This window comes from Legionella sp. PC997, from assembly GCF_014109825.1.
GTDB lineage: Bacteria > Pseudomonadota > Gammaproteobacteria > Legionellales > Legionellaceae > Legionella.
The window spans coordinates 1-57,671 of the sequence record NZ_CP059577.1; the positions used below are offsets into that span (position 1 = coordinate 1).

Sequence of the window (57,671 nt, forward strand, 5' to 3'; positions counted from 1 at the left end):
ATGTTAAGTCTGCGAGTTAAACCGATTAAAATGCCAGGTTATTATTTTGATAAGGAAAATTATTACTTTTCAAATCAATTGACCACCGAATGGGTGGGGTTAAGTGCTGAGCGACAAAACCTTTCTGGAGAGGTTAACGTACTATCCCTTGAGGCCGTTGTTCGTGGTGCATTACCGAGCGGCGATGTCATTGGCCTCAAAACCCAATCCGGCGAAATCAAGCATCGTGGCGGATATGATCTGACCTTCTCCGCGCCTAAATCGGTGTCCTATCTTGGTTTGGTTTGTGGCCATAAAGAGTTTATTGATTTGCATTTAAATGCCGTAAAAACGGTATTAAAACTCATTGAGAAGGAAGCTGCCGAAGCACGCAAATCAGGAAAAGAGGGTATGGAGTATGAAAAGACTGGCAATCTGTGTTTTGCGACCATCCTCCATGACACCTCCCGAGAGCTTGATCCTCAGCTCCATGTGCATGCACTTTTGATGAATTTTACTGAACGTCTTGATGGCAAGTGGCGTGCTTTAGCCTCTGATATCAGTCGTAATCACGGCACTATGGAATGGATTATGGACAACCAAATCTTTTTAGGGCTTGTGTACCGGTCTGAAATTGCTCTTGGTTTAAAAGAAATGGGGCTCGAAATAGAACATACAGGCGATGCCCATGGTTTATTTGAAATCAAACATTTTGATAAGACATTGCTGGAACGAATGTCTAAACGCCGTACCCAGGTTGAAGAACACATTAAAGGGATGCACTCAAATTCGTTAAAAGCATATGACAGAGCAACTCTGGATTCAAGAAAGTCAAAGGAAGTGGTTTCCCCAGAGGAATTACGCATGCGATGGAAAGCAGAAAGTGAAGCGCTGGGAGTAAATCCTGCCACCTATCTGGCCACTTTAAAGGATAAAACCAAAGAATCGCATACGCCTAAAGAAGCCATGTCCAATAATCAAGAACTCGATAGAAGTGTTCTTGATGCAATTGCGCATTTAGAAGAGAAAAAACTTACATTTACCTATCAGGAAGTGTTACAGACAAGTCTCTATTTTTCCTTAGGTGAACAGGGCTTTGAAGCGCTGATGTCACGGATTGATCAAGAAATTGATGCACAAAATCTGATTGCTCTTAATGCAGAAAACTCCTCTTTTACAACGAGTAAGCTCATTAACAAAGAACAAGAGCTCATAAAAAAAATCGTGAACTTCACACACCAAAAAAAAGGCATCGAACGAAATATGGATAAAGTGTGCAAACTCACCGATAATGAGTCCATTCAAAAGGCAGTAACTCAAGCCTTATTTAATAAAGATGGAGTTGTACGCATCAAGCAGCAAAGCGCTACCTCGCGTGAGCTTTTAAGTACTTTAATTGATTATTCACAGGATTCCAAAATAATTCGTATCCTTTGTCCCTCTGCTTTTTCTGCCAATACAATCAATAAGGATATGGCCAAATCAGCGCCTACACTGTGGCAATGGATTTTATCTATTGGGAAACAGGATTTGTGTGAAACAGTAGCAGGCTTTAATTATCGTCATGGTTCAGAACATAAATTGCCCTTTTTTCATAGTAAAAAGGAGCGCGAAGTACTGATTGTGGATGAAGCACAGCGCCTGGCTCCTGACGAGATGAATACTTTATTATCTATTGCCGATAAGCGATGTGCCAAGGTCATTTTTCTGGAAAAATCACAATCTCTGTCTGGCTTTAAATCCGATATTCCCGACTTGCTTGATAAAGCCTGTATAAAATCATTTGAGGTTGATGACAGAAAGGTGCCGGCCACCAGCATCAATCTTATAGAAGCCCAAACCGTTGAGGGACGTATTCTTAAAACAGCGCAAATGTACTGTAACTTGCCAGTAATCCAGAGGCAAAATACAAAAGTCTTTACTGTCTCAAAGCTCGAAGCTAAAGAAGTCAATGAAGCAATCCGTACTCAGTTAAAAGAGCAGGGAGAGATTTCATCAGATGAAAAGACTATAAATACATTAACCCGTATTCCCTTGACCCTCAGTGAAAAAAAACTGGCTAAAAGTTATCAGTCCAATTGGATATTAATCCATAACACCCGTACGGAATCAAAAAAATTCACGGTACTCGGTATTAATGAAAAAGACAATCAATTGATTGTTCGTAATTCCAATGGGGCAAGATCACTACTTGCTGCTAAAAATATTACAGATTCCATGCAGATTTATGAACAAACACCTTTATCGGTAGGAATCGGGGATCAATTAGTGGCCACTGCCAGTTTATCCTTTGAAGGATTAAAAATAGGAAACCAATATGAGGTTACTGCATTTACCCGACATGGAATAAAAATAAGAGATGGGAAAAGAAGCATTCATCTTATCACGAGTAACGAAAAGCATTTCCCATTGAGCCATGCCTATGCCAAAACCATGTATTCCGATGATCTTAAACCCGTGAAACAAACCATTATGACACTGCCAGCCTATGCGCTCAAACAAAATACCATGTCGCTTTTATGCGAATCCAGTAAAGAAAACGTAATGATTATTACGGATAATGTGGACAAGGCAAATCGATTTGCCATGAAAAGTGCGACAAAATCCTCCGCGATATCGCTGACTTTGGATGCCGCCAAAACAAATCATGGTGCACAGATTATTGACCATAGAACCACGAGTGATCTACTCAGTTCACTAGAGCAGGCCTTAACCCTATTAACCGCTAAAAAACCCCAAAAAAGTGATGCGGAAAAAGCGCTGCACTTTGCAATTGCTCACCTTTCAGAACGAGAGGCAGCCTTTACTCGATCAGATTTACTTGAAGTGGCCGTTCATCAGGCTATTGGAAAAGCAGGTCTTAATGAAATAGATAACGTCCTGGGTAATGCCATAAACAGTGGCGACTTAATATCTGGAGGGAACGAGTTTTTGACCACCAAAGAAGCGGTGGCATTTGAAGAATCGATTATAAAGAATGTTAAAGCGGGTATTAACATTCTTAAGCCATTGATGAGCAGTGATGAAGCGCAAAAACAACTAGAACTGACAGATCTTACCAAAGGCCAAAAAGAAGCTTGTGAGTTAATCACGACTACATCCGATCAGTTTATTATGATTCAGGGGTATGCAGGAACTGGAAAAACAACCATGACTCGCAGTGCTATTGATACCATCAAGCATGCCCAATCAATGACTCATGAAGAGGTTGAACTAATTGCGGTTGCGCCCACTCACCAGGCTGTAAAAGAAATGAGGGCTCTGGGAATTGAAGCCCAAACATTAAAGAGTTTCCTTATTGAACAAGAACAGGAATCGACATTAAGCAAAAAAACACTTGTTCTTATCGATGAATCATCCATGGTCTCTAATCGAGATTGCGCAAACCTCATGCAAAAAATTCATCATTCTGGCGCTCGTTGTGCAATGCTTGGCGATATTAGCCAACATCAAAGTATTGAAAGCGGTAAGCCAAGTAAGATATTAATTCAAGAGGGAAGCATCAGGGTGGCCTGTATGGATGATTTGGTAAGACAACAAGTTATCGAATACAAAAAAGCAATCGAAACATTAATCGCCGGTGATATTGACAAGGCCTTAGCTCAGTTAGCCAATCAACCCTTAGACTCAATCACCCGCACTAAAGCGGATAGTCCTTACCATAGCATTACCTCTTCAATTATTGAAACAGGCGATTCGACCAAAGACTACCTGCAACTGGAAAACACACAACAGCAATCAATAGATCCATTCCAGGAAGAATTAAAGCAAAAGAACCCCATCGAAATGGCTGTAGGAGATTATTTATCTCGTACACCATCATGCCGTGATAACACGATTGTTATCATTCATGAAAATAAAAAACGGGAAGTTGCAAATGGTTTGATAAGAGATGCCCTTATGAAAGAATCTACTTTAGGCTCCGAAAACAAAGAATTTCCGAGACTGTTAAGCACTAATTACACTACTGCAGAGCTTTATTATTGCGAAACATATCGGGATTGCTTAAAAAAGCAAGAGGAGTATTTTTTAAAGAAAGCGGAGCACTATTTCAAAGTGGTTTCAGTAGATGAATCAGCGAAAGTGGTAGTATTAAACGATGCGAAAGGAAATAAATGCCTCTTTGTTCCTGAAAAAGAAAATAAAGACTGGAAAATTGAATTGTTTCAATCGATGCCAGGAAGGGTTTCAGTTGGTGAAAAAATTCATTTTAAAAAATCCGATAAGACTCTAGGTCGATTCGCTAATGAAAGGGTACAGGTGACGGCGGTAAATAATGAGTCATTTACCGTAAAAGACAGTAGTGGTGTGGAACACGTGCTGCAAAAAAAATTGATGAGCGACTCCCATTGGGATTATAGTTATACGGCTACCAGCTATTCAATTCAAGGAGCTTCATCCCCATTTGTTATTGGGGTTGCTGAGACTAAAAATGCGCAAGTAAATCACCTGCGGTCGTTTTATATTATGGTAACGCGAGGCTCCTTGCAGGCAATGATTTATACAGACGATCATAAAAAGCTGCAAAAACAACTTCGCGTTACTCCTGAGAAAACTTCTGCATTGGAATCACTTAACCATCTGAATGTCCAAACAAAGCCCCCAATACCCAATGCACCATCAACATCACTCAAAGCAGCGCAAAGAATGCCCATAATGAAGAACCAGGAGCCTCGTTATGATGCGAATATGCTGTCACAACACTTATCCGAGCAGGCAGAGCTGGTAATAGAATCATTGCTAGGGCAGCCTAATCAAGCGCTTTCTTCCAAAACAGAATATCGATATGGTACTCACGGCAGCTTAAGCCTCTGTTTAAGCGGAGAAAAAAGAGGAGTTTGGCATAACTTTGAAACACAAGAAAAAGGAAACATGCTTCATTTGATCCAAAAAACATTGAATCTAAATTTTAAAGAAAGCCTTGAATATGCCGCCAAATTAACAGGTGATGACCTAAAGGAACGTATTAAAATAGCAAACAAAAACCCCAATAATTTTCAAGTGAAAGACACTGATAAGAAAAGAAAAACATCAGATTATGGTTTGCAATTGGTGCGAGAATCCAAACCTATATCAGGCACTATAGCAGAAAGGTATTTAAAAGAAATTAGAAAGATACATAATGTATCTGGGGAAAATATTCGATTTCATCCTAATGTCTATACCAAAGATACTGAGGAAGTACGCTACAGGCCAGCACTGTTAAATATTGCACGAGACAAAGACAATAAAGTGGCCTGCGTTGAAGTGGTATACCTGGATAATGAAACAGCAAATAAAGCAATAATGAAGATAAAACCCAAGAAATCTTATGGCTCAAAAGCAGGCGTTGGCGTCGTTTTAAGCGAGGGTAAAGGACATGAAAGTGTCACCTACATTACAGAAGGGGTGGAAACCGGATTAAGCGTTAGAGATGCAGTTCAAAATGAACGGGTTATAGCGACTCTTGGGAAAGAAAATTTTGTAAATATCGATATGGCATTACTTACAGATAAAATAGTCATTTGTATGGATAATGATGGCAAATCAATTAAAGAAGATAAGGTAATCATTCAAACCATTGAACGATTAAAACAGCATGGAAAAACTGTAGAAATTGCCATTCCGTTACATCAAAAAGACTTTAATGATGTGAATAAAAGCAGTGGGGTTCAAGGAGTGGTAGATATATTAAATAAAGCAACGAATGTCGATAAATTTATTGGCTGCCCTAATAAAATAGATATGAATCAAGATCAAATTAAGAAGTGTCTTGAGAGCATTTCTCGACAAATGAATCTCGAACTTCCTGAAAATAAAAATAATCCAATTGAGAAACTGAAAACCCTGCAGCGAGGAGAAATGGAAATATATTAATTACTTGAACGCAGTGCATCTAGGAATTTTATATGAAAAAAATGTTTGGAGTAATTTCTCTTTTATTGATAAATGGATCATCGGTCTACCTCATTTATCTCTATGTTTCAATAGCGTGCTCCACCAAAGTGAATAACCTGCTTCAGGTTGCTTATGAGCCATCTGGAATGCAAATGATTTTTTACTTTATATCGTTTCCAATTTTTATGGTTTTAGCAATATTAAGTCGTATTCATTGCTATTATTTTAATGTAAAAAATGGATTGACTTTATGTTTATTTTTAATCTGGTTCTTGTATTTTATGTTTATCATATACATTGATCGAATAGTTCATTTTCCTAAAGGGAATGAACTATTTTATTATGGTAGTTTGGCTATTTCATTAGTGGCATTTGCTTTAATTGGATTGACAACATATTTCCAGATGAAACAATTAATGACTTATTCAGAGTAAAATTTGAAGCTTAAAATAAGCCATATTATTTTTAAATTTAACTGGTAAATACCATTAATACTAACTTAATTATTGATATATCCTTCAATGAAATTATCTACTTTCTTCTTAAGTTCTGCGATATGTTCTTCGGCATTATTTGATTCACCTGAAAGTTTATTTTTATCATAAACACAGCGAAAAATATCAGCACTTATTCCCAGTAATCTTAAAAGATGAGTCGTGTGTTGACGATTCAATTCCTCCTCTTTTTCTAAGCGTCTTTTTTCATCTTCGCTGATTACTGGATTATCTTTATTGTGTAGGTATACCTTAATTCCTAATTCGATCATTTCTTTCATGGTTTGGGATGATGAATCATGTCCTTCATCTTTTTTAATTGTTTCGAGCTGATCAATGATTCTTTGATTTAGATAACAATAAGCCTTGGGCATACAATCCTCTTTTAAATTTATAATGCAGGTTCTGTGCATTGTTTTTACCTGGTTTAGAATAATTGTATCATTTAATAATGGGTGTCGAATAGGTGTGTATATTCGTTCAATAGATATTTTTTACTCATTCAATAGGTGTGGATTAGGTGTTGATATTTTATAACTTATTGATTATTATTAAAGAGTGGATGCACACCTATATAAAATAGGGGTGTTAGCAGATCTTAAAATGCCAATCCGCACGTAAGCTACTGAATAATAATAAAATGTTTTAAGCAATAAACATTGCGAGGGGTGTGTTCTTTTTTATTTGGTTTTGCTTTTTTTGTGTGTGTTTCACTGGCCATTTTAGTATAGTTTATTTAAATTAATATTTTGGGAAGCGCATAATAATTGCGTACTTGTGATTCACGGATTCTCTTATCTATAATCGTGTCACTGAACAGGGATATTTATATCATGGGCATATTAAAAAAAATTCTGAAAAAAATTGCTAAAATCATTCATTTTCGACCATATAGCGAATGGACTGAAAATGAAAAAGCAAAGTATGCTAAACAGAATTCTTTTCGTTCTTGCTCCAAATCAAATAATACAGAAATTAATCCTGCTACAGGATTACCAATGATTGGAGCTTTAGACAGCATGGGAAATTCTTTTGGTTCCAGTGCATCCGATAGAGACAATTATTGGAATAATGATTATCATCATTATTCAACGTACAATAGCAGCAATTATGATCCATTTAACAATCGTTATTAAAAGACACTAATTTTTATATTAAATTGAGGATTTATTATGGCTTTAATCAGCGCAAGAAAAGCACCTGAAACTGAAAAAATTAAGATCGAAATCAGTAAAGATATTTACTCAGAAATAAAAGAATACTGCTTATGGGCTGGTATTGATAACATTAGCCATTTTTTTGAAGAATCATCTACGATGATTTTCTCTAAAGACAAAGAATGGAAGCAATACAGAAAAGAGAAAAAATTAACTTTAGCATAATCAATTTAAAAAAGGATATTCAAGTGAAAAACAGTATTAAAAAAACGTGTAAATACATAGTACCCATAGCTATTATTAGCATATTTGTTTTTCACTCTTATTCAGTCCAATCAAAACTAGAGCAGAAAGAAAAACAAACCTATATTACTATAAAAGAGTTATCCGAACTTGCCGCGAAAAATCGAGGTGTTGAGCCAACTTTTCTGGATAAGGCAGTAATTGCTATTATGGATTGGCTCATCCCTGTCGCTTTTATTAATAAGAATGAATATCTCAAATTACTGTCTGAACATAAAAAAGAAATTACCTCAGAATCAAAAAAAATTTATGTGCCATCAAGCAAGATGGGGGAAGTTGTAGTCATCAAAAAATTTAAATTTTCAACACCGGAGATTAAGGAATCAAAATCCATACCTATGGGCAAAATTTTTAGTGCATTTGTCATCGCTCCCTTTCATGATTCTGATAGTCCTAATCAATTACAGTTTAAAATAAATATCAACCCCATTTCGTGCACCGCAATCTCTGATTCCATTTTAAAAACTGATTATAAATCAGGGAAAATAGTCGCAAAAATTAGCGAGATAAAGTGTGCTGATGATGAGTCGAAAATCATACCTTTAGAAGCAGTCGCACTTGTGTCAGGTAGGGTATTATCCTAAAAATGAATATTCGATCTCTTCAAATAAAAGCACATTCTATAGTCTTATGTTTTTCTTTAATTAAACGGAAGTTGGCGTTTCTTTTATTCATTGTTTTTCTGATAAATAGTAAAGCTATTTTTTCTTACATAAAGAGCTCTTTAACTGTAATCATTAACAAATTGGATGTTCTTATTTTAGATCACCAAATTTTTTATTATTTGGTGATCTTATCAATCAACATTCTATTAATTATCAAAGCATATTCAAGGTATAAAACTAACAAGATGAGGCATAAAGACTAGCAAAAAACACCTCTTGCAATTCAAAGTAATTCCCAATCTCCAAAGTATCCCTCTTTGGTTTTGATTAAATCCTCATAAACGCACATTTCTAAACCATTCCCTAATTCATCCCACCCCGTTAAATCCATGGCCTCCTTCAATGCGCTCTCAGTAACAAAAAAGATCCTTGGTACTCCATAAGTCCATATAATCACATCAACATCATTAAGGGTTGCGCCTTCAAATCCCCAATCATCCATTTCTTGTTCTGGGGTATTGCGTCCATGATATAATCTTAATTTCATAATTGTCCTTTAAAATTGATTGATTTGCTTGTCATCCGTAGAATGATGAACAAAGGAATACTCCTTTGCTCATCAATGCCTGCTTATCTTTTTATTTCCATCATTTTTTCAGTAAGAGTCCATAACGCACGATTTAATTTCACATTTTGATCAATGGCTTTTACTTCTCTGGTTTTGGTTCGAGTGGTGTAACCGTATTTATTTAAACGATGGCCACGGATCCCACCTTTAATTAAGTTTTCTTGCAGGACATTAAACACGGTAAACAAATCATTATCTTTTTGATCTACATAACGCCTTGGTTGCAATAAACTCTTAGGATTAACGATAATACCCCCCTCTGTATCAGAGAATTTTAGTGAGTGAGCAGCTTCTGCAAAAATCATTTTTTCATCGTCATTCAAGTGAATGGAAGCCATATCATCGGATACATCAAGCATGTTATTTGCTGTCTCAATCACTTTGTAGGTGCCTTCAATGACATTCCCAAGAACATCCCCCTGATGTTTAATTCTAATTTCGTTATACGCTTGTCCAGCGATCATTCCATTACTGCACACAACCCGAAAAAGACCCGCCATTAAGCGATAAGAAGACAAACCATCATGAGAGTTAATAAGAACCAATTCGGGATAAAGCCCCTGATTATTTTGCAGGACATCATGGCGTTGAAAACGGAGCATGTGTTTTGCAAATACTTTCGCTTCTTGGTTCTGGCTTTTGGTCTGGGTTGCCCAAGTGGGGAAAAAACCTTCTGACATTAATTTATCAATGATTTGCTCGGTTGAAATGGGCGAGTACTTGGTACTCGTTTTATAAGAGCTGGCTTGTGTGAATATGGATGGCGCTAATTTGAATAATTTATCTTTTGATAATACTGGTAACATGTTGTTCTCCTATGTTTTTACTATTGTTCTCAAGGAACAAATACAGTATCGCAAAAAACCGACCCAAGGTCAAAATTATTTATAAATTTTCTTTATAAACTTTATTTATTACAAATGTTGATATTTTAAGATGCACTTGTTATACTGTTCTTGTCTTAGTGACCAATAGTAAAAACATAGGAGAACAGCATGACTATTCCAGAAATTATCCAACGCCAATTACTGCACACAAATAAAGCGATCGTCTGGTCGTGGGGTGTGTCCAAATGGTATAAAGTATCCAATACAATGCTTGCAATACGAGTTCATGCACACCGCCTCAATGGGTTTGTATGCATCACATTGGATGAGGCACATGATTTGTATAACATTACTTTTTATTCAAATAAAACAGTTCCAGAGATGCTTAAGCATCCTGTTTCTGCATATGAGGCGATAGAAGGGGTTTATTGCGATCAACTCGTTGAGTTCATTGATAATATAATCGAAAGAATACCAAACTATAAATATTAAACCTTATCCAGCCTCCAATCGCTGGGGGCTAGAAATCATTTGAGGTGATTTAATGAAAAAATTATCATTTGCCGTTAAGGCAAACATGAATAAACCCCCTAGAGTTCATGTGCAATCAGCAGATAAAAAAACAACCTATGGTTCATTTCAAGCCAATAACTGTGATGAATTTGATGCCTGGAATAAATTAAGCCCAGAAGAAACCATTGAATTAAAGCATTATATGAACAATATGTCGGCTATTGAGCATTACTTTTCTACAAAGGCTCTGTCCGAACAAAAAGATTTTAGAATCAAATTACCCAACAGTTTTATAGGTACTATAGATGAAATAAGCAAGCTATGCTCTGAGGAAGACATCAACTTAAATGTTTATGATGCCATGATTAGTGCAGCCATTGGGCAGCTTAAAATCAAGACAGCAAGCCTTCCTGATGACAAAAAGCAGCAAGCCCTGATGCTCCTTAATCAACTCGGACTATCTGAAAATGTAAAATCGGATGTTTCCTTAAAAATACAAGCGGTATTCTCTGAATTATTGTCCATTCATAATAAATCAGAAAAACTGCACCAAAAATCCATAGTCCTTTTTAATAAAGATAAAAGTATTTCTCCGAAAACCATTGAAGAAATCGCAAAAGGTGATTTATCAACCTCCAAATGGTTAGTATCTTGTGCCATAGAGATTTTACTGGAAGAAAAACCAGATATTGTGCAAAAAATATTATCTGATAACGATATCTTGTTTTTGTGGGCGACTCCTTCACTAAAAAATAATAGGCCAATCAAGGAATTACTCGATAAATTAGGGTCTTTGAATAACTCCGAAATGTTAAGCAGCAAACTAAATTCCATGACAGACTTTAGTTAAAGACTTTCCAAAATATCACATTTATGCTATAAATTACTATGAGAATAAAATTTTACCAAAAACAATCAGGCAAAAACCCTGTGGCGGAATTCCTAAATGATTTGCCATCCGATGAAATCGCGCGACTTGCCGGTTGTTTAAAGAATGTTGAAGAGCTTGGTTTTGATAGCCCAAGGGTACAATTCAGGCAAATAAAAGGCTCGCTTTGGGAAATTAAGATTAAAACATCACGCAGTGGTTATCGTTTTTTTTATGTGTGTATTCAAAAGGAAATCATTGTTCTTTTACATGCTTACAAAAAGCAGTCACAAAAAGCGCCAAAGCAAGAAATTGAACTGGCTGAAAAACGAATGATGGAGGTATACGACCATGAAAGCACTTACCTTAAATGAGTTTATTGACGACAAAATCAATAAGGACGAAGAATTTGCCAAGCACTATGAGCGTGAGCAAATCATTAATAACATTGCCGTCATGATTGTGAATGCCCGTAAAAAGCGGCATATGACTCAATCCGAGTTGGCCAATAAAATTGGAACCAAGCAATCGGTTATTTCTCGTCTTGAAAGCGGCAATAGCTCCTTTATTCCCTCATTAGAAACGTTGGTAAAGGTCGCTGATGCGCTCAACATGCACTTAAAATTGCAATTACAAGCCTAATAAACATTTGGCCAACATCAAATAACAGTACTTTTTAAAGGATATAAAATGGCATTAGATTTTTCCAAACTGAGTACAGGACAAACTGTTGATACAGTCTTAAAGCCAAGAGAAATTTTTAGCGCCTTACCAAATAAAAAACCAAACAAATTCCATTACCCCCGCGATGTGCAATCTCAAGTATGGAGCAAATGGTTTGACCGCAAAGAAGAACGCAACCTGGTTATAAAAATGAATACTGGTGGCGGTAAAACAGTGGTTGGCCTTTTAATTTTAAAAAGTTGCTTGAATGAGAAGAAAGGGCCTGTAGTTTATATAGTTCCAGATAATTTTTTAGTAGAACAAGTGTTATCCGAAGCCAAAGATCTTGGATTAAATGCCGTTGATAACCCTGAAAATGAGAGTTTTTTAAAAGGAAAAGCAATTCTAGTAACTAATATATATAAATTAATTAACGGGAAATCAGTATTTGGTGTTGGCGATGAGGGAGCAAAAATACCCATTAAGACACTCCTTATTGATGATGCTCATGCGTGCGTAAACACAGTCGAAGAACAATTCACTTTGAACGTGTCATCATCTAACCCAGCATATAAAAAATTATTTAGTCTTTTTGAAGAAGCAATGAAAAGGCAGTCGGAAGCAAAATATTTGGAGATTGAAGCGGGAGACCCCTTTGCTTACATTCTGATCCCATATTGGAACTGGCAAGAAAATCTAAGTAAGGTAATGCAGGTTTTAATTGAAAACAAAAATCATGAAGACATAAAATTTAAATGGCCATTAATAAAAGAAAATTTAGAGCGATGCAGTTGCGTTATTAGTAAGCATTCCATTGAAATTACTAGTAATTGTATTCCAATTGATGTGATTCCTTCTATTAGTAATGCATCAAGAAAAATATTTATGACCGCGACATTATCAGACGATAGCGTCTTAACGACCCATTTTGGTGTTAGCTCTCAATATCTTAATAACCCTATCACTCCAGATTCAGCGGGAGATGTAGGTGATCGATTAATCCTATTACCACAAGCTCTCAACACAAATATGTTTGATAGTGATGTTAAAGAATTATGTTTGAAATTATCCAAAGAATATAACGTGGTAGTTATTGTCCCATCTAACAAACGATTGGAGTTTTGGGAGGATGCAGCTGATCTCATTTTAAAAAAAGACACTATCCTTCAAGGAGTTGAACAACTTAAAACAACTCATATTGGCTTAACAATTTTAGTTAACAAATATGATGGGATTGATTTGCCCGAAAATGCTTGTCGATTGTTAGTTATAGATGGATTACCAGCCGCTCGAAATAATATTGATAAAATTCGCCAGAGCGAGCTTGCGGGTAGTTCGAACAAAGTAAATCAAATCGTTCATAAAGTAGAACAGGGGATGGGGAGAGGTGTTAGATCTAATGATGATTATTGCGTCATTTTTCTTATGGGAAAAGATCTTACTTCTCAGCTTTATACGGGCGAAACTTTAGAACTATTTTCACCGGCGACAAAGGCTCAACTAGAATTGTCAGAAAGGGTAGCAGATCAAATAAAAGATAAAGGAGTTGAGGAAATTAGATCCGTAATAAACTACTGTCTAAAAAGAGACCCGCAATGGGTTGAGTTAAGTAGAGGTATTATGGCTAACCTAAATTACTCCAATAAAAATACATCTGACTCAATAAAAATCGCTTTAAGAGAAGCTTACGATTTAGATCGCTCAGGGAAACCACAAGAAGCAGCAAACAGAATTTTACATGAAATCAATAACTCAACCGATGATCTTTTATTAAAAGGCGTATTAAAACAATACATGTCGGAGTATATAAACAAGTACGATAAGGTGGAATCGCAAAAAACCCAACTATCCGCTATTTCTGATAATTTGAGAGTTCTTAAACCAATCGAAGGCATCAGTTATAAACCATTAAAAACCCATACAGGATCACAAGCAATACGATGTTCTACCTATTTAAAAGACAAATTTAAAGATGGAAACAAACTTATTATCTATACAGAGGGAGTATTTTCAAAACTTATATTTAGTGAAGGTACTGCAAATATATTTGAGGATGCTTTTAACGAGTTAGCATACCTTCTTGGCTTTATAGGCCAACGCCCCGAAAATGATTATGGAAAAGGACCAGATAATCTCTGGCTGTTGGATGATTTAAAATTTTTAGTTATTGAATGTAAAAATGGTGCAACCACCGATTTTATTTGCAAACACGATTGTAATCAGCTGAATGGTTCTGAAATTTGGTTTAATAATAATTATGGCAATGGTGCTAAATGTGTACCTATTATGATTCATTTATCTACTTGTTTTGAGTATGCGTGTCCTCCAAGTAACAATATAAAAATAATAAATAAGAGCTTATTAGAAAAGCTAGTTAATAACGCCCGTAAATTTATACGATCTATAGCCACTGAAAATAAGTTTGAAGACAGTCAAGCTGTCAAACAACATCTGGCACAATACAAGTTAGAGGCTAATGATATTATCGCCAACTATACAACTGCTTTTAAAACAAAAAAAACCTGAGCACTACATACTAGGTAAAAAGATAAAAATCAGCATTTCGATAGAATACTTGTTGGGATTATTTTACTAACCTTTGAATTGGTTGAACAAGTATCGGCTTATCTCAAAATAAAGATCATCTCGATTAATTCGTATTCCATAGAGATCGGTATTGCGACAGAGAGTAACACCTTTAGAACTCACCCAAACAAATCACTATGTGATCCTGTTCGTGATAATCGCAGCAATTGTATGCGATCATCTTTAATGGTCTTATAAATTAATAACCAATCGGGGGTAATGTGACATTCACGATAACCATCCCAATTTACGGAAAGACTGTGATCCTTATGCTTTGGATCCAGGGGTTCTTCCTTTTGCAATTGCTCTACAATAGAGTCTAAGAGCGTCCTTCTTTTCCCTTGCTTCGTAATCTTTTTCAAATCACGCTTAAACTGTGTCGCCAACTCTAATTCAAGCATTATCTACAGAATCCCATACATCCTTCATTGTTTTAAATCGCTCGCCTTTTCCTGATTCCAGCTCTGCCATGGCCTCTCTTGTCTCTTTGTTCGGTATTTTTACCTCAAAAGGCAGGCCATTTTGGAGACAGACCTGGCTATAGAACAGTCGAATCGCCTCGGCTGTAGATAAGCCTACCTTATGCAAAATCGCTTCTGCCTGCATTTTAAGAGCAGGCTCAATACGAGCATTAATTGTTGCCGCCTTATTCATCTTAGTAACTCCCAAAATACTGATATTTTAATTGTATAACAAATGCATTACATTTTCAATTTTTCTATTTTATATGGGCTATCAATAAAGTACACCCTTGTGATAAATTTTGCCTTGCCTTTAAATCCCTTGTTTTTCATATCAATAGAATCTGATTTTTATTTATGATAATGTACTATCACTAATTTTAAATATTATTGATAGGAAAATTCATGGCGCTTGTTGGTTATGCCCGCGTATCTACAATTGACCAAAATTTGGACATTCAACTTGATGCTTTAAAATGCGCTGGATGTAAAAAGATCTTTTCCGAGAAAAAAAGTGGTACTTCAAAAAAAAACCGAACCGCACTGGATGAATGCATGGAGTATATTCGTGAAGGCGATACCTTGGTAGTTACACGAATTGACCGCTTAACCCGCAGTATTCTGGATTTACAGACTTTACTGCATTATTTAAAAGAGAAAGAGATCCACCTAAAAGCATTGGAGCAACCTGTGGATACCTCTAATGCCTCAGGTAAATTCTTTTTGGATATGCTGGGTGTCTTTGCTGAGTTTGAAACCAACCTTCGCCGTGAGCGGCAACTGGAAGGTATTGAGCGCGCAAAACGCGAAGGCAAATACAAAGGGAGAAAACCCACAGCACGCTCAAAAACTAATGAGGTCATGGAGTTAATCAATCAGGGATACACACGCACCGCTATTGCTAAAAAACTTAATATGGGTATTGCCAGTGTTTATCGTATTCTTAAAACCCAACGACAGGATAATCCAGAAAAATCAATTCCAGGCAGCCAGGGAACTCAAAAAATTGCCGTGGTTGAAGTTTGGCTGCGCGTAGAAAACAACAATAAGTTTGTGCGTGGAAAAAATGAATCCAGGCGGCAAATCGAGCAATACTGCTTTTCAGCCTTTGATATGGTGAAAAAAGACAAGGATGGATGGGAATACAGTCTTAAAATTCCCTATACCAGTGATAAGGATCTGGATGAAACTATCTATGACTTAATGCATGAAGCCGAATCGATTGCCGGCTGTCGCAATGGATTTACAGAAATGAGTATCACGGAACCTGCAACCGGTAAATCTTGGTGATGATTCCCCTGGTTCACCACCCTGCCATGGGTTCATTACCTTAATTTTAAACCCAAGGAATGTTATCATGCCGTCCGTTTTGAAAAGGCAACGCGCTATTACGTCATTCGCCTGGAACAGGATTTATTGGGTGACTGGACACTCTGCGCATCCAATGGACGTATCAAGTCCAGATTTGGGCAAAGCCATATTATTGCCTTTGCAAGTTTTTCTGATGCCTTGAAGCACTTTTGCGTCATGGTGAAAGAACGAAACCAACGCGGTTATTATCTGATCTCTTATCAAACCCATGATGTTCTATACCAACAAATACTACCATGGGCCTGCTTTATGGAGGATCCAGCACCTATGAAAAAGAGACCTCGGAAAAAGCAAGTTCGATCATTGCTGAATCAAAACTCAACCATTCAATCCCAATCTCAGGACTCTCAGCAAATGCTGCTTATTTTTTAACGAGTACCACCTTCCAATTATAAAAAAAGAGAATAATTATTTTCCACAATCAGAATAATTTGTCTTTAGATATAGGATATATTATATTATATATAGATGGAGATAATGATGAATAAAGTTTTAATATCAATACCCGATCAAATCGCTTCTAGAATGAGAGCAGCAATACCTCAGCGACAACGCAGCAAGGTGATTGCTCATCTTATTGAAAAAGAAATTGAACGACGTGAAAAAGCGCTCTATGAATGCGCTTTAGCTGTTGAAAATGATCATGGTTTACAAAATGAAATGAACGATTGGGATATAACGGTTCAAGATGGATTAACTGATGAATCGTGGTGATGTATATTGGGTAAACCTCGACCCTACTACAGGCTCTGAAATCAACAAACTCAGACCTTGCGTTTTAGTTGGAGCAACACCGATTAATCAAGCAAGACGCACTGTTGTCGTCGTTCCTCTTTCAAGCTCTGCTACAGCCAGACCACCAATTACCATCACTGTTTCTTGTCTTGGCAAACAAGTTACCGCAGTTTGTGATCAAATAAGAACGATTGATAAAAGTCGTTTAAAAAAAGTGGCAGGAAACCTTTCAGATAAAGATTTAAATGCCTTGGATGATGGGTTACGACAAGTTTTATGCCTTTGATTAAAACTTAATCTACTCCAAACCTTTAATGTTACGCCGTTATTCTGTCATGAACTCATAAAATAACCTTGCACCAATACCAGAGAGACTGATAAGGATTCTAAGCAACCACTTAAAAGGAAATGACATGGGTTGCGAATGCTATCAAGCTGCTATCGGAGCAGATAGAAAGGTGCTCTGTATGTAATAAAAGAAACATTTGAAATTCTGGGTGAAACTCATAAAGCACATCTTGAATCCAAGAAAAATTGATAGCAAGTCGGGAGAACTCATCAAGCAATCAGGCAATTTAAAAAATAGGTAATTTATCTCAACGCCACTGCAAATTAGAGTTTTCCTAGTGTAACTGTTAAGAAAATCAATCTTAATATACAGAGTAATTAAATTTTAAATAGTTTGCTCAATTATCGGCTTACTTGATTTAACTAGAACGTCTATCAAATAAAATCTAAATAGGAAAATCGATTGGGTTTAACATAAGCAGAAAGAACAACAAACCCTCCTTCCCCATAGCCTGGTTTACTCTCCTCTGGCGTTAATATAGTATCAACAGGAGAGAATAAAGTTTGATAAATTGCTTCTTCTTTAAAATTAATTTCATGAAGCAATTCAAAGACCTCCTGTACCGAATAAAAATGAGCGTATCGATAAAACAGATTATCTTGCTTGGTGGCCTCATATTGCTGTCCAATCATCGAATGTTTATCAATCATACCAATAATAAGCTTACCATTGGGCTTTAAAACCCGTTTTGCTTCAAGAAGTGCTACTAAAGGTAAATTCAAAAAACACAATACTGTATTGAATAAGACAAAATCAAATTGTTGTTCATACTTAGGAATCTCAATGTTAAATCGGGACAGGAGTGTTGGTAAAATATAAACAACCAAGGTGCTAAGGTGACACTGGATGCTATTTCGAGACACACTATGTCGGATTAAATTAAGTCAATACGCTTAAAGTTATAAAATAATTCCAAATTTTAGATAGATCTATCCTGGGAACGCCTATGCAACCAGCCTTTTTCTTTGTGCCAGTTTCTCGTGATTTTCATAAAAAACGCAGCGTTAGCACCAATTTTGCGATAAGCAAGTTCCATTTCGCTATGACATAGAATGCATTCCTTAGGATTAATCCCAAAGGTCTTTTGCATCAACTATGGGTATTTGAGATTGTAGGTTTTGGGCTCAGGTTCTTACCCCAATAAAGCACGAACTAATGGTAATTTCTCTCTCCGTACTCTATTTACAAGAAATCCATAATAGCGCAACATCCTGAAATGCTTTTTAGGGATATGTTGTACCAGTCTACGGATAAACTCCTCCGTAGAGCAGTGAAAATCTTCGTGTTGATTCGTCTTATGATTCAGGAAGTTAAAGGTTACATTTTGGCCATTGTAATGCCGTAACCTGCTGTGGCCAATCGGTGGCCTACGAATATAACGCCCAAGATAATTAATTGACGCCTGTGGGTTTTTTTGTGGTTTGGCCACATGAACTATCCACGGTTTGTTGAGTCTACGATTGAGCCAAGCGCTAAAATGACCCTGTGTCGGGCATAGGGCATTTAATACTTCAGGAAGAACAAGAACTCCTTCTCTATAGGCTTTTTTCAACATCTGTATCACACGATAACGCCACATCTCCATAATCACTTTCTTTTTGAAGTAGAACGTGACAAAACGTGTCTCTTTATCATTTATCCCTCCTTGGGTAGTCGAGATATGCACGTGCGGATTGAACTTTAAATCTCAGCCAAAGCTATGAAGCGCTGCAAACATTCCGGGTAAGACTCCTTTATGACTCGCTAACCGCAGCAAAATAGAAGCTGCTACTGGCAGCAGCCAACCTAACAAAATCCAGTTTTCTTTGAAAAACCTCCATAATTCCCGTGGCATCGTAAACGTAATATGCTGCCAGTCACAACTGGGTAACAGATGAATTTGTTTGCTTATCCAATTCTCGGTGGCTTTCTTCCCACACTTCGAGCAAAACCGATTATGGCAGGTAAACGCAACTTTTTTGCTATGAGTGCATTTAGGGTTGGGGCAGTCATAACAGGAAAATCCTCGCAAGGTGCTCCCGCAACTTAAAATGTTCGAGATTGTTTCCAAAACCTCATGGCGTAGCGTGTCTTTATACTTCTGGAAATAGTGATACCAGGAGTTATCTTTGAGCAACAAGTCCTTCAGGCTTCTCTTTTGTTCGCAGTCCAACTCTTTTTTACTTACAGCATAAAGCATTTACAAAGGCCAACCTCTTAATAAATTATCCTGATATAATCATTCATCTATCTATCCTTAATCGCTCTATAATGAAGACTCAAAAGAAACCACAAAAGCAAATCGATAAACTCCATGCAAAAAATCAAGGGCGCTGCTCCATATGTAAAATAGACTTTGGTGATGACTTTGCATCTTATACCTGGACTGGTTATGATTCTATAGGGCGTTTGCAAGTCACAAGCTAATGTTGTCATGAAAAAATAAGACGGCTCGTAAACATCGGATTATGTGGGTTTATTGATCCTGATGAGTTCAATGAAGCAATTAAAAAGCATCCTTTGTATGAACAGTTTTATAATGTCATTTTGTAATGAATTCTAAAGAAGGATTTTATTGCGCTGAGAGATGAATAATAATTTACGGTCTTATGATGATTAGAACTCCAATGCTTCTTTACCCCTGCCAACGCATTTGGCTCTGAGCGAAGCGCCTTGAAAACTGCGTAATTTGCCCCGATATTGGCTATTAAGTAATAAAATTAGAGCTATGAAACTTTGTGTAAAACGGTGACTAGAGTTTTTGATAAGCCAATCTTGAAAGGAGATTTAGATGAAAAAGAAACTACTTCCTATTTTAATCTCTGTTCCTCTTATCACTATGATGTCAGCAGGAGCCATAGCACTTGAAGCGAAACAAAATAATCAAGTACAAAAGAGTAAAGATTTATTAGCCTTAGATCCATTTGATAACGATCCCTTTTTTCAATCACCTTATGATGTTTTGAAGCAAATGGAAAAAATGCAACAGGCTATGGACCAGTTTATGAAGAGTCAATTCTCACAAATGCACACTAACCTTCTAAAACAACCCAATCAAATGCTCTTTGGTAATACAAATAATGTTGAAATTAAAGAAAGTAAAAATGAGCTTGTTTATAAAATAAAATTACCTAAAGGTGGGGATAGTAAAGTTGATGTTTCTGTTAAAGAGGGACAATTAGTGGTTAGTTCAAATATAACGCAAAAAATCACTCGTGAACAGGATAATAGTAAAAGTGTAAGCTATTCTCAGAGTAATTACAGTCAAACATTCCAATTACCACAGGGCTATGATCCCAATTCTATGAGCTCAAAAGTGAAAGATTCAAATTTAATTGTGACATTTAAAAAATCACTTTCGACATCTTCAATACTCTAAGGGATTGAGATTTTAAGCGTTGTAACGCCACATATCGATTTTGCAGATGATTGTTTTGTAATGTAATTGACTTGACAAAATGAGGTTGTGAGTCCAACTTTATAATCAGTCAGAAATGACAAACGTATCAATTTAAGGAGTGAAACGATGAGTAAATTAATAAAATGGAAAAAAGAAACCCCGATTGCCATTGAGCATACACATAATCCGTTCTTAAGACTTCAAAATGAAATAGATCGTGTATTTCATGATTTTAATGATTTTTTTTCGCCCTCTCGATTCAATTGGGAATTTGATAATCTAAATCTTGCCCCATCAATGGATGTTGTGGAAGATAAAGATCATTACAGTATTGAGCTTGAGATGCCCGGTATGGATGAAAAAGATATCAAGGTTTCTTTAGCGGATAATATATTGACCATTTCTGGTGAAAAGTCGACTTCTAAAAAGAATGAAGACAAAAAATATCTTTCTCGAGAAATTAGCTATGGGAAGTATGAGCGTTCTATTTCATTGCCTTCAACAATAGATGTTGATAAGGCTAAGGCAACTTTTAAAAAAGGAACACTTTGCATTGAGTTGCCGAAAAAAGAAGAGGCTAAAAAAAGTACTCGTGATATCAAAGTAGAAAAAGCGTAGTCTATTGGCCCTGTAGCTAACAGGGCAACACCTTGAGCGGATTACATCATACTCCTCTTCTTCCAGTGCAGTATACATATATTTGCTTTTTTCATCGACGTCTTGGTTTTTATTTAGAAAATTGACATTTATTTTTTTTCATTGCCAATGCGTTCAATGATTGCATGATTTGTATTGCTCATAAGAATTTCCTTATAAAGAGAAATTATCCTTTCTTCCTTATTGATCTAGAAATCAACAAATCTCAAAGAAAACATCATCAGAAAAGAACAAGAAACTCAATTACCTTACTTTTCTTATATTTATTGATGTATTTGAGAGATTTTTATTTATTAACTGTTGCAGAATTAATTATGCGAAGGCCAATAAGTTCTTTTTATTTTCCATGTGATATCTAATACGATATACAAATAATATTAAAAAATTTAAATTATTTTATGAACTTATTTTTAAGGACTTCTAAATAACTTCCCACATCATATTGATATTTTAGAAGCCCCTGATTTATTTTTAATATGCTTGTACTTCTGAGTGAATGTTATGATCACTAAGAGTGAAAGTGATCTTCTCTCGAATAGCCGGACACCTTGTTTAAGAGATATAATCTCATCAACAAGGAGTAATCATGGTAAGACAAGTTTATACAAAAGAGTTCAAAATTAAAGCTATTGAACTACTGGAATCAAGTAATAAGCCCTTAAGACAAGTAGCCAGAGAGCTTGTTGTAGCAGAAAATAACCTATATAACTGGCGCAAACAATACCTTCTCAAACAAGAGAAAGTATTCCCAAATCAATCTCAATTAAATGAAAAAGACTTAGAATTAAAGCGATTGAAAGCGCGTGTAGCGGAGCTGGAAGAAGAGCGAGAAATCTTAAAAAAGGCGGCAGCGTTTTTCGCCAAGGAAGGCCAGCGAAATATGCGGTAATAAAAGAACAATCGGCTTTTCATCGTGTACAAAAGCTTTGTTAGGCATTAGGCGTATCCAGTAGCGATTACAACAGGCATTGCGTAAGTTGGGTAAATATCATGGGAAAGCGAGGATCAAACGCTTAATGCAGCAGGAAGAACTCAAACCTAAAGCGGCAAGGCGTTTTAAAGTGACAACAGATAGTCGCCACTCAAAGCATGTGGCCGAAAATATCTTGGGAAGACCATTTAATCCTGTTGCTATTAACACCGTTTGGGCGTCTGATATAACCTACATTCAAACTGATGAGGGCTGGCTTTATCTAGCATAGATTTATTCAATCGACAGATTGTCGGTTGGAGCATGGGAACTCGGTTGGTTACAAGCCTTATTGAAGATGCTCTTATCATGGCGATTCACCGCAATAACCCACCTAATGGCGTTATTCATCATTCTGATATAGGATCTCAATATTGCAGTAATGCTTATCAATCGCTTCTCAAAGAACATGATTTTATTTGCTCCATGAGTGGCTCGGGTAACTGTTATGACAATGCAGTTATGGAAAGTTTCTATCATACTTTGAAAGTCGAAATGATTTATGGGGAACAATATAAAACTAGAAAGGATGCTCGATTAGCTCTATTCGATTACATTGAAGTGTTTTACAATCGTCAGCGCATCCATTCAACTTTAGGGTTTCAGACCCCGAATGACTTTGGGTTGGTTGCATAATGTTGGTGTCCTGTTTTTTCGAGGAAAGATCAAATGTGGCGTATTTTGAGGCGACTATAGGCATTTGTTCATTATTCTACGGGTGCTTTTTTAAAATGTCGAACTACCTTTGTCGTCGCATTGTCAATTATTTCGCCTCTAATGTCGCCGGGTGTATCACTAACTTCGGCTAACATCCAAATATATAATTTCTCAATATCATCGCCAGACTTATATTGTATTATTTTCTCATTGGAATAAATTCGTGCGGTATATTGTTGATTCATATCTCATTCTCCATTCAAGATATTGCTCAATAAATCCATTTCACAATTTCATCTTGAAAGACCTTCTTTTAAGCAAAATCTTATTATAAATTATAGCCTAGTTGGGGTGCTCGTTGAGATGTTTTGATACGTTTTGCTTGTCCTATTTGTTTAATCAGATATTCGTCAAGGAATCGGCGGTTTAACAAACCAGTCAAGAGCTCGCAGATTGATTGAGAATGCAGTATGGGGTAAGTCAGGATACGTGTGCAAAATGGGTCACTTCATTTTTATAGAGACCCATAACCCTTGCCGTGTATGGGTTGTAGCCTTTTGCCATAGAAATGGTTTTTAAGATAAAAATTAGAGTAAACTATTACTGCTCCCATGGTGGCTTTGGTGTGATTGTCAATGGGGTAGAACTATCATCTTTTTTCATTTCCTCCTGATTTGCAGTAAGATCAAGAGCGTTATGTCGCATTGTTGTTTTAAAATTTTGCATTCTTTCACGTGCTGCTAATAATTCTTCCTCTGATGGTTGCAGTGTAACCGATGACAACTGACTTTGCTCATCTTTATTGTATGGTTTATCAGCGCAAACAAATGGAAGTGCCTGGTTAGTTATAACATGAATTGTTGATAATTCATTATGCCCACTTGGTAGTGATATTAACTCAACATTATACCCGTTTCTTTGTAATTCTTGAGGGAATCTTTGGTTAGCTTCAAGTCGAGTTTCGCCTGTAACATTATATTTGATTTGGTTAGCAGGTGTTTGTCTCAGGGTTTCTAATTGGCCAATAGACATGAAAATATTCAAGCCTTGTGGTGAATAAATCTATTTTTTATCATTTGAAATAATCAAGTAGGAAGAAATGGACGAGTAAGTTGCTTTAGTTACCATCGGAACAGGTAGTATTGATACAGCTGTATGTCAGGAGATGTAAAAAATCGAATTATCAAATTTCATTGATTGTTATTTCAAAGAAGGCAATCATGGACCAATAACCATGGCGCGCAAGCGCGGATTGTCCTTAGGACATGGCATTAACCCAAATTTTTATTGGAAAAAATGCAATGTTATTTCATGTAGAAAGAAGGACAATCCTTTTGCGAAAATACATTAATGTGGTCATGAAAAAAATAGAGCCTATTATTGCAAGCGTCAGAAATTGCGGCCACACGATACCAAACCCTGCCCCTCTAAATAAAATCGATTGAGCAAGCATCACAAAGTGAGTGTTAGGCGCAACCAGCATCATGGTCTGGACAAATTCAGGCATGCTCTCACGAGGGGTCAATCCACCTGAAAGCATTTCTAGCGGGAGAAGTACCAGAATCAATAAGATACCAAATTGAGGCATGGAGCGGGTGATGGTTCCCATAAAAATACCTATTGACGTTGTAGCGAACAAATTGATTGCCGCACCAAGCAAAAACAGAAGAATTGAACCCTCAATGGGGGCAGAGAGTAACCCTTGTACCACTGTAATAAGCGAAACAGCACAAACGATGAGTACAATGGAAGCCATTGCCCAAATTTTGCTGGCCATGATTTCAAATGGCGTGACTGGCATCACTAATAAATGTTCAATTGTTCCATGTTCGCGCTCCCGAAGTAATGCGGCACCCGTTAGCACAATGGATAACATCGTTACATTATTAATCAACTCCATTAAGGCACCAAACCAGATCTTAGTTAATGTCGGGTTAAATCGAACGCGGACTGCAAGATCAACAGGCGGAGTTTCCACAGAACGATAATGTTCGACAAATTCATTGATCTCCCTCTCAATAATAGTTTGAATGTAGGCTGTTCCTGTGAACGCCTGACTCATGCGTGTAGCATCAATATTCAGTTGAAGGGTTGGCTTTCGCCCGGACAAAAGATTCCGTTGAAAATCAGGCGGGATATTTAAACCAAAGGTATATAAGCCTTCATCCATGCCCGAATCCATCTTTGCTTGTGAGGTGGTCACGTATTTTATAAATTGTGGGGGATAAAAAGCATCCCTGATACGTTGTGAAACAGCGGATTGATCGAGATCAACAATGACAATCGGTGCTTTGTGCAGCATTTCGGGCATGGCTGTGGCTGTTGTATAGATTTGTACAGTAAATGCAAAGACGATCAGTGCTATCATAATTGGGTCACGAAGCAAACTTCGATATTCCTTAAACCCAAGTTGCACAATATTACTTATTGTCACTTAGCGCTCCTGTTTTTTTAAAAATAAAAGACAACACCCAAGCAATACCGGCAAGGTGATGAGTAAATATAAAAAAGGATGGAGCAAATCTTGAAAACTCAGTGCCTTGGAAAAAGTACCTCGCGAAATCGTAAGAAAATGCGTTACCGGATAGATTTGGCCTATCATTGCTCCCAATCCTTCCAAAGAGGATACCGGCTCTATCATGCCAGAAAACTGGGTGGCTGGAAGAAGCGTCAGTATTGCAGTTCCAAACAATGCCGCCACTTGGCTTTTCATAAAAGTGGAGATTAGAAATCCCATCGAAGTGGAAAGAGTAACGTAGATTAAAGCACTAAAGAAAAGGATGGAAAAACTTCCTTTGATCGGTACATCAAATAAATAAATGGACAAGGCGATTAGCAATAGAAAATTAAATACGGCCAAAATCACATAAGGTATCAATTTTCCCAAAAGAAACTCAAGTTTAGTAATGGGCGTCACGTATAAATTAACGATGGATCCCAGCTCTTTTTCTCGCACCACAGAAAGTGCCATCAACATCGCCGGGATTAACATCAATAGGATAGGAATGACGGCTGGAACCATGGCAGGTAAACTTTTCACATCCGGGTTATAACGAAAACGAGGCTCAATATTGAAGAACTCCTCCGATTTTTGATGAGTCAAATAAGGCCAACTATTCACTAACCAATGCTGATGCATTCCATACACATAACTCTGAATGGTTTCTGCACGGGTAGGCATTGCTCCATCAATCCATGCCCCAACTTGTACGGGAGTCTCTTTATTGATGTCACGGGCAAACCCACTTGGGATTTCCAATGCCAAGCTTAATTTTCCGCTTCGCATACGTTGATCCATTTCTTTATAATCCAAGATGGGAGGGAGTTCTTTAAAATAGTGCGAGCTGGCTATATTAAGAACATAAGCGTGGCTGGCATTCGTTTGATCCCGATCAAGAACTGCAAAGGTTAACTGTTCGATATCCAGAGTAACTCCATAACTCATAATGATCATCAGTAGAATGCTTCCCAAAAGCGCAAGAGTTGCACGAATTGGATCGCGTATCAGTTCGAGCGCTTCACGACGGCTGTAGCTGAACATGCGTCTGATGTTGAAATATTTTTTTGCAGGAATGATTTTGGGGTGTTCAGATAAAGAGCTCATGATTGGTTTTGCAGGATGTTGCCCTGAAGGATTCACCTCCTTCTTCTTCATGGCCTCTTCTAGATAGCTGATAAAGGCTTCTTCTAGCGAAGAGGCTTGTCTTTGTTGGATGAGTTTGACTGGATTTTCACTAACCAATACTTTACCGGCATGCATCAGCGAAATGCGATCGCAACGTTCTGCCTCATTCATGAAATGGGTAGAAATAAAAATGGTTACTTTATCCTGTCGGGATAAATCAAGCATTAATTGCCAAAATATATCGCGAGCAACCGGATCAACACCAGAAGTCGGTTCATCAAGAATGAGTATATCGGGTTGATGGATAATGGCTACAGCAAGAGAAAGCCTTTGACGAAGACCTAGTGGTAATGAGTCAGGCCGTTCATTTTCATAGTCAGACAAAGAGAATTTTTCGAGCAATTGTTTGATGCGTTTGGGAATGCTATGGGCGGGCAAACGAAACAATTTGGCATGCAACATGAGATTTTGATGAACCGTTAATTCCGTGTACAGCGAAAAAGATTGGGACATATAGCCAATGCGTTGACGTATCATCAGATCGTTTGAATCAACAGATTGTCCAAATAGCGAAGCTTGACCCTCGCTGGCAGGAAGCAGACCGGTTAATATTTTCATAACCGTTGTTTTGCCACAACCATTCGAGCCAAGAAACCCAAAAATTTCGCCACGCTCTATACAAAAATTGACGTGGTCTACTGCGACAAAATCACCAAAGCGTTTGGTCAAACCGGTTGCTTCAATAGCTACTTCCGATTTTTGAGTGGATGAGCGGGGTTCTATTACCATGGGGTGCATTTGTCGCTGCTGCTCGGGTAAGAGGGCAACAAACGCTTCTTCCAGAGAATGAGTACGACTTTGCCTCAACAGGTCACTCATAGTCCCTGAAGCCAAGACTTTTCCAGCATTCATTGCAACCAGCCAATCAAAACACGCCGCTTCCTCCATGTATGCAGTGGCCACCAGAACACTCATTTTCGGCATTTCAGCACGCAACGTCTCAATGAGCTCCCAGAATTGACGCCTTGAAAGGGGATCCACTCCTGTCGTAGGCTCATCCAGAATTAACAGATCGGGAGTGTGAATCAGAGCACAACATAATCCAAGTTTCTGCTTCATCCCTCCAGACAGCTTACCTGCTGGCCTGTCTCGAAAAGGGAATAACCCTGTTCTATCCAACAAACGGGTAATGTAGTATTGTCGCACTTCACGGCTATGGCCAAAAAGACTCCCAAAGAAATCGATGTTTTCAAATACTGAAAGGGTAGGATACAGATTTTTCCCCAAGCCTTGAGGCATATAAGCAATGCGCGTGCAGAGGGCTTCACGATGAGAGCTACTCGCCATATTGCCACCAAGAACAAAAATTTGTCCGCGTTGAATGACGCGGGCTCCAGCAATGAGTGAAAACAGACTGGATTTTCCAACACCATCTGGCCCAATGAAGCCAACAATACAACCAGAAGGCAGTTTAAGAGTAATGTTATCCAGGGCACAAGTTTTACCATACCACAAACTCAGGTTATTGATTTCACAAACCGGTTTTTCAACCCCATTATTGGAGGCCTTGTTATTTGACATTTATTTTAACTTCCAACGCCGCGGGCCATTTGCTTTTGGGATCTAATTGAACATAAGCCATCCCTGGCAGCCCTGTCTTGACTAAGGCGATATATTTTTTCAGCAATTCAGGTGCAATACGGGCTTTAACACGGAACATCAGTTTTTCTCGTTCACTGGCCGTTTCTACGGCTTTAGGTGTGAATTGCGCCACACTGGCGACAAAAGTCACCTTAGCCGGTATCACATAGTTGGGTGCCGCATCAAGAATTAAATGAACTGGTGCGCCGATTTGTACTTTACCTGCTTGCTCTGTTGGAAGAAAAAAAACCATATACACATCACTTAAGTCAACCATGTTCAATACTCTGCCTCCTGCGCTGAGCACTTCTCCTGGTTGCGCAACCCGAAACTGGATACGTCCATCACAGGGAGCGATTAAAGTGCTGTCGTTGATATCTGCTGATATACGCTCGATGGTCGCTTGGGTCGCATCGACAGAGGACTCTACGGCGACAACTTCTGCCTCAGCAGTTGCAATCGATGCATCAGCGGAAGCAACATGCGCTTTGGCAGCATGGAGAGTGGCTTGTGCGCTATAGAAATGAGCACGGGCCTCATCAAGACTATCCAGTGACGCAGCCCCTTTAGTGACCAATTTTTCAGTACGGGAAAGGCGTTTTTGCGCCAAATCGAGCTCTGCTTCGCGTTGAGCAACGGTAGCTAATGCGGCTTCTTTTTCACTTTTTCGTTGAATGACCTGATTTTTGGCACTAATGACTTTGCTCTTGGCTTCTTTATTCTGTGCTTTGGCTTCTCTAAGCTGTGCTTCTAATACTTCCGTATCCATTTTAGCCAGAACTTGACCTGATTTTACAAAGTCACCTTCATCCACCAGGATGGTTTCTATTCGTCCAGGAATTTTGGTTGCAATATCAATCTCTACGGCTTCAATACGCCCATTACCACTGGCAAAACCTTCTCCCATTGGATTGGGGTGATAATAATACCAAAAAATGGGTATTAGCATAAGGCATAAACCGCCAATAACAATTCCCCATAACCATTTTTGTTTCCTTCCGACGGCCATGTTCATCCTTATTTTCAATAATCTCTTTTAATGTACCGGTATGAGGTGCATTCCAAAGTCCGCACGTTGTTTGGCATAAAACTGATTTAAGTTATTTTTGCTATATTAAAATTAATTCACTTAATGATTTAAGACAAATGTATTTTACACTCATTATGATTATTATAGGGATTTTTTTCCTTTTAGGAGGAGCCATCGTGGTTTGGCCGCTTATCAAAAAAGCATCGTATTATCATTACCAATGGATAGCCAATCTTGTGCTTATTTGTTTTTTTATAGGCAGTTTTCTTTTTGTCATTGTCTACACCCTTTTGATTAATGAGTTTTTTACGAATTATTTTTACGCCACCCTTTTTTTATTAGGGGGTTTTTATGTGTTTTGGATGAGTTATTTGAGTTCAAAAACGATTGAAAAAATCAAAACCATGGATAATTTGAAGTTAGAATATGAAAAAATTCGTTATAATGCAGAACACGATAAACTCACCGGATGCTTCAATCGTCATTATTTAATGGAAATTTTGGACAATCGCTTTAGAAAAATCAAATTAAACACTGGACAGTTAACGGTCATGTTTGTTGATTTAGATGGGTTTAAGAAAATCAATGATGAATATGGCCATGATTTCGGGGACCAAATCTTACAGCGCTTTGGTCAATTATTAAAACAACAACTTCGAGAAGAAGACATCATTGCCCGCTATGGTGGCGATGAATTTGTGGTATTGGTTGAAAACATCCCCTTAACTAAAGCCAAGTCTATCGGACAGAAAATCATTCAAACGACTTCTCGGATTACCAAAGAAAAACTCCCTAATCATTCATCACTTGGTTGTTCTGTGGGCATCACCCAATTAACCAAGAACTCGTTATCCATCAATAGCGTGCTAAAAAAAGCGGACGACGCCTGCTACAAGGCTAAAAAAAATCATGGCAATACCATTTGGGTCGATGACAACATGACCTCTTCATTTCTTGACTGATAACCCATGACAAATAACATTGATTAATAATCAAGTAGAAATTTAAAAAAGAAAATATCCTCCTACAGCGAAGATGAGATATAAAAAAACCAAGACGCCGCCCATCCATCGTGATATCCGCTGTGTTAACATAAAAAGAGAGATTATGACCATGGTGAACAAGCAAAAAGGCAGATAGAAAATTAATGTTTGCTGATTGACCTTCACGGGTTTTATCATGGCAATAATACCTGCATTAAATAAAAAAAATGCAAAAATTGAACCGACCACATTACCAAAACTAATTTCCGCTCTTCCTTTAAGTGCTGCAGGCAATTCCCTGGCTATTTCCTCAATACTGACTAAAAAAGCAAGAATAATCATTCCGAAAAAGGTGCCGGAAAGTCCAAAATATCGAATCATGGTTTTAGATGCCATAACGATGAGCTCACTCCCCACAAGAATGGCTACTAGAGAGAAGAGAAGTAATCCTAAAGATTTCCACCGTTCTTCTTTTTTGACCGAGTCTATGGTTTCAGAAAGTTCATGAGATGGCTTGATGTCATACCCTTTTTTATGGAGCCATAAGAGGTAAAAGACTGAAAGGATAAAGCTTACAAATAAAATCAAGCCATCGATTCTCGAAAGTTCCCCATCTAATGCGAATAGCCCCCATAGAAGAATAGCTAGGTTAGGTAAAATAAGAATACGTTTTGGTGTTTGCTTAAATGTCATCGGTGCAATTAATGCGGTGATGCCAAAGGCTAGTGCAATCGCGACCATGGTGGCACCGATGATTGAACCTAAGGCAATGCCTGCCATTTCGTTAAACGCACCGACGGCTCCAATGGCTAAGTTTTCTGGGTCGAAACCAATAAAAACAACGCTGATGAAAAAAGTAGAAACTCCAAAACTGGCCGAAGTTCCCACGGCTCCTTTCACCAGTTTCTCAGCAAAACAAATCACCAATAGAAGTCCTATGATAAAGAGCCCTATGGCCAGAAAAATATTCAATTTGTTGCTCCAGCAATGGAATTAGGTGTTGCCTTTTCGAGAAAATAAAGAGTTAATTCTTGTTCTATCACTGCAACTTGTGAATAAATTCTCTAATCGCAGCCACCTTGCATCATAGCTTACTTAATCCAAATAAATAAAGCTTTGCGGAGAAAGAAGAAGCCATCCGCTCTAATTCACTAATTGAGATAATATTTTAAGCGCTTATCCTCTATCGCTTGATTTTAATTTATGTTAGCATGCTAATTATTAGTTTGTTAATTGGTTTTTGGAAATGAGGCGCTTCACTCTGTTAGTGCATGAAATTAGCCTTGGTTGGCTCTATTTGCTCGATACAATCTCAAAACAGTTGAATTTTGGTCAGGCCCATCGAGCCTGGCTATTCCCCTTCTTAAGGGTAAAAAATCCATTGCTCCTTACGCAGCATCCTACCCTCTTTGAGACGTCAATTAAGCGACTCAGAGTAGGGCAGGTCATGAATAAATCGTACTTAAAACCTGCTGGGGCAACATCCCTTGATTGTAAGAGAATCCCTATCCACCCTGTGTCCTCCAGATTGAAATGGAGAAGCATATGAAATCCGCTTACCACAAGTTGATTGGGTTAACAGGGGCAATGGCTTTATGCTCATGCACTGTTGGGCCTGATTTTGTAAGACCCTCACCATTAAGAAACCAAGCCTACACCTCTAAATCAACATATCAATTGGGCAATCAACACGTAGCACTGAAGAATAAAACGTCACGAACCTGGTGGAAAGAATTTCATTCCCCAGCGCTCAATCACCTGATGGAGCAAGGCATCCAGCATAATTATTCTCTGGCGGCCATGCGAGAATCCTTGGCACAAGCCAAAGAGTTGGTTGCGGCCTCCCAAGGCCAGTTATGGCCTCAAGCCGGGCTCAATGCGACCGTCGGAAGGCAACAATATGGTCCTGCCACATTTGGACCCGTTAATCTCCGAATTGAACCCTTTTCCTATTATCAAATAGGTCCTAATGCTTCTTATACGCTCGATGTCTTTGGTGGAACACGTCGCACCATTGAAAAGCAAAAGGCATTAGCTTTATATCAACAACATGAGCTGGATGCCGCATTTTTGACATTAACCGGTAACATCGCCACAACGTCTTTAACCCTTGCGACAATAAAAGCACGCATCGATGTACTTAAGGACATTATCCAGGATGACAAGAAAAATCTACAGCTGATTCAAAAATCCTTTAGTGTGGGTTCGTCTTCTCGAAGTGATGTTTTAAGCGCGCAAAGCCAGTTAACCAATGATGAAACTTTATTGCCCTCTCTCTATCAACAACTTCGTGTTGCACAAAACACACTCAATGTTCTTTTAGGTACACTGCCACCGCGTTCACAGAAGGATTTAGTTTTTCAGTTAAAAGACTTTACTTTGCCTAAAAAACTGCCATTAGAACTGCCATCAACGCTTGCTCATAAAAGGCCGGATATCCTCGCTGCGGAAGCGAGTTTGCATGCAGCCAGTGCGGATGTTGGAATCGCTACGGCACGTCTTTATCCCAACATCACCCTTTCTGCCACACTCTTACAGGAGGGAGTAATTCCCAGCGCTCTATCAAGTATTTCTCCTAATGCATGGAGTCTTTTGAGTAATTTAACAACTCCTGTTTTTTCTGGAGGGACATTGCGTGCACAACGCCGAGCCTCCATCCATGCCTACCAATCGGTTTTGGCTCAATACCAACACATAGTACTTAAAGCATTTTATCAAGTGAGCGACCTGTTGTATGCCTTAAAACACGATGCAGAGGAACTTGCATTACAGAAAAAAGCGGTGCTGACCGCCAAAGAGTCTCTACGTGTGGCCAGATTGAGCTTTACTGCAGGCGTGGTTGGCGTTTTAGAAGTGCTTGATGCGGAACGATTGTATGCTCAATCGCGTTTGGGCTATGTCAATGCTCAAGCACAAAGGTATCAAGACACCATTCAACTGTATCTTGCTTTAGGTGGAGGGCTCTATCCTTAAACCTCGTGCACCTTGTTTATTAGGAATCAATGAGGTGGATTAATGAACTAGCAAAAATAAGGAATGTGCAAAAAATGGGGGTCATTCGCTCTGTGAATGAATTGAAATACTTTTTCCTTTTTTAACTAAGTCAGAGAAAATTTTAGAATTAAATGAAATGAGTTACAAATCATTAGTTAACAACGGGCTATACAATATGAACGCGTTCCCTATGGTATTATATGAAACCGCAGCCACTTGGCGAAATTTACTTGATAAACGCTTAAAACCATTAGGCCTTAGCCAGGCAAAATGGCGGGCATTGCTCCTTCTCTCCATGACGAAATACCCATTGACACAAATCCAACTTGCTAAAAAGCTAGGCATTGAGGCGCCGACTATTGTCGGTTTAATCGATCGCCTCACTAAAGAAGGATGGGTGATTCGACAAGATGCAGACTACGATCGCCGCGTCAAAGTCATCTGCCTTACTGAAAAAGCCACATTGACTCTTGACCAGATACAAAATACCGCAGAGGAACTTTCTAAGGAATTACTTGCTCCTTTATCTGAAGCAGAATTAGAAGCATGTATTGCCACACTACAAAAAATTAAGAAAACCGCCGAGGAATCTTATGAATAACCCAACCCTTCTGAAGAAATCAATCCTGCACAAGTGGCGCAATAAAACGCATTCATGGAAACGTTTTCTAATCGTCTTAAGTCTCACATTAATCACCTTAGCCAGCATTTATTTCTGGACTCTTGCTCAACGGTATGTCAGTACAGAAGATGCCTATATTAATGGAAATGTAGTCCAAATTGCATCCCGAGTAACCGGCCCGGTAAAACACCTCTATGTGGAGAACAATCAATTTGTTGAAAAAGGGCAACTGCTGTTTGAGTTAGACCGCACGCCTTTTGAAGTCGCAGTGGAACAAGCTGAGGCCCAATATCTCATTGATAAGACCAATCTGCAACATGCCGAAGCCACTTCCATTCGAACCCGAGAGTTAGTCAAAAGCGAAGTGATGTCTCGTCAAGCCGGAGATGATGTTAAAGCAAAACTTAAAAGCGCCAAAGCAGCTTTGAGACTTTCAGAAGCCAAACTCAAAGAAGCCAAATTGAGACTATCCTATGCCCGTGTGCTCGCTCCAACAAGTGGTTGGGTGAGCAACCTGTCTCTCAGGGTGGGCAATGTCGTTTCAGAAAACCAGCCCCTGTTTGCGATGATTGATGACACCACCTTTTGGGTGGATGCTAATTTTAAAGAAACAGAACTGGAACACATCCAACCAAATCAACGAGCAACCATTAAAATCGACATGTATCCCCATAAACAATTCATTGGGGTGGTCAACAGCATTAGCGGTGGAAGCGGCACGGCGTTTTCATTAATGCCACCACAAAATGCCACTGGAAACTGGGTCAAAGTAACACAACGCGTCCCTGTCCGCGTGCAAATCATCAAACCGGACTCCCAATATCCTTTGCGCCTGGGCACTTCAGCCAAGGTATCCATCGATTTACAGTCCAAGCAAGTGAGTAAAACCTCATGAATAATCCTTCGGACTCTTTATCCGCCTCACAACGCTGGATAATTACCGTAGCCATCATGGCAGCTACCCTGATGCAAGTATTGGACACGACCATAGTTAATGTCGCACTGCCTCATATGCAGGGTTCATTAGGCGCAAGCCCCGATGAAATAACCTGGACCTTAACCAGTTATTTAGTAGCTTCTGCCATTTTCATGCCTTTAACCGGTTATTTTACAGATAGGTTTGGCCGAAAAGCCTACCTTCTTTTATCAATTATAGGGTTTACCCTTACCTCCGCTTTGTGTGGTGCAGCAACCTCTATCGTACAAATGGTGGTATTTAGATTGCTTCAAGGCATTTTTGGTGCTGGGTTGGTTCCTTTATCCCAAGCCATTTTGACTGACATTTTTCCAGATAATGAACGCGGTAAAGCCATGGCCATTTGGGGTATGGGCGTCATGGTAGGCCCTATCTTAGGTCCGTCGCTGGGTGGGTATCTTACTGACATTGCCAGTTGGCGATGGACATTTTATGTCAATATTCCATTTGGGATTGCGGCAACACTGATGGTATTCCATTTTGTTCCGGATACTCTTAAAAAGGAACGCAAGATGGATTGGATTGGCATGATACTCATTGCGTTGGCAGTAGGCTCCATTCAATATGTTCTTGATCGCGGCAATCAAATGGATTGGTTTGCCGCCTTGGATATTCGCACTGCCACATTTTTAGGTCTCATCAGTTTATGTGGATTCATAGCGTACAGCATCAAAAACAAATCCAATGCCCTCTTTGACCTTTCTATTTTTCAAGATCGTAATTTTGTTCTTTCCAGTCTATTACTGGCCATCTTGGGATTGGGTATGTATGGAACAATGGTTATCCAACCCCAAATGCTACAAGGTTTACTGAATTATCCCGTTTTAATCGCAGGATTAATCATGGCGCCCCGCGGGATTGCCAGTATGTTCAGCATGATGATTGTTGGTAAATTAATTAATCAAGTTCAACCTCGCTGGTTAATTTCGATAGGAGTGTTACTCAGTGCTTCCGGGATTTATATCACGACTCATTACTCCCAAGAGGTTAGTCTAGCCTGGCTCATTTGGCCATTAATACTCCAAGGATTTGGATTGGGCTTGATTTTCGTTCCATTATCCTCTGTAGCATTTTCAACCTTACCGGTTTCTTCTCGTGCCGAAGCGGCTGGACTGTACAGCCTATTACGTACCATAGGCTCTTCTGTAGGGATTTCCATTACTATCACCTTCTTAAGTCGCCACACTCAAATGGCCTGGAATCAAATCGCAGGCTCAATTCAACCCTACAATCCAGCATTAATGGAATACCTACGCCCCTGGCATCTTAAAGCCACGGATCCACAAGCCGCTGCCTTATTATTGAATGAGCTAGGTAAACAATCGCTAATGCTCTCTTATATCAATACATTCGCGTTTATCATGTGGAGTTTTCTGATTATGTTACCTTTTGTATTATTGTTGAAACAAAATAATTCGCCAGCTACCTCTATTGTCAGCGAGTGAGGCGGCTCATTTCTCTTTCGTTGATTGTGAGCAAACAAAATGGCTTTGAAAAGCGGAATTGGATACATATTTTTATAGTCCATTACCTATGGTTCTCTAATAAAAGAGTAATGGTCATTGTTTGGTTATGTAATTCACAATTGCCAACGGTCAATGGTGACAATTCACCATAAGAGTAAAAGCCAATTTGAGTTGATCCCTTGGGCATTGATTGCAATGTAGTTTCTGTTTCTTCCTCAGTGCGCTCACCTAATAGTAGTCTTCTGCCAACACAACTAATATCAATTGCCAAAACGGGCTCTTCTTTTAAGTCCCTATTTTCAAAAAGAAGATTATTAGCGCTTTCACTTGCATCATTCGCACTTTCAATGAGTCTATCAAAATTGGCACGCATTAATCGAGCATGGTATCCTTGAGGTACGTCTCCAGCAAAAACTAAGGATTGGCTGTTTTCATCAATACCCAAAATAGTGCGTACAATATACTGAGAATCTGGATCAAAATAATTACGGATAGCAAGTGGGTAAAGCAAACCAGAAGCCGGTAATTCAGAAGCCCTCTCACCAAGATAAGCTTTATAGAGTTTTAATGCCGGTTGATGGTCTAATTCATAAAGAATATTTCCTTTAGAGTGGGTAATGAATCTTTCTGGACCAAAAATATCCCAACCGCCTTGCGACCCATATCCTATGTGGATTTGCTCGCCATAAAACCCTATGGCTGCAATGCAGTGGTCAACGATTTGTCCTTCATAGATAAGCCAGGTATTTTTAAAATCAGCACCGTCACCAGCAAGTCCTCCAGTAATAATGACTTCTTTAGCTGAGTGTTTGTTTAAGCCCTTGATTAATTCGGAACCATTAACATGTAAGCCGTCAGACAAAATAAAAATACCCTTGGGTTTCTGATGTTGATGCAATAATTTTGCCAATTGGGCACCGGCCTCGTAAGAATCTTCAGTTCTTTTTACTTCAGCCTTTGCGAGCTGTAGTTTTGTGGATTCAAATTGAACCACAGCAACGGAAATACTGTTATCAAAAATATTAGGCCCCAAAATTTCCCCTGCGGTGGAACAACCTATGATTTTTGATTTTTTATAAGCTTGGGCTAATTGTTCAATTGGTTTTGCATTATTTCTAAAGTTTGGACTGGCAAAAACTAAAACGAATGTACTTTCGGAGTCCAGTTCAGGAAATTTCTGAATGCTCCATCCCAGATTTTGGATGTATTGAAAAGATTGAATTTTCATTATACTAATGTCATTTCAATTTAACTTTCGAATAATCAATTATAGCCCATTTTAAAATATATTAATAAAATGAGATATTCAAAATTAGATATTCGAAAGACCCTTCGGTAACATTCACTTATGAGGCAATAGGCGAACCCCACTTGCAGGAATTGCGGGTTGCTGATTTGCTTAAGATGTAATCCAAACCATCTATTTTTCCCAAAATTAATTCTTCTGTTAGATTAAAATAATAAGTCTGTACTTGATACCCACGTAGTTAAGAAAAACCAATCGACACACACAATGCAAATGATAAAAAAACTTTCTATGACATCCAAATACCTGAATTTTTAAATTTAAAGTTTACGGCATATTGGTACAATGATACTTATTTAAAACAACACTTAAGAGAATACAATTCCAAAGGCGAACCAGTTATGTTTTTTAAAAGAAACAATGACACCGACTTGAAGGGAGTCATGATAGAAAATGCCTTTATAAAAGGAAATGAAAATTATTATCTTTTTCTTGGATTTGAAATCGATACTAAACTTACAAAAAAAGACACACCTTCAATTGTATTTCCAGGAGGATTTGAACATACCACAATTAGCTTAGACCACAAACAAGATACATCTTTCTTGACGCTAACATACTCTACAAATGAAAACTATTATAATTTAATTAACGAAATAGGCACCGTAGACATTCAATATCCTCTTTTTTAAAGCAAATTATGTATAAAAAATGACGTAGTTTCATAGATTTGACCACGTCACCTATGATTTATTACCGCCATCTACAAATTAACCCAATCTGCGCCAATGAATTGAAACATGCTTTACTAAAGTCCGTTGAATGCGCTGTAAAGGATATTTAATCTTTAATATACTCTGAATTCAGTTCATCTTCGTATATAATTCACGCCCTGTTATGACTCGGGTATATAACGATCACTATGGACAGAATATTAACTATTTCTTTACTCATTTTTATTCACATTTCCACGGCATGTGCAGAATTAACCAAAAAATACATTAGTCATAATGTAGAAGATTTTAATAGCACAATAACTGCGACAATGAATCGAACAAACTTTGATGAATGTAAAAGTCTTGGAAGAGAGTTTGTTGCAGATTTTAATAAAGCACACAAAACATTTCTCGATGGTCAATACATCAAAGCAACTATTAATGTATTAAATATTGTAGAAAAGCAAATGAGTCATATGGATTTTCTTTAAGTCTAACTCTTGCGAACAGCAATCAGCTTTAACCGCAGTTGCTTTTCAATTTCAAGCACAGCAAAAAACAGTGCGCCGGTTAGAACGACGAGTACGCCATCCCCAAAGGGGATACTTTCAGTAACAAATATGGTTTGTAAAGGAGCGAAATAGGTGATTGCAAACTGTGCCACAGTAATCACAATGACCGCCATCCAAACCACTTTGGTCCCTTGTACTGCGTTCCATGTGAGTGATGTTCCATAAATATTGCGAATATAAAACAAATGAAAAATCTCAAGAACAACCAGTGTGTTTAATGCGATTGTGCGTGCCAACTCAAGCGAGTAACCGCGATCGAGCGCATAAAAATAGAGTCCAAAGACGCCACAAATAAAGAGAATAGAAACCAGAAGCATATGCCATACCAAGCTGCCGGTCAGTAAAGGCTCGTTTCGAGGGCGTGGTGGTCTTTGCATGGTCCCTTCTTCGGTCGGCTCAAAGGCCAGGGCAATGCCAAGAGTCACTGCGGTAATCAGGTTGATCCATAAAATTTGAATCGGCGTTACCGGCAAGCTTAGACCTAACAGCAGAGCCAGGATAATCGTCATTGACTCACCCGCATTGGTGGGTAAAGTCCAGCTAATCACTTTTTTAAGATTATCATAAACAGTACGGCCTTCACGTACAGCGGCTACAATGGAAGCAAAATTATCATCCACCAGTACAAATTCAGCCGCCTCTTTGGCGACTTCACTGCCTTTTCTCCCCATAGCAATTCCTGCATCTGCTCGTTTTAACGCAGGCGCATCATTGACCCCATCGCCGGTCATGGCCACAGTCATTCCATGTGATTGCAATGCCATCACCAGCCTTAGTTTATGTTCAGGACTTGTTCGGGCAAAAATATCGGTTAGCAATACAGCATTTCTGAGTACGGCGTCATCCATGTTATCCAAATCAATGTCTGTTAATACCTTATCCAAATTTTTAAGTCCTATTTGCCGGCCAATAGCAACCGCTGTACTGGCATGATCGCCTGTGATCATTTTTACTTGAATGCCCGCTGTATGGCATTCTGCCACTGCTGCAATGGCTTCAGGTCTGGGCGGATCAATCAGTCCAACCATCCCAAGTAACGTGAGATTCCCTTCAACATCAGCGAACTCCAAAACGATATGTTCTGGCTTTATTTTTCTGACAGCAAAAGCGAGGATGCGCTGTCCACTTGCTGCAATCATTTCCATCTGCTCTTTCCAGTAAGACTCATTTAATGGCTCTGTTCCACCCCAGTCTGTTTGTTGAACTTGACACATACCCAAAATCTGCTCAGGAGCTCCCTTCACCATGACCATCGCATGATTGAAATGGTCGTGGTGAAGAGTTGCCATGAAGCGATGCTTGGCATCAAAAGGAATGATATCGGTACGCCTCCAGGATTCGTTTTCCTCTTTAAGGACAAGTCCCGTCTTACCTGCAAAGGTTAACAAAGCGCCCTCCATAGGGTCCCCATCCACAGACCAACATCCTTCATGTTCACGAAGCATGGCGTCATTGCAAAGAATTGCTGCATGGGCCAGTTTTTTCAGTACAGGGTGCTCGTTATGATCAATGATTTGTTCATTCAACATCAGGGCACCGACCGGCTCGTAACCGGTGCTGTCGAGAGTAAATAGGTGGCTGCTGGTTATAACCGAAGACACGGTCATCTCATTTAGAGTGAGGGTACCTGTTTTATCCGTACAGATAACCGATACCGCGCCTAAGGTTTCAATGGCAGGTAGTCGACGTACAATGGTATGTCGTCGCGCCATAGCCTGCACACCAATAGCTAAGGTAATTGAAAGAACGGCAGGAAGACCTTCCGGGATAGCCGCAACCGATAAACCAACCACGACCATAAACAATTCAACAAACGGGTGATGTTGAACAAAATACCCATACGCAAGAAGGAGTGCCGCAATCAATAAAATGAACAAAGTCAGCCATTTTGCAAACAGCCCCATTTGTAGGACTAAGGGTGTGGTTAAAGACTCTACTTTTGACAATAGCCCACTAATATGTCCAATTTGAGTGGATGAGCCTGTGGCCACCACAATGCCTTTGCCCTGACCATTGGTTACCAGGGTCCCACTAAATGCCATACAAGTCCTGTCACCTAATACGGCATTTCTTGGGACTGAATGAATGTGTTTTTCAACCGGAATGGATTCACCAGTTAAGATGGCCTCCTGGATGGTGAGTCCATGAGATTTTATTAAGCGTACATCGGCAGGAACTTTATCTCCTGCTTCCAGCAAAACAATATCGCCTGGCACAAGCTCCTCACCAGCAATACGCCGTCGTTCGCCATCCCGTAATACGGTAGCCGTAGGGGACAGCATTTTCCGAATCGCGTCCAGTGCTTTTTCTGCTTTTCCTTCCTGGATAAAACCGATTAGGGCATTGATGATGACGACTGCTAAAATAACGCCAGTATCTATCCAATGTTGCAAGAGTAAAGTCACCAGAGCAGCCCCTAGTAACACATAGATGAGGATGTTATGAAACTGGAGCAAGAAGCGAAAATAAACATTTTTTCTTTGAGGTTCCGGTAAACAATTGAGGTCATAACGTTTTAATCTGTTTTTCGATTCGTCCTCGCTTAAACCGAATTCTGATGTAGTATTTAATGTCGCGAGAATTGCTTCTGCTGACTGCTCATGCCAGCAGAGCTCTGGGATGTTGTTTTTTGATTCCACCATGGTCCTCTTTTCCCTGATTAATAGGCTTTTACTGGGGATACAAAACCTTGTGGTTTTAATGCCAGTAACGAGCAATCAATGTCTTGCAAGATGTTTTCCGCAGTATTGCCAATCATAAATCCAGATATCCCGGTGCGTGCGACGGTGCCCATCACCAAAATATCGATTCTTTTATGGGTTATGATGGCGGGGATAACCTCTTCTGGTTGTCCTTTCAGATGGTCAATTTGGTATGCTCCAGAAATTTGAGACCGTTTAATGAGCTCTTGCAAGAGCAATCCATGAACATGTTTTTCTTCAGCGACTATTCTATCTAATTCTTCTTTAGATATTTTTAACCACACACTATCCCGTAAGTAACTTTCCAGCGCAAATTCCCAACAGGAAATAATACTTAATTTACCCTGATAACGGACGTTTAATGAATGAGCAACTTCTAATAAGCGAAGCGAAAGGTCCAGGGCTTCTGCTTCTTCATCTTTGGGATCAATAGCCACTGCAATGCGAATATCCTGTTGCGTGTGCTTAAGCGGACGATAAAGAAACAAGGCACAGGGGCATTTGCGCAATAGTTCCATGTCCAGTGCTTTAAAGCCTTTCATACCTTCTCGTGTTTCCGCTTCTTTGATGAGAAGATCATGTGAATTTTTAAGGACATGGCGAATGATTCGGATGTCAGGTGTTGTGCGGGCTTGGGGAGCAATGGAACAGCCAACCGACTTAAGGCTTTTCTGTTGTTCTTAATGGCCTTAACTCACCACGTTTTACCTCATCTGGCATGGCAAAGGAATATCGTCCGAGCATATTAATATGACCATATCCATATGCGGACAGTCTGGCTACATCTTCATCGTATACGGGGAAGCCTTCTTGTCGTAATTGATTAATGGCAGCATCCATGTAAATAGTGTTCCAAAGTGTAATGATATTTAAAACCAGTCCAAGGGCACCTAACTGATCTTCTTGCCCTGCACGATACCGCTGATGAAGTTCTCCTCGCTTACCATGAAAAACAGAACGACCTAAACTGTGTCTGCCTTCGCCCAAATTTAGTTGTACCAAAGTCTGACGACGGAATGACTCATCATGAAGATAATTGAGCATGTGGATAGTTTTGTCAATTCGCCCAATTTCGGCAATTGCTTTGGCTAAACGAGTTGGTTTATCAGCAACTTGAAGAGTGCGCATAATGCCTTCTGCGGGAACTCTCCCGAGTTTTAATGAAGCCAATAAACGTAAAATATCATCCCACTCAGGAGGAACAAGATTTATATTTATACGACTTTTTGCAAGTACATTGAGCTTTCCATAATCAGCCAACGGATCAATCCGCCAGAATCTAGCACCACCCATATCAGCCAATCGCGGACTGAAACGAAGTCCCAACAAACGAAACAGTCCAAATACAATATCACTGTATGCGCCTGCATCTGTCATGATCCGCGTTGGCTGTAATTCCGTCTGTTGCTCAAGAACAACGCCTAACAATATTAGGCTATCACGTAAAGTGCCAGGTACTGTTACAGCATTTAAGCCAGTTCGTTGATTAGAGATTAGATTGTACCAAGTGACACCACGACCTGATTTAAAATATTTTGGATTTGGAGCAGCGTGCACTGTTCTAACCGGTACAACGAAGCGCATGCCATCAGCCGATGCAATATCGCCTCCGCCCCATTTCTTAGCTAATGGAATTTGATTTTGAGCAGAAACTAAAATGGCATTGACCGCCATTATCGTTTCATTTCGAATATAATTTTGATCAACCCATACCAATCTATCTCTTTTTAAAGCAGGTATGTCCTCACGAACAAACGGTTCTCGTCCAGTATTGCAAGCGTCTGCTAGCAATTCAGCACATAAACTGATTAATAGATCCTCAGCACGCGCACTTCCTTCATTGATGTGGGTAAATCCATCCGCAAATCCAGTACGTGTGGCTATCTCAAGTACCATCTCGGGTAAATCGACACGTGGTAATTTGGCTTTTACAGCAGCTCTCAATGCTTTTAATGATGGAGGCTCATCAAGTGCATCAAGCTGAGTTAGAATCAGCTCCTCATTACCCTTAACTGTTTCAAATCGAACAGCAGGGTTATTATCAATATTTGCAGCAACTAACCGATACACTTGATGTAGTTCATCTGTAAGGCTTGTTATGGCTAACATTGGGTCAATTGTTAAATTTAATGAGCGGCAAATCATAGGACGTATTGCCTCCCACTCTGAGCCAGAATAAAGATTGGCTCTTGGATCAGCATACCGCCAACTCGGACTTATGAACACATCCCTATGTTTCAGTGCCGATTGCAATTTATCAAGAACACAAAATATATATGCTGTTCGGTCAATTGTAGTTCTATTGCTATCCCGGCCAGTTATTGATGTTATTAATGCAAGCTCTTTATTATTTGCGTTTTTTTGAACTTCCTTCATGTTTAAAATGGATTTTTTCAATTTCTCAACTTGAGATTGTTTTTTCTCTGGTACAACGATTTCCTTAATTTTTTTATTGATAAGGTCAGCATATAAAAGTTTATCGTTATGCAAAATGATACCATCTTGGGTTTTTACAAGTTTCTTTATGACGCGATAAGTGGGTCGTGGTTCGTCTTGTGGCCAATTGATAACGCTACATTCATTTTTAATAACAATATTACGTTTCCATGATGTTCCAATAATCTCCATTGGCGGTTCATCCGTTTGTTTTCCCTTTAACCATTCAAGACTGGCAAGAAGAGGTTTTCCCGCTTGATTACTATCAAAATTTATTACTCGAAGGAGCGAAGGTAAAAATTTCTGAACTGTTTTTTCCTTTTGTTCAAGCTCATGATAAAACACATTACTTGGCGGCCTGATTAAGGCAGTGGCATTTTCAACTGCAGATACAAGCGCTTCATGACCTACTGTTGTATAAATTGTGTCCCGAATTTCATGATCACATAATTCTGTATTCAGTAGTAATTTACATGCATCGACCAATGTGGCTGTAGCTTGATCGAGATCTTTAAGAGTTCGCAGTCGTGTATTTTTATTTTCTTGCTTGGCCTTTGAGAATAAATCACGCAATACCATACTGAGCACGTCCAGAGAATCATCTTGGGAGTCTGACTCAAAATGATTCGCAAAAGCAACGAGCGTCGCCATTTTACGCTCAAACGGCAAGCGGTTGATGGCTGTAATTTTTGCCGTATTAGCAAAGCGTGCAAGTGTTGCTATTTTACAGGCGGGGATGCGGTACAGTGGTAATTCAACACTAATGTTGCGGGCAGACTCAACCCGTTTTAATGCTTGCACAAGAGCTGTGCTACTGATGCTAACCGGACCTTTACGCAGTTTATCAAGCAATGACAGATGTTCGTCATCCTCTACCACCAAGAGGTCATTCAGTTTTTCCTGTTGTGATGCGCTTAAATTTTTAATCAACATTCGCCATAAGCGAGACTCCATCCTGGAGCGAATTTCTGCAACAAAACGCTCAAGAACTGTAATACCTGGTAACAATATTTTGTTGGTCGATAGCCAACCCACTGCATGATCAAAAAGCACTCCAGGTCTGTCAGTACCAGTCCAGCATAGTGCACATAATATGCGACCAAGACGATAACGACTACCTTTTTCAGCAAATTCTATATAGCCATAACGCGCTCGAATTTCAACAGCATGACGCCAACGCTGCTCACTTTTCATGTACATTGATATGCAACTTTCAGGATCATTAACCTTGATTTGAATAGCAACTCGCTCAATTACCACACGAGGAATCTGATTCAAGTCGGAAATAAAAGCTCCAATAAATCGAACTGTTGTCAGCTGTAATGCATAACCTAACCTGCTGAAGTCACCACGCTTGTTTGCAATCCACTCCATATCCTGATCATCGAGGAAAAAAAGGCTATCTACGATATCTGGTGGTAGGTCAGTAGGATATTTAGCGTAATTGTCACATTGTACTGGGGAGAGAAAACTAACAGGCATGTTTATCCAAAATCAATAGGTGTTGTTGCTAAACTTAGAAGTTTTGCAACGGAATTTGAATGCCTTTATTTAAAGGTTTAAATTCGTTGCAAAAATCAGATGCAAAAGTCTATTGTTTTGCGATATGATTTGCAAATAAAATATTAGGGATTAGTTATGAAAATTGGGTATGCTCGCGTTTCAACCACGGATCAAAATTTAGAGTTGCAATTAGTTGCACTAAAAGAAGCTGGTTGTAAACGTATCTATCAGGAAAAAATTTCTGGTGCAAAAAGAGATCGTCCAGAATTACAACGATTACTTGATCAGCTTCGACCTGAAGATGTAGTCGTTGTTTGGAAATTGGATAGATTGGCGCGTTCAACCCAGCATTTATTAGAATTAATAGACTGCATAAGAACAACAGAGGCTTCCTTTTGTTCGCTTTCCGAGCCTTGGGCAGATACCACTTCTCATGCCGGTAAAATGATCATGACCGTATTCGCAGGTATTGCAGAATTTGAGCGTGACTTAATTCGTGAACGTACTGGTGCGGGTCGCGCAGCTGCAAAGCAACGTGGAGTTCGTTTTGGACGACCTGAAAAAATGAATAAAGAACAAAAGTCATTGGCCAAGCGGCTTTTGCAAGAAGATAAATCGGTAAGTGAGATTGCAAAAACGTTTAATGTCCATAAAGCAACAATTTATCGTTTACAACAAGAATAATTCACTACAGATCCCCAATCCTATGGTATTCTTAATATTAAGAATTATTTATTAATGATAACATCTGGTATGGTTTGAGTTAATTTTTATGGATAAAGAATGATCAATATAAAATATGGATTTGGAAAAGAAGTATTGTATTCATTTGATGATGCAATTAAAAAAGTTACTGAAGAACTGCAAAAAGAGGGATTTGGAGTTCTTACAAATATAGATGTGTCAGCAACTTTGAAAAAAAAATTAAATAAAGATATGCCTCCCTATCAAATTCTTGGTGCATGCAATCCGCAATTTGCCCATCATGCTTTAGAAAAGGAGCCATCTATAGGTTTGCTTCTACCATGTAATGTGGTTGTACGCCAGGATGATATAGGCAAAGTGCATATTGAATTTATGGATCCAAAATCAGTATTAGAATTGGTCGGCAATCCTGAGATCAATCTGGTCGCTGGAGAAGTAAGACAAAAACTGGAGAGAGTATTAAGCGCATTGTAATGCGCTCATCTACAGTTAAGATTTTAACATGCGAAGACCACTTGCAATAACAATAAGCTCACTTATTTCATGGGCTAAAACTGCTATTGGCAACGTAAAATAGCCAGTTACCGCCCCGACAATAAGAGAGCTAATAACAATTATAGATAGTCCTAAATTTTGTAAAATTATATTCCAGGTTCGATGACTAAACTCGATGAGATAAGGTAATTTTAATAAATTATCACCCATTAATGCTACATCCGCAGTTTCTAATGCAACATCGGTTCCAGCGGCGCCCATTGCAACTCCTACATGTGCTGCTGCAAGTGCTGGAGCATCATTTACTCCATCGCCAACCATCATTACCTTACCGTAACGTCTTTCCAGTTCCTCAATTTTTCGTGTCTTATCTTCTGGTGATAAATCAGAGAATACTTCATCTACACCTGCTTGAACTCCAATTGACGCGGCAGTTATCGAGTTATCTCCAGTGAGCATAACAACACGCTCAATACCCATCAATTTTAGGGACGATACCATCTGCCTTGCTGTAGATCTTAGAGGATCAGTAATTGCAATTAAACCGAGAATTTCCTTATCTGTTCCTACTAATACGACAGTCTTTCCAACGGTCTGTAATTTATTTATTTCTTGAATTACAGTTTCTACCAATAGACCCATATCAATAAATAATTTTGGATTGCCAATATAAAATTGTTCTCCATTTATAAAACCCTGAACCCCTGAACCAGTCAATGACTTAAAATGTTCAACAGGTTTATATGCAACACTTTCTGCCTTTGCTTGTTGTAAAATGGCATGTGCCAGTGGATGCTGGGAACGCGATTCAAGGGTGGCAGCTACATTTAATATTTGGTTCTGAGTATAATTATTTAACGAAATGATATCGGTGACCTTGGGTTGTCCTTGTGTTAAGGTTCCTGTTTTATCAAGCGCAATAACCTTTATTTGAACCAATTTTTCTAAATATATCCCACCCTTAAGTAATATTCCGTTTCGACTGGCTGTACCAAGAGCAGCTACAAGGGTAATTGGGATAGAAATTACTAAAGCACATGGTGCAGCTGCAACAATAAACACCGTTGCACGTAGCACCCATTCTTGCCAATGCAGCCCAAATAGAGGAGGTAGGGTAGCTATTAGTACCCCTGCTAAAAGAACGAATGGACTGTAGAGATTGCCAAAACGCTCTATAAATCGTTGACTGCGACCTTTTTTATCCTGTGCTTTTTCAACAAGAAAAATAATACGAGATAACGTGTTCTCAGCAAATTTTTTGGTAGCGCGAATAGTAAGAGTCCCCTCGCCGTTAATAGTTGCAGAAAATACTTTATTTCCCACAAATTTCTCAACAGGAATTGATTCACCCGTGATAGGCGCTTGGTTTACACTAGAATGTCCAGATATGACCTCTCCATCTGTAGCGATGCTTTCACCAGGACGAACAATAAACTCATCTCCAATTTGAATGTCTTCTAAAGGTATTAGGAACTCGCTATTATTACGTCGGACTAATGCGGATTTTGGGGCAAGTTCCATCAATACTCTGATAGCATGTCGCGCCCTTTCACCAGCATAACCCTCTGCTGCTTCAGAAATAGAATATAAAAAAACCAGTGTTGCCGATTCTGCCCATTGTCCCATCACACCAGCAACAATAGCAGCGGTAGACATCAAAAACTCAATACCGATTTCATGTTCTTTGAAAAATTCTTCTATAGCTTCCCGTGCGAAATAATATCCACCAATTAACACCGCGCCTATGTAAAACCCGTTAGCAATTATCCTTGGTAGTGTCAAATATGAGCCTACAAAACCAATAGTTAATAATATACCGGCTATTGCTGCCGTAATGACTTTAGGATTATGCCACAGTTTGGGCATTGGTTCTTTGTGAGAAGGACAAGTGGAGCAGCCCATTTATTTATACCCCTTATTCATAGTTTTCTTCAGAGCCGTAATGTTAAAGCGTCATTGTTACCTAAAAATAAAGGTTTTTAAAGAATTCATCATAGATATTGAATAAAACAATAAAACTATTTGTTCTATTATAGGTAATTTGAAAACTTAATTACTAATGATGAAAAAAATTGGTTATCTATCTGTATTCAATGAAAATACTTGAACAACTTCACAGTTTACAATCCTATAAAATGAAACATACCGAATTATAGATATTAAAAGACCAATATAGTCCTTAAGTCGGTTGGCTGTTCCATTGCTCCCCAAACCCGTTGTGCCACAATCCACTTCAATATCGATGGGAATTTTCTTTTTAGATACCCCAAGCCCTGATTTGGCCAATTGAATGGCTTTGTTCATTTTGTCAATCAATGATGCTTCATAAGAAGTTTTGTACTCACTAAGCGTATCAGGAAAAGGAGGGCAGGTAATTAAAATATGAAGCTGTGCCTCGTTTTTAGAAGCTAATTTTAACGCCAGCTGTAAGGCTTCTGTTTCGTTCTTAATTCCATGGCTAACGAATAAAATGTTATGAAATCGGTGCATTACTTATTCCTCCTTGAAAGGGCTGGAGCAATGTTTCAAAATCGTATTTGAACCGCAATTGCTCCTTGCTTTTTACATGTATTGGCCGCCATTGACATCCAGATTAGCTCCAGTGATAAAACTCGATGCAGGGGATGCCAAAAAAGCAACGGCCTCTGCAACATCTTGCGGAAGTCCCAAGCGCCCTACCGGTATGACTGAAATTATAGTATTTAAAACGTCTTCTCGCATTTTGCGAATCATGGGCGTTTCAATATAGCCTGGCGAAATAGTATTCACCGTAATGCCTTTGCTGGCTACTTCAAGCGCCAGGCTTTTGGTAAAGCCAAACAATGCGGCCTTGGTTGCTGCGTAATTGCATTGCCCAAACTGACCCTTACGTCCATTAATTGAGGAAATAGAGATAATACGTCCATACCCTTTCTCAAGCATGGCAGGTAGTGTATTTCGCGTCATGTTAAATACACTGGTGAGGTTCGCATTCACTACACTTTTCCATTGCTCTGGCGACATCTTTTTTAAACTGGAATCCTGAGTCACACCTGCATTGTTAACCAATACGTCAATACGACCGTAGCGTTCCATAACCAGTGATACCAGCTGTTCACAATCATTAAACCGCGCAATATCCGCATACAGTATATCAATTTCAAATCCTGCTTGTTGTTGCTCTTTTTGCCATTGAATTGCTTCTTCATGATTGCCGTTTTTGAAGTAGCAGGCAATCACAGAATAGTCTGTTGCTAATCGTTGACAAATAGCGCTACCAATACCTCCTGTACCACCAGTAACAATTGCTATCTTTTTCTCCATGATTATTCTCCTTAATTAAATTGGTTTGTCCCTATAGAAAAATACTTTGTTATCGTTTGATTGAGGCCATTTTTAACATTAAAAATCCAGTGAGTCCTGATATAAACGAACCAAGCACTACGCCCATTTTAACCATGGGCATTAAGCTTGAATCATTGTTTTGGTAAGCCAAAGAACCAATAAACAAACTCATGGTAAAGCCAACGCCGCAAATAAGTGCAATGCCATAAACTTGAGCAAGATTCACCTTATCTGTCTTAAGAAGTTTTTTGAACTTAACAAAATAGCCCAAAGATAAGAAAATACCCAATTGTTTTCCAAGAAACAATCCTAGCCCAACGCCTAAAACCACTGGGTGGGTAAATATTGAGAAATCAAGCCCTATAAAAGTGATCCCTGCATTAGCAAAGGCAAACAAGGGAAGAATGAAAAAGACAACCCAATGATGCAAACCGTCTTCTAGGCGCGTCAGCATCGATTCCTTGCCTACATCAGGGATGGTCATGGCAATCACAATCCCGGCAAGGGTTGCATGAACGCCAGATTTTAATACGGCGATCCACAGAGCTACCCCAAAAAGCATGAATACTGAAATGCGGCGACATTTAAAATAATTTAAGCCAATCAAAATCAGGGTAAACAATAATGCCAGTGAAAAAGAAAAAAGCGATAACTTTGCAGTATAAAACAGCGCAATAATAACAATGGCTGCCATATCATCAAAAATGGCGATGGCAGTGAGTAAAATTTTGAGTGAAAAAGGTACACGTGAGCCTAAAAGAGAGACGATTCCTAGAGTAAATGCAATATCGGTAGCGGTAGGGATTGCCCATCCTTTTAGATAGACTGGATTATGAGCATTAAAGAAAGCAAAGATTAAAGCGGGAAAGAGCAAGCCACTTAATGCCGTAAGGGCTGGAGCCAGTAGATTGGTTTTATTACTCAAAATTCCCCGATTGATTTCCCGTTTAATTTCAAGGCCAATCAATAAGAAATATACAGCCATTAATCCATCATTGATCCATAGAATTAGCGGTTTTTTTATGGAAAGATTCCCAACAGAAACACTGCCATTAATATGCAAAAAATGCTCATAACCAATACGATAAGGGGAATTGGCAACGATTATCGCAAGCACTGCAGCAATAAATAATAGGATACCACCAAGAGTTTCCAGGTTATAAAAGGAATCCGATTTATTCATCAATTGATTGTATAAGTGACTAAAAACCAAGTGTACTTGGTGTTGTCGTTCGATACAATTCTGCAGAACATTTTCTTTAATCAGGATTCTGGTGATGCATGGTCATTCATATCCTCCGGAATTTTCATGATTTTTTATAAATAGAGTTCTGTGTTTTTCATAGCAACCAATCGATTGCCTCCTGTCCAAATAAAAAAATTTTATATTGGTGTTGCGTATTTATTTGTCAATGCTATGCTCATAAGGTAAATCATACGATTTACGTTTTTTGATGGGCAACAACACCGTGAGTGAACATAAAATATTGGGTCAATATGGGAATTGAATCAGTTAAAATGTTTAACCAATTGGCTGAAGATTATGATGGTTGGTTTGATAGTCATCCAGGTGTTTTTCAATCGGAACTTGAAGCCTTAAAGAAAGTCACCCCTCAATCAGGAGAAGGACTTGAGGTGGGCGTTGGTTCTGGACGATTTGCTGCCGCATTGGGTATAAAAACAGGCATCGATCCTTCTGTTCAATTAAGTCATTTCGCTAAATTAAGAGGTATTGATGTATTCGAAGGGGTTGCTGAATCATTGCCTTTCCAGGAACAGCAATTTGATTTTGTCTTATTCAATACGGCGTTATGTTATGTTGACTTGCCGTTAGTAGCACTTCTCGAAGCAAAACGAGTCTTAAAACCTAATGGGAAGATTATCATAGGCATGATTGATAAACATTCGATGCTTGGACAGCAGTACGAAGCCACAAAACAAGACAACCCATTTTCTCAATATGCTCACTTTTATTCAGTATCCGAGATTCTTGAATTGCTTCATGAAATTCATTTTACAGAAGAGGCAATTAATCAAACACTATTTGCTCCTATTGATACCATCATAACAGCAGAAGAGAGCAAACCAGGTTATGGAGAAGGCGGGTTCATTGCACTATCCGCCGGCATGTCTCCCTTTTCTTATTGAAGGTTTATTAGCAAGTCTTGCATCGACCAATCAGCAGATTGAGCGTGAAGACCCACTAAAAAAGTATTGAATCGCTTTGTAAAGACGCTACGCGGCTTGTTTTTCTTGTATTATCGCAACATCCCCTTGGACACACTATACTTTTTAATAGGATTTGAACAAAGAACAGAGGACTAATGAATTATTCTTTTCGTTTTCTTGTTGCAGAAGCATCTTTTCCTGCTCGCATTATTATCCGAAATCAATTAATGCAGCTTGGACAACACGTGGATATCGTTCCCTCAATTGAAGACACTCTGATGCAAATTACATCTAAAAGCTATGATATGCTTTTAATTGATAGCTACTTGTACTATTCACAAGGTGACTATGATTGGACTGCATTGATAAAAAAACACCACCCATTTACTACAGCTCCAGTGATTGCACTAATCTGCGAACATCCACCGATAAAAAATGAAATGGGAAGCCCTCACTTGTGTAGTTTTAGAAAACCATTCAGTGAAGAAAAAGCGATAATAATTATCCATTATCTGGAAAGCACATTAAGCTAAATTGAAAACCCCAAAGATAAATTGATACATTAATGTCCCCACGGTATCCGATGGTCATTAAAGAAGCCCTGCATCTTGAAAATCCACGCGCAACCATGCCAAATGGAGTTGATTTAAGTGACCCGGAAGGAACTTTTAAACCTAACGCTCTCCATTAAGTAATTCAATAAAACCAGTGGATTACCTATTTCCAAACGCGCACCCGGTTTCGTCCTTCGGACTTAGCCAAATACAATGCCTTGTCTGCATGTTCAATAGACTCCTCTATCGGTTTATTAGGCTCAAGCAGCGCCAGACCAAAAGAGGCAGTTACTTGAATCAAGTGCTCCTTGCCATCATCGATGGTAATGGCCTCAAGCACTTTCCGAAGACGTTCACTCATTGCGAACCCCATATCCAAATCGGTAAATGGCAAACACAGTAAAAATTCTTCACCACCATAACGAAAAACTTTATCATAGGCCCTTAGATTCTCAATAAACAGACGAACAGCTGTTGCCAAAACACGATCTCCCATCTGATGGCCGTGCCGATCATTAATCTCTTTAAAGTAATCTAAATCCACCATAACCAAGCAACAACTTTGCCCTTGGCGCTTAATAATTTCTTGTTGCTCTCGCAAAGTCGACAGCATCGTCACGCGAGACAGTGCCCCAGTCAACGCATCTCGGCTGTGAATCAGATATTCCAACTCATTTTAAGAGCGGAGAGCTCAAGTCGCATCTGCTCCAAGGCATTGGCAAAATGATTGTAGTCAATAGGGGCTATCCCTTCTGGCATACTTGCCTTTTGTAATAACTGCGCGGTTAATTGATGCATGCGTTGGTGTGACACGCCTATATTAATGATTCCAGGATGTTCTTGAATTTCTTTTGGGATGCCACTGTAATACCATTGCCCAAATCGGCAACGCGTATGAGCGTCAGGCTGCAAATCGTTGTTATCTCCAGGCAGTCGGCAAATCAAGGTTCTAATCAATGAATTGTGCCATTGTTGATGATTATAAATTGCTTGCTCTAGTTGTGAAATAATTTGCTGCAGTTCGTTTTGAGTAACACTAGTAAATGCTGCCATGACCTATCCCTTGTTTCCTTGTCACTAATACTCAGGTGAAATAAGAGTATTTCACCCATCACAGCCCAACTCAATGGAAAGGCGTATAAAACTTAAAATTATTTCTTCCTGTGGATTTCACTTGATATAAAGCGGCATCCGCATGTTGAATCAACGTATCCAAATCAGAACCATCTTGAGGATAAAGGCTCACACCGATACTCAACGAAATCGAAATGGTCTGTTCTTTTATAAGAATAGGCTGTTGGATAGCATGAAACAAATGATTAATCACGGTATGTACCTCTTCCTCATGAACAATATCTGAAAGAATAATTAAGAATTCGTCCCCACCTTGTCGTCCCACAATATCTGAAGAGCGCACCGATGCTGTTAGACGTGATGCAACCTCTATTAATAACAAATCACCGGCATCATGGCCAAACGTACCGTTAATCTTCTTAAAGTAATCCAAGTCCATAAACAGCACGGCGATACTGCATTGATGGCGCTTTGCATACGCCATAAATAATAGAAACGATTGCTCCAATTGCTTGCGGTTTGCCAATCCTGTCAATGCATCATGGTAGGCCATCCTAACCAACTCATGTTCAGCCTTTTTTTGAGCATCAATATTTTGAATTTGAGCAATAAAATACAGCGGGGCACTATGTGCATCCCTAATTAACGAACCACTCAATAAAATCCAAACGATGGCGCCATTTTTACAAATATAACGTTTTTCCATTTGGTAGGAGCTTATTGTGCCGTTCAATAATTGGCGCACATAATTTAAATCGGTTTGCAAATCATCAGGATAGGTTATCCGCTGAAAATCGATTTGTAATAGTTCTTCTTCTGTGTAACCTGTTATTTGGCACAGCGATTTATTCACCTTAAGCCAGCGTCCTTCCAATGAAACTAAAGCCATACCGATGTCTGCATAATCAAAAGCCGCACGAAATCGTTTTTCGCTTTCTTCAAAAGTTTCATTAACCCGATGAAGCGCTCGTGTTCGCTCATGAACTTTTTTCTCTAGCTTAAGATTTAAAGACTCTAAATACTCGGTTTGCGGCCAAAGAGCGAAACAAAGATTGACATCAGCAACTATTTTGCATTAAAATTTGAAATAATATGAAAAACCGTAAAACGTAGGTTTATAACGCCATGAAAATTACATCTTAAGTACGCCCATCTAATAGGGCGAATAGAGGAAATCATTGTTGATTTTCTATTTTTTATTGTCCTAAAAGACATGCTTAAGAGTAAATCATGCACCATAAACCGATTCAATTTAAAGACCTAGGTCTTATCTATTCGCATAAAATCTGTTTTCAAAACTTCAGTGGTGAAATCCATTTTGGTGAGCGTATTGCACTGATTGGCAGAAATGGCTCGGGAAAATCTACCTTACTTAAAATGCTTGCTGGTTTTTGTTCAGCCTCTGCTGGCGAAATTCAAATGCCACAGGATGTTCGTTTTGGTTACTTACCCCAATTGATTGAAGAATGTCCTGATTTAAGTGGTGGTCAACGATTAAACCAGGCGTTAACCAAAATATTGTCTGAAGATCCGAATGTTTTGTTGTTAGATGAACCCACAAATCATCTGGACAGACGCAATCGTCGTTCTTTAATGCGGATGCTCGAGCATTATCCGGGGACGTTGGTCATTGCTTCTCATGATACGGAGCTCATCAATACCGTCGCAGATACTCTATGGCATATTGATTTGGGTAGGCTCACTCTATTTAGAGGGGCTTATTTTGAGTATCAGCAGATGCTTGAAAACAAGAAAGCATCGATTGAACAGGAATTATCACGGATTGCACGTGAGAAGAAAGAATCACATCTTGCTCTAATGAGAGAACAAGAACGTAATAAACGTTCTCGTGTTTCAGGTGAAAAAAAGATAGCCCAACGCAAATGGCCAACGATTCGGTCTCATACAAAGCTCGCCAATGCAATGACAACAGGAAATAAACGATTAAGTCAGATTAATCATAAAAAAGAACACTTGCTTGAAGAGCTTTCTTCTCTAAACCTTCCGCAAACGATTAAGCCCAAATTTAAATTAAACGGTCTTGACCACCATAAGCCCTTAATCAGGATTCAAGACACTTCTATTGCCTATGAATCAGGAGCTGTGATTCTGGAAGACATTCATTTTCACTTAAATGGCTGCGAACGAGTGGCATTGTATGGGGACAACGCATCAGGGAAGTCCACCTTTGCCAAAGCGATTTTGGAGGATAGTCACATTAAGAGAACAGGTGAGTGGACTCTTCCTCAGTACAATACAGTTGGGTATCTCGATCAGCATTATCAACATCTGGATTGTGACGAAACAGTTCTGGATTTGATGAAAAGTCAGATGCCCCATGCTTCTCATGCTGAACTTCGTGCCCATTTAAATGACTTTTTATTTCGCAAAAATGAAGAGGTAGAAATAAAGGTCAAAGATCTTTCTGGTGGTGAAAAGGCAAGGCTTTCTTTAGCCTTGATTGCTGCCAATCCGCCTAAACTACTTGTTTTAGATGAGGTAACCAACAATGTAGATCTGGAAACACGCGATCATATCATCGGAGTATTACGTGAATTTCCAGGTGCGATACTGGTTATTTCTCACGATCATGATTTTTTAGAATCCATTCACATTGAAACCAGGTATCACATTCATCAAGGGAAGATACATCATTTCAATGGGGAACAAGCAGAGGGTGTTCATCATGACTAGTCGTTTGCCTAACCACATAAGCTCTTTTATGTGGCATTTTTTAAAACCGTATCGTCGCATGGTTTTTTTATTTATCCTGCTTGCTTTAATGGCTGGATTTTGGGGACCGTTTAATAGTTTATTGATTAAGTCCTTCATTAATACCTTAGTGGCAAAGACAAATACAGACCTCTCCGCTTTGTATTGGATCGCTGGATTATTGGTATTGAACTTTATTATCTTTGACAATATCACCTGGCGAACAATCGGGTACTTGAACTATAAATACGAAGCGGTGATTAAAAACCAAATTATTAGCCAAATGTTTGAGTATGTGTTGGGAAGTAGTACGCAATTTTTTCAGGATAACCTATCAGGGCGAATTGCCACACAAATTACGACTCTTGCTGATAATCTTGAGATTATTTTGCATCGCGTATCTGTCGATTTTCTACGTGGTGCTTCATTGTTGCTGGTTTCCTTTATTACAGCCTATTTTGTTAATGTCCTGTTCTTTTATATTTTATTCTTATGGTTCATTGCCTTTGCCTCATTTAGTATTTGGATGTCGGCGCGATTGGTTCAGTTATCGGATGACCATGCAAATTCTGAATCGCAGCTTTCTGGGCAATTAGTAGATAGCCTGGCGAATCAATCCAATATTCGTATTTTTTCACGTAAAGGCTTTGAAGTAGAGCGTATGAATACTTTTTTTCGCTCGGTACAACGGGCTTTCCAAAGAAAAGAGCTGTTTATTGTTTTGTTATGCTGCGCCCAAGGTGGAATGATTGCGGTAATGATGGGTTTGGCATCGATTACCTTAATTCACTTGTATGGCAAGGGACTGGTGAGCATTGGTGATTTTGCTTTGATTCTTGGGCTTTCCATGGAATTGGGGCATATGATGTGGTACACCATGTACCAAGTGGACCAATTTAACCAAGCCTTAGGCAAGGCAAGACAAAGTTTAAATGCATTGGTCATCCCCCATGAGATACAGGATAAAAAAAATGCATCCCAATTAATTGTTACGCAAGGGCAAATTGAATTTTCAAAGGTAAAATTTCATTACCAAGGTGGTTACTC

At 38.8% G+C, this 57,671-nt stretch carries 57 protein-coding genes and 2 pseudogenes (1 of these 59 running past the window's edge); 34 read left to right on the forward strand and 25 right to left on the reverse strand.

The annotated features are described in order from the left end of the window. Both traI and HBNCFIEN_RS16415 read left to right on the forward strand, forming a co-directional pair. A complete protein-coding gene (gene traI / locus HBNCFIEN_RS16410) occupies positions 1-5,835 on the forward strand; it encodes a conjugative transfer relaxase/helicase TraI (RefSeq protein ID WP_014845134.1) in 5,835 nt (1,944 codons plus the stop codon). Between the two features lie 32 nt (positions 5,836-5,867). After that, positions 5,868-6,290, forward strand: a complete 423-nt coding sequence (locus HBNCFIEN_RS16415) for a hypothetical protein (protein ID WP_019350439.1) — start codon at positions 5,868-5,870, stop codon at positions 6,288-6,290. Between the two features lie 65 nt (positions 6,291-6,355). Here the strand turns inward: HBNCFIEN_RS16415 and HBNCFIEN_RS16420 are convergent, their stop codons facing one another. After that, a complete protein-coding gene (locus HBNCFIEN_RS16420; RefSeq protein WP_014845133.1) occupies positions 6,356-6,724 on the reverse strand; it encodes a hypothetical protein in 369 nt (122 codons plus the stop codon). A gap of 393 nt (positions 6,725-7,117) precedes the next feature. Here HBNCFIEN_RS16420 and HBNCFIEN_RS16425 point away from each other — a divergent pair, with 393 nt between their 5' ends. Genes HBNCFIEN_RS16425 through HBNCFIEN_RS16435 form a run of 3 tightly spaced genes read left to right on the forward strand, consistent with a single transcriptional unit; the run spans position 7,118 to position 8,394 of the window. Beyond that, entirely contained in the window at positions 7,118-7,486 is a 369-nt protein-coding gene (locus HBNCFIEN_RS16425) for a hypothetical protein (protein ID WP_255464430.1), read from the forward strand. A gap of 36 nt (positions 7,487-7,522) precedes the next feature. Next, the gene (locus tag HBNCFIEN_RS16430) at positions 7,523-7,732 is read left to right on the forward strand and encodes a hypothetical protein (protein WP_014845131.1); all 210 of its coding nucleotides are present in this window, start codon (positions 7,523-7,525) and stop codon (positions 7,730-7,732) included. 23 nt (positions 7,733-7,755) lie between these two features. Next, positions 7,756-8,394: a hypothetical protein gene (locus HBNCFIEN_RS16435; RefSeq protein ID WP_014845130.1), complete on the forward strand. Its 639-nt coding sequence runs from the start codon at positions 7,756-7,758 to the stop codon at positions 8,392-8,394. A gap of 304 nt (positions 8,395-8,698) precedes the next feature. Here HBNCFIEN_RS16435 and HBNCFIEN_RS16440 read toward each other — a convergent pair whose 3' ends face one another. Next, positions 8,699-8,962 carry a hypothetical protein gene (locus tag HBNCFIEN_RS16440; RefSeq protein WP_014845129.1) on the reverse strand — a complete coding sequence of 88 codons (264 nt, stop codon included), beginning with the start codon at positions 8,960-8,962 and terminating at the stop codon, positions 8,699-8,701. An 83-nt stretch (positions 8,963-9,045) separates the two neighbouring features. Then, positions 9,046-9,849, reverse strand: coding sequence for a DUF932 domain-containing protein (locus HBNCFIEN_RS16445; RefSeq protein ID WP_014845128.1), 804 nt, complete (start codon positions 9,847-9,849; stop codon positions 9,046-9,048). A 189-nt stretch (positions 9,850-10,038) separates the two neighbouring features. On the opposite strand from HBNCFIEN_RS16445, the gene HBNCFIEN_RS16450 reads away from it, so the two are divergent. Genes HBNCFIEN_RS16450 through HBNCFIEN_RS16470 form a run of 5 tightly spaced genes read left to right on the forward strand, consistent with a single transcriptional unit; the run spans position 10,039 to position 14,440 of the window. After that, positions 10,039-10,362 (forward strand): hypothetical protein, encoded by a 324-nt coding sequence (locus HBNCFIEN_RS16450; RefSeq protein ID WP_014845127.1) that lies wholly within the window; start codon positions 10,039-10,041, stop codon positions 10,360-10,362. Between the two features lie 52 nt (positions 10,363-10,414). Continuing rightward, positions 10,415-11,233, forward strand: a complete 819-nt coding sequence (locus HBNCFIEN_RS16455) for a hypothetical protein (protein WP_014845126.1) — start codon at positions 10,415-10,417, stop codon at positions 11,231-11,233. Positions 11,234-11,271: 38 nt separating this feature from the next. Continuing rightward, positions 11,272-11,625 carry a type II toxin-antitoxin system RelE/ParE family toxin gene (locus HBNCFIEN_RS16460; RefSeq protein WP_014845125.1) on the forward strand — a complete coding sequence of 118 codons (354 nt, stop codon included), beginning with the start codon at positions 11,272-11,274 and terminating at the stop codon, positions 11,623-11,625. Further along, positions 11,603-11,893: a helix-turn-helix domain-containing protein gene (locus HBNCFIEN_RS16465; RefSeq protein WP_014845124.1), complete on the forward strand. Its 291-nt coding sequence runs from the start codon at positions 11,603-11,605 to the stop codon at positions 11,891-11,893. The genes HBNCFIEN_RS16460 and HBNCFIEN_RS16465 overlap by 23 nt, the downstream gene beginning before the upstream one ends. A gap of 48 nt (positions 11,894-11,941) precedes the next feature. Continuing rightward, positions 11,942-14,440: a DEAD/DEAH box helicase family protein gene (locus HBNCFIEN_RS16470; protein WP_014845123.1), complete on the forward strand. Its 2,499-nt coding sequence runs from the start codon at positions 11,942-11,944 to the stop codon at positions 14,438-14,440. A 179-nt stretch (positions 14,441-14,619) separates the two neighbouring features. On the opposite strand, the gene HBNCFIEN_RS16475 is transcribed toward HBNCFIEN_RS16470, so the two are convergent. Together HBNCFIEN_RS16475 and HBNCFIEN_RS16480 are read right to left on the reverse strand one after the other, a co-directional pair. After that, on the reverse strand, positions 14,620-14,901 hold the full coding sequence (locus HBNCFIEN_RS16475) for a type II toxin-antitoxin system mRNA interferase toxin, RelE/StbE family (protein WP_014845122.1): 282 nt from the start codon (positions 14,899-14,901) through the stop codon (positions 14,620-14,622). Continuing rightward, on the reverse strand, positions 14,894-15,154 hold the full coding sequence (locus tag HBNCFIEN_RS16480) for a type II toxin-antitoxin system RelB/DinJ family antitoxin (RefSeq protein ID WP_014845121.1): 261 nt from the start codon (positions 15,152-15,154) through the stop codon (positions 14,894-14,896). Before HBNCFIEN_RS16480 ends, HBNCFIEN_RS16475 begins: the two co-directional genes overlap by 8 nt. A gap of 212 nt (positions 15,155-15,366) precedes the next feature. Here HBNCFIEN_RS16480 and HBNCFIEN_RS16485 point away from each other — a divergent pair, with 212 nt between their 5' ends. The 4 genes from HBNCFIEN_RS16485 (at position 15,367) to HBNCFIEN_RS16500 (ending at position 17,353) form a co-directional block, all read left to right on the forward strand. After that, complete coding sequence (locus HBNCFIEN_RS16485; protein WP_014845120.1) at positions 15,367-16,251, forward strand: recombinase family protein; 885 nt, start codon at positions 15,367-15,369, stop codon at positions 16,249-16,251. A gap of 21 nt (positions 16,252-16,272) precedes the next feature. Next, on the forward strand, positions 16,273-16,704 hold the full coding sequence (locus HBNCFIEN_RS16490) for a WGR domain-containing protein (protein ID WP_223499742.1): 432 nt from the start codon (positions 16,273-16,275) through the stop codon (positions 16,702-16,704). 105 nt (positions 16,705-16,809) lie between these two features. Further along, a complete protein-coding gene (locus HBNCFIEN_RS16495; RefSeq protein ID WP_223499713.1) occupies positions 16,810-17,046 on the forward strand; it encodes a hypothetical protein in 237 nt (78 codons plus the stop codon). After that, the gene (locus HBNCFIEN_RS16500) at positions 17,033-17,353 is read left to right on the forward strand and encodes a type II toxin-antitoxin system PemK/MazF family toxin (RefSeq protein WP_014845117.1); all 321 of its coding nucleotides are present in this window, start codon (positions 17,033-17,035) and stop codon (positions 17,351-17,353) included. The genes HBNCFIEN_RS16495 and HBNCFIEN_RS16500 overlap by 14 nt, the downstream gene beginning before the upstream one ends. A gap of 437 nt (positions 17,354-17,790) precedes the next feature. Here the strand turns inward: HBNCFIEN_RS16500 and HBNCFIEN_RS16505 are convergent, their stop codons facing one another. The 3 genes and pseudogenes from HBNCFIEN_RS16505 to HBNCFIEN_RS16515 form a co-directional block, all read right to left on the reverse strand. Then, positions 17,791-18,279 carry a class I SAM-dependent methyltransferase gene (locus tag HBNCFIEN_RS16505; protein ID WP_014845116.1) on the reverse strand — a complete coding sequence of 163 codons (489 nt, stop codon included), beginning with the start codon at positions 18,277-18,279 and terminating at the stop codon, positions 17,791-17,793. A 269-nt stretch (positions 18,280-18,548) separates the two neighbouring features. Continuing rightward, a pseudogene (locus HBNCFIEN_RS16510) lies at positions 18,549-19,091 on the reverse strand (transposase); the annotation flags it as partial. 12 nt (positions 19,092-19,103) lie between these two features. After that, the gene (locus HBNCFIEN_RS16515; protein ID WP_051009158.1) at positions 19,104-19,595 is read right to left on the reverse strand and encodes an IS91 family transposase; all 492 of its coding nucleotides are present in this window, start codon (positions 19,593-19,595) and stop codon (positions 19,104-19,106) included. 71 nt (positions 19,596-19,666) lie between these two features. Between HBNCFIEN_RS16515 and HBNCFIEN_RS16520 the strand changes: the two genes are divergently transcribed. The 6 genes from HBNCFIEN_RS16520 to HBNCFIEN_RS16545 all read left to right on the forward strand — a co-directional run bounded on the left by HBNCFIEN_RS16520 (position 19,667) and on the right by HBNCFIEN_RS16545 (position 23,058). Next, positions 19,667-19,822 (forward strand): hypothetical protein, encoded by a 156-nt coding sequence (locus tag HBNCFIEN_RS16520; RefSeq protein WP_154080667.1) that lies wholly within the window; start codon positions 19,667-19,669, stop codon positions 19,820-19,822. 364 nt (positions 19,823-20,186) lie between these two features. Continuing rightward, positions 20,187-20,774, forward strand: coding sequence for an Hsp20/alpha crystallin family protein (locus HBNCFIEN_RS16525; protein WP_014845114.1), 588 nt, complete (start codon positions 20,187-20,189; stop codon positions 20,772-20,774). A 147-nt stretch (positions 20,775-20,921) separates the two neighbouring features. After that, entirely contained in the window at positions 20,922-21,413 is a 492-nt protein-coding gene (locus HBNCFIEN_RS16530) for an Hsp20/alpha crystallin family protein (protein ID WP_014845113.1), read from the forward strand. A 625-nt stretch (positions 21,414-22,038) separates the two neighbouring features. Continuing rightward, positions 22,039-22,341: a transposase gene (locus HBNCFIEN_RS16535; RefSeq protein ID WP_014845112.1), complete on the forward strand. Its 303-nt coding sequence runs from the start codon at positions 22,039-22,041 to the stop codon at positions 22,339-22,341. 127 nt (positions 22,342-22,468) lie between these two features. Continuing rightward, complete coding sequence (locus HBNCFIEN_RS16540) at positions 22,469-22,654, forward strand: IS3 family transposase (protein ID WP_019350445.1); 186 nt, start codon at positions 22,469-22,471, stop codon at positions 22,652-22,654. Between the two features lie 32 nt (positions 22,655-22,686). After that, complete coding sequence (locus HBNCFIEN_RS16545) at positions 22,687-23,058, forward strand: IS3 family transposase (protein WP_019350446.1); 372 nt, start codon at positions 22,687-22,689, stop codon at positions 23,056-23,058. Between the two features lie 71 nt (positions 23,059-23,129). Here the strand turns inward: HBNCFIEN_RS16545 and HBNCFIEN_RS16550 are convergent, their stop codons facing one another. The 5 genes from HBNCFIEN_RS16550 to HBNCFIEN_RS16570 form a co-directional block, all read right to left on the reverse strand. Continuing rightward, a complete protein-coding gene (locus HBNCFIEN_RS16550) occupies positions 23,130-23,324 on the reverse strand; it encodes a hypothetical protein (RefSeq protein ID WP_014845111.1) in 195 nt (64 codons plus the stop codon). 355 nt (positions 23,325-23,679) lie between these two features. Beyond that, positions 23,680-24,111, reverse strand: coding sequence for a hypothetical protein (locus HBNCFIEN_RS16555; RefSeq protein ID WP_014845110.1), 432 nt, complete (start codon positions 24,109-24,111; stop codon positions 23,680-23,682). 277 nt (positions 24,112-24,388) lie between these two features. Next, positions 24,389-25,513: an ABC transporter permease gene (locus tag HBNCFIEN_RS16560; protein ID WP_019350447.1), complete on the reverse strand. Its 1,125-nt coding sequence runs from the start codon at positions 25,511-25,513 to the stop codon at positions 24,389-24,391. Further along, positions 25,514-28,285: a ribosome-associated ATPase/putative transporter RbbA gene (rbbA, locus tag HBNCFIEN_RS16565; RefSeq protein ID WP_014845108.1), complete on the reverse strand. Its 2,772-nt coding sequence runs from the start codon at positions 28,283-28,285 to the stop codon at positions 25,514-25,516. Next, positions 28,275-29,354 (reverse strand): HlyD family secretion protein, encoded by a 1,080-nt coding sequence (locus tag HBNCFIEN_RS16570; protein WP_019350448.1) that lies wholly within the window; start codon positions 29,352-29,354, stop codon positions 28,275-28,277. The genes rbbA and HBNCFIEN_RS16570 overlap by 11 nt, the downstream gene beginning before the upstream one ends. A gap of 137 nt (positions 29,355-29,491) precedes the next feature. On the opposite strand from HBNCFIEN_RS16570, the gene HBNCFIEN_RS16575 reads away from it, so the two are divergent. Next, positions 29,492-30,337 (forward strand): GGDEF domain-containing protein, encoded by an 846-nt coding sequence (locus HBNCFIEN_RS16575; protein ID WP_014845106.1) that lies wholly within the window; start codon positions 29,492-29,494, stop codon positions 30,335-30,337. Between the two features lie 42 nt (positions 30,338-30,379). Here HBNCFIEN_RS16575 and HBNCFIEN_RS16580 read toward each other — a convergent pair whose 3' ends face one another. Then, complete coding sequence (locus HBNCFIEN_RS16580) at positions 30,380-31,330, reverse strand: sodium:calcium antiporter (RefSeq protein WP_014845105.1); 951 nt, start codon at positions 31,328-31,330, stop codon at positions 30,380-30,382. Between the two features lie 573 nt (positions 31,331-31,903). On the opposite strand from HBNCFIEN_RS16580, the gene HBNCFIEN_RS16585 reads away from it, so the two are divergent. From HBNCFIEN_RS16585 to HBNCFIEN_RS16600, 4 genes are all read left to right on the forward strand, one after another. Further along, positions 31,904-33,331 carry an efflux transporter outer membrane subunit gene (locus tag HBNCFIEN_RS16585; RefSeq protein ID WP_014845104.1) on the forward strand — a complete coding sequence of 476 codons (1,428 nt, stop codon included), beginning with the start codon at positions 31,904-31,906 and terminating at the stop codon, positions 33,329-33,331. A gap of 157 nt (positions 33,332-33,488) precedes the next feature. After that, positions 33,489-33,953, forward strand: a complete 465-nt coding sequence (locus tag HBNCFIEN_RS16590; RefSeq protein ID WP_223499727.1) for a MarR family winged helix-turn-helix transcriptional regulator — start codon at positions 33,489-33,491, stop codon at positions 33,951-33,953. Further along, positions 33,946-34,869 carry an HlyD family secretion protein gene (locus tag HBNCFIEN_RS16595; RefSeq protein WP_014845102.1) on the forward strand — a complete coding sequence of 308 codons (924 nt, stop codon included), beginning with the start codon at positions 33,946-33,948 and terminating at the stop codon, positions 34,867-34,869. Before HBNCFIEN_RS16590 ends, HBNCFIEN_RS16595 begins: the two co-directional genes overlap by 8 nt. Further along, positions 34,866-36,395 carry a DHA2 family efflux MFS transporter permease subunit gene (locus HBNCFIEN_RS16600; protein ID WP_014845101.1) on the forward strand — a complete coding sequence of 510 codons (1,530 nt, stop codon included), beginning with the start codon at positions 34,866-34,868 and terminating at the stop codon, positions 36,393-36,395. Before HBNCFIEN_RS16595 ends, HBNCFIEN_RS16600 begins: the two co-directional genes overlap by 4 nt. Positions 36,396-36,477: 82 nt before the next feature. Here the strand turns inward: HBNCFIEN_RS16600 and HBNCFIEN_RS16605 are convergent, their stop codons facing one another. Continuing rightward, a complete protein-coding gene (locus HBNCFIEN_RS16605; protein ID WP_014845100.1) occupies positions 36,478-37,644 on the reverse strand; it encodes an FIST signal transduction protein in 1,167 nt (388 codons plus the stop codon). A gap of 419 nt (positions 37,645-38,063) precedes the next feature. Here HBNCFIEN_RS16605 and HBNCFIEN_RS16610 point away from each other — a divergent pair, with 419 nt between their 5' ends. Then, positions 38,064-38,354: a hypothetical protein gene (locus tag HBNCFIEN_RS16610; protein WP_014845099.1), complete on the forward strand. Its 291-nt coding sequence runs from the start codon at positions 38,064-38,066 to the stop codon at positions 38,352-38,354. 230 nt (positions 38,355-38,584) lie between these two features. After that, positions 38,585-38,869, forward strand: coding sequence for a hypothetical protein (locus HBNCFIEN_RS16615; RefSeq protein ID WP_014845098.1), 285 nt, complete (start codon positions 38,585-38,587; stop codon positions 38,867-38,869). A gap of 2 nt (positions 38,870-38,871) precedes the next feature. Here the strand turns inward: HBNCFIEN_RS16615 and HBNCFIEN_RS16620 are convergent, their stop codons facing one another. From HBNCFIEN_RS16620 to HBNCFIEN_RS16630, 3 genes and pseudogenes are all read right to left on the reverse strand, one after another. After that, entirely contained in the window at positions 38,872-41,592 is a 2,721-nt protein-coding gene (locus HBNCFIEN_RS16620) for a cation-transporting P-type ATPase (protein ID WP_014845097.1), read from the reverse strand. A gap of 17 nt (positions 41,593-41,609) precedes the next feature. Then, a pseudogene (locus HBNCFIEN_RS16625) lies at positions 41,610-42,272 on the reverse strand (universal stress protein); the annotation flags it as partial. A gap of 40 nt (positions 42,273-42,312) precedes the next feature. Then, a complete protein-coding gene (locus HBNCFIEN_RS16630) occupies positions 42,313-45,570 on the reverse strand; it encodes a Tn3 family transposase (RefSeq protein ID WP_012187537.1) in 3,258 nt (1,085 codons plus the stop codon). A gap of 156 nt (positions 45,571-45,726) precedes the next feature. Between HBNCFIEN_RS16630 and HBNCFIEN_RS16635 the strand changes: the two genes are divergently transcribed. Together HBNCFIEN_RS16635 and HBNCFIEN_RS16640 are read left to right on the forward strand one after the other, a co-directional pair. Next, positions 45,727-46,275 carry a recombinase family protein gene (locus HBNCFIEN_RS16635; RefSeq protein WP_012187538.1) on the forward strand — a complete coding sequence of 183 codons (549 nt, stop codon included), beginning with the start codon at positions 45,727-45,729 and terminating at the stop codon, positions 46,273-46,275. A 99-nt stretch (positions 46,276-46,374) separates the two neighbouring features. Continuing rightward, entirely contained in the window at positions 46,375-46,770 is a 396-nt protein-coding gene (locus HBNCFIEN_RS16640; protein ID WP_012187539.1) for a DUF302 domain-containing protein, read from the forward strand. Positions 46,771-46,785: 15 nt separating this feature from the next. On the opposite strand, the gene HBNCFIEN_RS16645 is transcribed toward HBNCFIEN_RS16640, so the two are convergent. The 4 genes from HBNCFIEN_RS16645 to nhaA all read right to left on the reverse strand — a co-directional run bounded on the left by HBNCFIEN_RS16645 (position 46,786) and on the right by nhaA (position 51,298). After that, the gene (locus HBNCFIEN_RS16645) at positions 46,786-48,693 is read right to left on the reverse strand and encodes a cation-translocating P-type ATPase (protein WP_012187540.1); all 1,908 of its coding nucleotides are present in this window, start codon (positions 48,691-48,693) and stop codon (positions 46,786-46,788) included. Between the two features lie 174 nt (positions 48,694-48,867). Next, positions 48,868-49,281 (reverse strand): hypothetical protein, encoded by a 414-nt coding sequence (locus HBNCFIEN_RS16650; RefSeq protein ID WP_014845095.1) that lies wholly within the window; start codon positions 49,279-49,281, stop codon positions 48,868-48,870. A 72-nt stretch (positions 49,282-49,353) separates the two neighbouring features. Beyond that, complete coding sequence (gene phbB / locus HBNCFIEN_RS16655; RefSeq protein WP_014845094.1) at positions 49,354-50,094, reverse strand: acetoacetyl-CoA reductase; 741 nt, start codon at positions 50,092-50,094, stop codon at positions 49,354-49,356. 49 nt (positions 50,095-50,143) lie between these two features. After that, positions 50,144-51,298, reverse strand: a complete 1,155-nt coding sequence (nhaA, locus tag HBNCFIEN_RS16660; protein WP_014845093.1) for a Na+/H+ antiporter NhaA — start codon at positions 51,296-51,298, stop codon at positions 50,144-50,146. Between the two features lie 314 nt (positions 51,299-51,612). Here nhaA and HBNCFIEN_RS16665 point away from each other — a divergent pair, with 314 nt between their 5' ends. From HBNCFIEN_RS16665 to HBNCFIEN_RS17760, 3 genes are all read left to right on the forward strand, one after another. After that, positions 51,613-52,263, forward strand: a complete 651-nt coding sequence (locus tag HBNCFIEN_RS16665) for a class I SAM-dependent methyltransferase (protein WP_014845092.1) — start codon at positions 51,613-51,615, stop codon at positions 52,261-52,263. A 176-nt stretch (positions 52,264-52,439) separates the two neighbouring features. Then, positions 52,440-52,817: a hypothetical protein gene (locus HBNCFIEN_RS16670; protein ID WP_014845091.1), complete on the forward strand. Its 378-nt coding sequence runs from the start codon at positions 52,440-52,442 to the stop codon at positions 52,815-52,817. Between the two features lie 32 nt (positions 52,818-52,849). Beyond that, positions 52,850-52,975 carry a hypothetical protein gene (locus HBNCFIEN_RS17760; protein WP_019350452.1) on the forward strand — a complete coding sequence of 42 codons (126 nt, stop codon included), beginning with the start codon at positions 52,850-52,852 and terminating at the stop codon, positions 52,973-52,975. A 26-nt stretch (positions 52,976-53,001) separates the two neighbouring features. Here HBNCFIEN_RS17760 and HBNCFIEN_RS16675 read toward each other — a convergent pair whose 3' ends face one another. The 3 genes from HBNCFIEN_RS16675 to HBNCFIEN_RS16685 all read right to left on the reverse strand — a co-directional run bounded on the left by HBNCFIEN_RS16675 (position 53,002) and on the right by HBNCFIEN_RS16685 (position 54,801). After that, positions 53,002-53,451 (reverse strand): GGDEF domain-containing protein, encoded by a 450-nt coding sequence (locus tag HBNCFIEN_RS16675; protein ID WP_019350453.1) that lies wholly within the window; start codon positions 53,449-53,451, stop codon positions 53,002-53,004. Between the two features lie 44 nt (positions 53,452-53,495). Then, positions 53,496-53,891 carry a CZB domain-containing protein gene (locus HBNCFIEN_RS16680; protein WP_014845089.1) on the reverse strand — a complete coding sequence of 132 codons (396 nt, stop codon included), beginning with the start codon at positions 53,889-53,891 and terminating at the stop codon, positions 53,496-53,498. Positions 53,892-53,961: 70 nt separating this feature from the next. Beyond that, entirely contained in the window at positions 53,962-54,801 is an 840-nt protein-coding gene (locus HBNCFIEN_RS16685) for a GGDEF domain-containing protein (protein WP_014845088.1), read from the reverse strand. 341 nt (positions 54,802-55,142) lie between these two features. Here HBNCFIEN_RS16685 and HBNCFIEN_RS16690 point away from each other — a divergent pair, with 341 nt between their 5' ends. Then, the gene (locus HBNCFIEN_RS16690; protein WP_014845087.1) at positions 55,143-56,606 is read left to right on the forward strand and encodes an ABC-F family ATP-binding cassette domain-containing protein; all 1,464 of its coding nucleotides are present in this window, start codon (positions 55,143-55,145) and stop codon (positions 56,604-56,606) included. After that, positions 56,599-57,671 carry the 5' portion of an ABC transporter ATP-binding protein gene (locus HBNCFIEN_RS16695; protein ID WP_014845086.1) on the forward strand. 739 nt of this gene lie beyond the right edge of the window, so only the first 1,073 of its 1,812 coding nucleotides appear in the window; its start codon is at positions 56,599-56,601; its stop codon lies off the right edge, out of view. Before HBNCFIEN_RS16690 ends, HBNCFIEN_RS16695 begins: the two co-directional genes overlap by 8 nt.

Bases quoted from the DNA above. Each gene is read 5' to 3' on its own strand.
- traI (WP_014845134.1), top strand. From the start codon at position 1: ATGTTAAGTCTGCGAGTTAAACCGATTAAAATGCCAGGTTATTATTTT.
- HBNCFIEN_RS16415 (WP_019350439.1), top strand. From the start codon at position 5,868: ATGAAAAAAATGTTTGGAGTAATTTCTCTTTTATTGATAAATGGATCA.
- HBNCFIEN_RS16420 (WP_014845133.1), bottom strand. From the start codon at position 6,724: ATGCCCAAGGCTTATTGTTATCTAAATCAAAGAATCATTGATCAGCTC.
- HBNCFIEN_RS16430 (WP_014845131.1), top strand. From the start codon at position 7,523: ATGGCTTTAATCAGCGCAAGAAAAGCACCTGAAACTGAAAAAATTAAG.
- HBNCFIEN_RS16440 (WP_014845129.1), bottom strand. From the start codon at position 8,962: ATGAAATTAAGATTATATCATGGACGCAATACCCCAGAACAAGAAATG.
- HBNCFIEN_RS16445 (WP_014845128.1), bottom strand. From the start codon at position 9,849: ATGTTACCAGTATTATCAAAAGATAAATTATTCAAATTAGCGCCATCC.
- HBNCFIEN_RS16450 (WP_014845127.1), top strand. From the start codon at position 10,039: ATGACTATTCCAGAAATTATCCAACGCCAATTACTGCACACAAATAAA.
- HBNCFIEN_RS16455 (WP_014845126.1), top strand. From the start codon at position 10,415: ATGAAAAAATTATCATTTGCCGTTAAGGCAAACATGAATAAACCCCCT.
- HBNCFIEN_RS16460 (WP_014845125.1), top strand. From the start codon at position 11,272: ATGAGAATAAAATTTTACCAAAAACAATCAGGCAAAAACCCTGTGGCG.
- HBNCFIEN_RS16465 (WP_014845124.1), top strand. From the start codon at position 11,603: ATGAAAGCACTTACCTTAAATGAGTTTATTGACGACAAAATCAATAAG.
- HBNCFIEN_RS16470 (WP_014845123.1), top strand. From the start codon at position 11,942: ATGGCATTAGATTTTTCCAAACTGAGTACAGGACAAACTGTTGATACA.
- HBNCFIEN_RS16475 (WP_014845122.1), bottom strand. From the start codon at position 14,901: ATGCTTGAATTAGAGTTGGCGACACAGTTTAAGCGTGATTTGAAAAAG.
- HBNCFIEN_RS16480 (WP_014845121.1), bottom strand. From the start codon at position 15,154: ATGAATAAGGCGGCAACAATTAATGCTCGTATTGAGCCTGCTCTTAAA.
- HBNCFIEN_RS16485 (WP_014845120.1), top strand. From the start codon at position 15,367: ATGGCGCTTGTTGGTTATGCCCGCGTATCTACAATTGACCAAAATTTG.
- HBNCFIEN_RS16495 (WP_223499713.1), top strand. From the start codon at position 16,810: ATGATGAATAAAGTTTTAATATCAATACCCGATCAAATCGCTTCTAGA.
- HBNCFIEN_RS16500 (WP_014845117.1), top strand. From the start codon at position 17,033: ATGAATCGTGGTGATGTATATTGGGTAAACCTCGACCCTACTACAGGC.
- HBNCFIEN_RS16515 (WP_051009158.1), bottom strand. From the start codon at position 19,595: ATGCTTTATGCTGTAAGTAAAAAAGAGTTGGACTGCGAACAAAAGAGA.
- HBNCFIEN_RS16520 (WP_154080667.1), top strand. From the start codon at position 19,667: ATGAAGACTCAAAAGAAACCACAAAAGCAAATCGATAAACTCCATGCA.
- HBNCFIEN_RS16525 (WP_014845114.1), top strand. From the start codon at position 20,187: ATGAAAAAGAAACTACTTCCTATTTTAATCTCTGTTCCTCTTATCACT.
- HBNCFIEN_RS16530 (WP_014845113.1), top strand. From the start codon at position 20,922: ATGAGTAAATTAATAAAATGGAAAAAAGAAACCCCGATTGCCATTGAG.
- HBNCFIEN_RS16535 (WP_014845112.1), top strand. From the start codon at position 22,039: ATGGTAAGACAAGTTTATACAAAAGAGTTCAAAATTAAAGCTATTGAA.
- HBNCFIEN_RS16540 (WP_019350445.1), top strand. From the start codon at position 22,469: ATGCAGCAGGAAGAACTCAAACCTAAAGCGGCAAGGCGTTTTAAAGTG.
- HBNCFIEN_RS16545 (WP_019350446.1), top strand. From the start codon at position 22,687: ATGGGAACTCGGTTGGTTACAAGCCTTATTGAAGATGCTCTTATCATG.
- HBNCFIEN_RS16550 (WP_014845111.1), bottom strand. From the start codon at position 23,324: ATGAATCAACAATATACCGCACGAATTTATTCCAATGAGAAAATAATA.
- HBNCFIEN_RS16555 (WP_014845110.1), bottom strand. From the start codon at position 24,111: ATGTCTATTGGCCAATTAGAAACCCTGAGACAAACACCTGCTAACCAA.
- rbbA (WP_014845108.1), bottom strand. From the start codon at position 28,285: ATGTCAAATAACAAGGCCTCCAATAATGGGGTTGAAAAACCGGTTTGT.
- HBNCFIEN_RS16570 (WP_019350448.1), bottom strand. From the start codon at position 29,354: ATGGCCGTCGGAAGGAAACAAAAATGGTTATGGGGAATTGTTATTGGC.
- HBNCFIEN_RS16575 (WP_014845106.1), top strand. From the start codon at position 29,492: ATGTATTTTACACTCATTATGATTATTATAGGGATTTTTTTCCTTTTA.
- HBNCFIEN_RS16585 (WP_014845104.1), top strand. From the start codon at position 31,904: ATGAAATCCGCTTACCACAAGTTGATTGGGTTAACAGGGGCAATGGCT.
- HBNCFIEN_RS16590 (WP_223499727.1), top strand. From the start codon at position 33,489: ATGAGTTACAAATCATTAGTTAACAACGGGCTATACAATATGAACGCG.
- HBNCFIEN_RS16595 (WP_014845102.1), top strand. From the start codon at position 33,946: ATGAATAACCCAACCCTTCTGAAGAAATCAATCCTGCACAAGTGGCGC.
- HBNCFIEN_RS16600 (WP_014845101.1), top strand. From the start codon at position 34,866: ATGAATAATCCTTCGGACTCTTTATCCGCCTCACAACGCTGGATAATT.
- HBNCFIEN_RS16605 (WP_014845100.1), bottom strand. From the start codon at position 37,644: ATGAAAATTCAATCTTTTCAATACATCCAAAATCTGGGATGGAGCATT.
- HBNCFIEN_RS16610 (WP_014845099.1), top strand. From the start codon at position 38,064: ATGTTTTTTAAAAGAAACAATGACACCGACTTGAAGGGAGTCATGATA.
- HBNCFIEN_RS16615 (WP_014845098.1), top strand. From the start codon at position 38,585: ATGGACAGAATATTAACTATTTCTTTACTCATTTTTATTCACATTTCC.
- HBNCFIEN_RS16620 (WP_014845097.1), bottom strand. From the start codon at position 41,592: ATGGTGGAATCAAAAAACAACATCCCAGAGCTCTGCTGGCATGAGCAG.
- HBNCFIEN_RS16630 (WP_012187537.1), bottom strand. From the start codon at position 45,570: ATGCCTGTTAGTTTTCTCTCCCCAGTACAATGTGACAATTACGCTAAA.
- HBNCFIEN_RS16635 (WP_012187538.1), top strand. From the start codon at position 45,727: ATGAAAATTGGGTATGCTCGCGTTTCAACCACGGATCAAAATTTAGAG.
- HBNCFIEN_RS16640 (WP_012187539.1), top strand. From the start codon at position 46,375: ATGATCAATATAAAATATGGATTTGGAAAAGAAGTATTGTATTCATTT.
- HBNCFIEN_RS16645 (WP_012187540.1), bottom strand. From the start codon at position 48,693: ATGGGCTGCTCCACTTGTCCTTCTCACAAAGAACCAATGCCCAAACTG.
- HBNCFIEN_RS16650 (WP_014845095.1), bottom strand. From the start codon at position 49,281: ATGCACCGATTTCATAACATTTTATTCGTTAGCCATGGAATTAAGAAC.
- phbB (WP_014845094.1), bottom strand. From the start codon at position 50,094: ATGGAGAAAAAGATAGCAATTGTTACTGGTGGTACAGGAGGTATTGGT.
- nhaA (WP_014845093.1), bottom strand. From the start codon at position 51,298: ATGAATAAATCGGATTCCTTTTATAACCTGGAAACTCTTGGTGGTATC.
- HBNCFIEN_RS16665 (WP_014845092.1), top strand. From the start codon at position 51,613: ATGGGAATTGAATCAGTTAAAATGTTTAACCAATTGGCTGAAGATTAT.
- HBNCFIEN_RS16670 (WP_014845091.1), top strand. From the start codon at position 52,440: ATGAATTATTCTTTTCGTTTTCTTGTTGCAGAAGCATCTTTTCCTGCT.
- HBNCFIEN_RS17760 (WP_019350452.1), top strand. From the start codon at position 52,850: ATGTCCCCACGGTATCCGATGGTCATTAAAGAAGCCCTGCATCTTGAA.
- HBNCFIEN_RS16675 (WP_019350453.1), bottom strand. From the start codon at position 53,451: ATGCTGTCGACTTTGCGAGAGCAACAAGAAATTATTAAGCGCCAAGGG.
- HBNCFIEN_RS16680 (WP_014845089.1), bottom strand. From the start codon at position 53,891: ATGGCAGCATTTACTAGTGTTACTCAAAACGAACTGCAGCAAATTATT.
- HBNCFIEN_RS16685 (WP_014845088.1), bottom strand. From the start codon at position 54,801: ATGGCTTTAGTTTCATTGGAAGGACGCTGGCTTAAGGTGAATAAATCG.
- HBNCFIEN_RS16690 (WP_014845087.1), top strand. From the start codon at position 55,143: ATGCACCATAAACCGATTCAATTTAAAGACCTAGGTCTTATCTATTCG.